The sequence below is a fragment of the Sphingomonas sp. CBMAI 2297 genome, assembly GCF_029870595.1.
Lineage (GTDB): Bacteria > Pseudomonadota > Alphaproteobacteria > Sphingomonadales > Sphingomonadaceae > Sphingomonas.
Genome location: NZ_JAPDIR010000014.1, coordinates 56352 through 114022, shown reverse-complemented (window position 1 = coordinate 114022; position 57671 = coordinate 56352). Strand labels below are relative to the sequence as shown.

Below are 57671 nucleotides of genomic sequence, written 5' to 3'. Positions count from 1 at the left end.
GCCGATATGGCCCGCATCGTCCATGATGACGGCGTCCAGCGTCACTCGTCCGTCGCGGTCGGGATAGCCGCCGAGGCCGACCGAGTGGTTCGCCGGATCCGCCTCCGGCACCCGCGCGCCGGCCTCGACCGCGTCGATCAGCGACCCGCCCGCGTTGAGACGGGCTAGCGCCGCCGCGTTCGCCGCGGCGCCGAAGTCCCAGGTGGAGACCACCGCGATCGGGTCGCTTCCGCGCACAAAGGCGGAGCTCGCGCCGGCAAAGGTCGCGGTCGTCACGCCCATGGCCAAGGCGGTACGGCGAGTCACTGCTGTCGTCATGCGCTCTCCTCGATGGCGGCGCGCAGCCGGCGGATCAGGGCTGCGCTGGTTCTGCGCCGGGGACCGGCCGAAAAGCCCATCGCCACGCTGCGTGGATCGGGGCGTCCCGGCTCGCTCGCCGAGCCGTGCACCTCGCGCACGCCGCTCACGCGCGCGATCCTTGCCACATTGTCGGGAGCGAGGCCCGAGCCGGCGATGACGGACAGCCTGCCGTGCGCCGCGTCCACCATCCTCGCAAGCGTGAGGGCACCAGCCAGCGCGGTCGCTTCCTGGCCCGAGCTGAGGATCTTGTCGAAGCCCAGCGCGCAGGCTTCCTCGACCGCGGCGATCGGATCGGGGACGAGGTCGATCGCCCGATGCAGCACCAGGGCGGCATCGCGGGCGACCATGCGAAACCGGGTGAGCGCGCGCGAATCCAGCGTGTCGTCCGGGCGCAGTGCCCCGACCACCACGCCGGCGGCCCCGAGCGCGAGCGCATGCCGGATATCCTCGGCCATCAGCGCCAGCTCGTCGGTATCATAGACGAAGTTTCCGGCGCGCGGCCGGATCATCGCATGGACCGGAATGCCCGTCGCCACGGCGCGTTCGATCAGGGCCGGGGAGGGGGTGAGGCCACCCAGCTCGAGCGCGCTGCACAGCTCGATCCGGTCGGCGCCGCCCATAGCCGCCGCGGCGATGCCCGCGGCATCGTCGACGCAGATCTCGAGCGTGACGGCCATCAGCGCTTGCCCCCGCCGCTCATCGAGAAGGGCGCGGCGCCCGGGCCCGTGCCCCATGCCTGGTTCGGCCGCGGCCCCATCTCGAAGCGCAGCGTGCCGCCGGCCATGATCTCGTCATGGCCCAGCCAGGTGCGGTTCAGGGGCCGGCCATTGAGCGTGGCGGACTGGATATAGACGTTCGCGGCGCTGTTTCCCGGAGCATCAATGGTGAACGTCCGGCCATTTTCCAGCGCCAGTTCGACATGGCGGAACAGGGGCGAGCCGATCACATATTGGTTCGCGCCCGGCGTCACCGGATAGAAGCCGAGCGCGCTGAACACATACCAGGCCGAGGTCTGGCCATTGTCCTCGTCGCCCGGATAGCCGTCGGGCGCGCTCGAATAGAGCTTGCGCATCACTTCGCGCACCCGCGCCTGCGCCTTCCAGGGCTGGCCGGCATAATTGTAGAGATAGATCATGTGCTGGATCGGCTGGTTGCCATGGGCATAATTGCCCATGTCGACGATCTGCATCTCGCGGATCTCATGGATGGTGAAGCCGTAATAGCTGTCGTCGAACTTGGGCGGGCTGTCGAACACGCTGTCCAGCTTCGCGGCAAAGGCCTGGTCGCCGCCCATCAGCGTAATCAGGCCCTGCACGTCCTGGAACACCGACCAGCTATAGTGGAGGCTGTTGCCCTCGGTGAAGGCGTCGCCCCATTTGAGCGGGTTGAAGGGAGACTGGAAGCTCCCGTCCCGGTTGCGGCCGCGCATCCAGCCGCTCTCGGCATCGAAGAGCTTGCGGTAGTTCTGCGCCCGGCTCGCGAACAGGGCGGCGTCGCGGGGCTTGCCGAGCGCCGTCGCGAGCCGCGAGATGGTGAAATCGGCATAGGCATATTCGAGCGTGCGCGCGGCATTCTCGTTGATGCCGACATCGTAGGGGACATAGCCGAGCCGGTTGTACCAGTCGACGCCTTCGCGCCCGACCGAGCTGATCGTCTTGCCTTCGCGCGACTTGGGCCGGCCCTGGTCGGTGTCGGCATTCTTGCGGATCGCTTCGTAGAGCTTGGCGATGTCGAAGCCGCGAATGCCCTTGAGATAGGCGTCGGCGATGTTCACCGCCGAGTTCGAGCCGATCATCACGTCGCGGTGGCCGGGGCTGGCCCATTCGGGCAGCCAGCCCGATTCGTCATAGGTATTGGCGAGCCCCTGCATGATCTGCCCGTCAAGCTCGCGGTGCATCAGCGCGAACAGCGGGAAGACCGCGCGGAAAGTGTCCCAGAAGCCGTTGTCGGTGAACATCGGGCCGGGATGCACCTTGCCGTCATAGGGGCTGTAGTGGATCGTCCGTCCGCCGGCATCGACTTCGTGGAACATGCGCGGGAAGAGCATGGTGCGATAGAGCGCCGAATAGAATGTGCGCTTCGCGTCGATGTCCGGGTCTTCCACCTTGTACCGGCCGAGCAGGGCGTTCCACTGGTCCCTGGCCTTGGCCTCGGTGGCTTCGAAGCTGTCCTTGCCGATCTCGCGATCGAGGTTGAGCGCGGCCTGTTCGGGGCTGACGAAAGAGGAGGCGACGCGAACATGGACCTGCTCGCCCTTGCGCGTCTTGAACCCGATGATTGCCCCGACATGCTGCCCCTCGGCCTGGGGGACGCCGGGGTTGCGCTTCCAGCCGTCTCCCCAGGTCTCGGCGACGTCGAAATCGCGATCGAACTCGGCGACGAACCAATTGTGGAAATTGCCCGGAACGCCGCCATGGTTGTTGCGCGCATAGCCGATGATCCGGCGTTCCCCGGGCAGGATCTTGACCATCGAGCCCATGTCGAACCCGTCGAGCAGGATCCAGCTCTGCTCGCTCTCGGGGAAGGTGAAGCGGAAATGCGCCGCCCGCGCCGTCGCCGTGACCTGGGCGGTCACGTCGTAATCGGCCAGATAGACGCCGTAGCGATAGGGCCGTGCCGTCTCCGCCTTGTGGGAGAACCAGGATTGGCGCTCGTCTTCCTTGAACTTGAGCGGACCGGTGAGCGCCATCAGCGAGAACGCGCCGTAATCGTTGAGCCAGGGGCTCGGCTGATGGGTCTGCTTGATGCCGCGGATCCTGTGGTCGCCGTAGCGATAGGTCCAGCCATCGCCCATCTTGTTGGTCATGGGCGTCCAGAAGTTCATGCCCCATGGCACGGCGATCGCCGGATAGGTGTTGCCATAGGATAGCTCGAAGGACGAATCGGTCCCGGTGAGCGGGTTGGCGAGATCGGCATAGTCCGGCGCCTGCTGTGCTCCGAGCGGGGCCGGAAGCAGGGCCAGGGCGAGCCCCAGCATATGTATCGCAACTCGCCCCATCCGCATCGTCTCCCTATTCCTTGTCATGGGGCCCTTGCTCACCGGCGCGGAAGCCGGGTTCGTGCCTGGGCCCAGAAGGCGGGGGTGAACATCTGGCCCGCGCCGACGATTGCCGCGTCTTCGGTATTCTCGTGGATCATGATCGGTATCGCCACCTCGTGCGCGGCGAGCCCCTGGCGCAGAGTCGGCGCGAAAAGGTCGAACGCGCCGGCGATGCGCCCGCCGAGCATGATCGTCTCCGCACCGAACCCGCGCGCCCAGGGCGCGACGATCGCGGCGAGGCTGGCGCCATATTCCGCGAAGACTCCCCGCAGGGCCTCATTCTGCCGCGCCTCGGCGGCCATTCTGGCCACGCTTTCCCAGGGCCGGCCGCTCTGCCTTGCCGCCTCGGTAAGGAGCCAGCGGGAGGAGACATAGTCATCGGCGATCCCGTGCTTGAACGGCATGTTCCACAGGCATCCGCCGGGAGGCACCGCGCCCGGCTCTTCCTCGATCACCGGGATGCCGCGATCGAGGAACGCCGCGCCGAGCCCGGTGCCGAGCGTGATCGCGAGCACCCGGGCGCTATCCCCCGTCGCGCCCATCGCCACGCAGCCGACCGCGAAGGCGGTCGCGTCGTTCAGGAAGCGGATTTCGCGCGAGGCGGGCAGGCGGCGCTGCAGCTCTTCGCGCACATTGACGCCGTAAAGGCTCTGGAACTTGCCATTGCCCTCGAAAAAGGCGGTGCCGGTGCGATAGTCGAACGGGCCCGGCATCGCGATGCCGACGCCGGTGACCTGATCGGTGTCCGGCGCGATCGTCGTGATCAGGTGCGCCCAGGCATCGAGCAGTTCGGCGCTGGCGGCGCCGCTGCGCGTCTCGCTATGCCGGTAGCTCTTGACGAGGATCCCGTGCCCCTGCCGGTTCAGCAGCGCGCCGGCGACGTGGTGACCGCCGATATCCAGCCCGACGATCATGCCATGCCTCTCCCCCTGGACCCGTTGCGCCGCGCGATGCGGTCGTTGCACGAAATGTAATCCATTACATATCGCGAGGCCAGCCTTATTTGCGGATAGGCGGTCGAAACGGCTGCGCGCGGTGCCCGGAGGGGCTTTCGGCACCATGAGCGGGTGCCGGCGCGTTCATCCGCTGCTCTCGCGCACGACCAGAGTGTGCGGAAGAATGTGCACGGCCTCGTCCCGTGCCTTGTCCTCGATCCAGTCGATCAGCAGTTCGCAGGCCTTTGCGCCCATTTCGGCGGCTGGCTGGCGGACGGTGGTGAGCGCCGGGGTGGAGTGGGCGGCGAAATCGATGTCGTCGAAGCCCGTGACCGCGATATCGGAAGGGACCGAGACGCCGAGCGCCGCGAGCGCCTGGATCGCGCCGATGGCCATTTCGTCGTTGATGCTGACGATCGCGGTGGGGCGCGGCGTCATTGCGAGAATCTCGCGCGCGGCCTCGAAGCCGGACTGCATCCTGAAGCTGCCATGGAGGACGAGCGCCGGATCGAAGGCGATGCCGGCCGCCTCAAGCGCCTGGCGATAGCCCTTGAGGCGATCGATGGCATGGGCGTTGGCCTGCGGCCCGCTGATTGCCGCGATCCGGCGATGGCCGCGCGCGATCAGGTGCGCGACGACTTCGCGCATCGCGCCGACATTGTCGATCCGCACCGACGGCGCTTCGGTCAGTTCGCAGCCACAGGCATGGACGATGGGATAGGGTGCTCGGCGGCGGCTGTCGGCCGGCGCATAATCGGGGCTGAGCTGGATCACGCCGTCCGCCAGCCGCGTCTCGACCAGCCGGGCATAATGTTCCTCGCGCTCGGCCGAATCGCGCGTGTCGCCGAGCAGCACCGAATAGCCGCGCTTCCACGCGGTCGCTTCGATGCCGGCGGTGACGTTGGCGAAGAAGGGATTGGCGATGCCCGGCACCAGCACCAGCAGGGTGAAGGACTTGTCGGTGCGCAGGTTGCGCGCGAGCATGTTAGGCCGGTAGCTTACCGCCTCGACTGCCTTGAACACTTTCGCGCGAGTCTTCTCGGTCACCTTCTCCGGCTCGCGGAGCGCCCGCGACACGGTCGCCGTCGAAAGGCCGGCGGCACGGGCTACATCAAGGATGGTGGTCATCGCCGTGTGATTGCCCTTCGCACTTCCCGCATCCATCCGCTCCCCATTGCCCGATCCCGCGCCGTTCCCGACGAAAGAGAGCGATGGCCGGCCCATTGTCAATATTGTCGGGAAGGGCTTTACAAAAAATGTAATCGATTGCAAATCCGGATTCGCGCAACGAGTCCGGGCAGATAGCAAAGGTCCGGCGGGCGCCACGCCGGCGGGCTCGTTGGAGAGGGGGCAGGATTGACCGTTATCGATGGCGCGATCGTCGCCGCCTATCTCGTCGCAACGCTCGTCATCGCGCTGGTGGTGCGCCGCCGCGCCGCGCAGAGCATCGACAGCTATTATCTCGGCAACAAGCGGATGCCCTGGTATCTGCTCTGCCTGTCCGATGCATCGGGGATGTTCGACATTTCCGGCACGATGTGGCTGACGACGCTGCTGTTCGTCTATGGCCTGAAGAGCATCTGGCTTCCCTGGCTCTGGCCGGTGTTCAATCAGGTCTTCCTGATGGCGTTCCTCGCGCTGTGGCTGCGCCGCTCGAACGTGCGTTCCGGTGCCGAATGGATCCTGCTGCGCTTCGGGGAGGGGACGGGGAGCCGGCTCTCGCATCTCTCGGTGGTGGTCTTCGCGCTGTTCTGCGTGGTCGGCTTCCTCGCCTATGCCTTTGTCGGCATCGGCAAGTTCATGGAGCTGTTCATCCCGTGGGAAACCGTGGCGCCGCTGCTCGGCGGGATGACGGTCGATCCCGCGCTGGTGCCGAACATCTATGCGGTGTTCTTCACCAGCCTGGTGACGCTCTACGTCGTGCTCGGCGGCATGCCCGGGATCGTGTGGACAGACGTGCTGCAATTCTCGATCATGACGATCGCGGCGATCTTCATTGCCGGCCTCGCCATGACGTTGGTCTCGCCGGACCAGGTGGCGGCGGCCACGCCCCAAGGGTGGATGAGCCCGTCCTTCGGCTGGTCGCTCGGCCTGGACTGGCGGGCGATCCAGCCCGAGGTCCAGTCCAAGATCGCCGCCGACGGCTATGGGCTGTTCGGCCCGTTGTTCATGATGATGCTCTTCTCGGGAATCCTGAAGAGCGCGGCCGGCCCCGCGCCGAGCTACGACATGCAGCGCATCCTGGCGACGCGCACCCCGCGCGACGCCGCGAAGCTGACCGGCTTCGTCTCCGTCGTCCTGATGCCGATCCGCTATCTGATGATCACGGGCTTCACGGTGCTGGCGCTGGTCTTCGTCGATCGGCTCGACCTCGTCTCGGGCGGGCGGATCGACTATGAGAGCATCCTCCCCGCCGCGATCCAGAGCTTCGCGCCGGCGGGGATGCGCGGCCTGATCGTCACCGGCCTGCTCGCCGCCTTCATGGCGACCTTCGCCAGCAGCCTGAACGCGGCGCCGCTCTATCTCGTGAACGATATCTACCGCCGCTACATCAATCCCGGCGCGTCGCAGCGCCGGATGATCTGGATGAGCTACGGCGTGTCGCTCACCGTCGTCCTCATCAGCATGGGGATCGGCCTGTTCGTCGCGAGCATCAACGATGCGCTGCAGTGGATCGTGTCGGGCCTGTGGGGCGGCTACACCGCGTCGAACGTGATCAAATGGTATTGGTGGCGGTTCAACGGCCATGGCTATTTCTGGGGAACGGTCGCCGGCATGGCCTGCGCGATGACCTTCCCGTTCCTGTTCGGCGCGCTCCTGCCCGATATGGGTTCCGTCCTCGCGCTCTACCTCTTCCCGCTGGTGATCCTGGTCGCCGGGACGATCGCCATAACGGTGAGCCTGATGACGCCGCCGACGGACATGGCGGTGCTCAAGACCTTCTACGACCGGGTGCGGCCCTGGGGCTTCTGGGGGCCGGTGCACCGCGCGCTCGCGCAGGACCGGCCGGGGGTGCGGCCGAACCGCAGCTTCCCGCGCGACATGTTCAACATCGCGGTCGGGACGATCGTCCAGACCAGCCTGGTGGCAGTGCCGATCTTCCTGGTGCTGAAGAATGTCCCGGGCCTGCTGGCAGCGCTGACGGTCGCCTCCGCCGGAGGGTTGACCCTGTGGCGCACCTGGTACCGTAGACTCGAGGACTGGCCGAGCGACATGGCCCGGCTGGATGCAGCGCCGGAGACCGCGCGATGATCGGGCGGAGCGGCATGCGGCTCGCCGCCGCGGCATTGTTGCTGGCCGTCGGCGCGGGCGCGCGCGAGGCTCCGGTGGCGGCGACCCCGGGCGAGGATCCAACCGCCTATGTCGATCCGCTGATCGGCACCGGCGGCAACGGCCATGTCTTCCCCGGCGCCACCGTGCCGTTCGGCATGGTCCAGCTCAGCCCGTCGAACGACCGCAATGGCTGGAATTGGACATCGGGCTATCATTATTCCGACGGGGACATCAAAGGCTTCGCGCATACGCACATCAGCGGGGCGGGCCTGTCGGCGCTCGGCGACATCCTGCTGATGCCGACGCGCTCGCCATCGACCGAGGCGGGCTCGGCCGAGCATCCCGGCTCGGGCTATCGCTCGCGCTTCTCGCATTCCCGCGAGCTGGCGCGGCCGGGCTATTACCGCGTCCATCTGGACGATCCGGACGTCGATGCCGAGCTGACCGCCGCCATGCGCGCCGGCTTCCATCGCTATACCTATCGGGGTGACGCGCCACGCTATGTGGTGATCGATCCGACGCACAGCGTCGGGGACCATGCCTATCGCACCGAGATCGAGATCGTCTCCGACCACGAGATCCGGGGCTGGAAGCGCGCGATCAGCCAGTCCTCGGGCGATCGCTCGGTCTTCTTCGTCGCGCGTTTCTCCCAGCCCTTCGCCAGCGCGCGGCTGACCGAAGACGACCGCCCGGTCGCCGGGCGCGCGCGGGCGGGGAGGGCGATCAAGGCACTGGTGCAGTTCGCGCCGGGCGGCGCGGACGGCGTCGAGGTCGCCGTGGCGCTCTCGCACACCGGCCAGGCCGGCGCGCAGGCGAATTTCGACGCCGAGGCGCGCGGACGCAGTTTCGACGCGGCGCTGGCCGACGCCACCCGGCAATGGCAGGAGCGCCTGTCGCGCATCACCATCGAGGGGGATGCGCGGCAGAAGCGGCTGTTCTACACCGCAGCCTATCATGCGGCGATCGCGCCCAACCTGATCTCGGACGTCACCGGCGCCTATTATCTCGAGGGCCGGGTCCGCCAGTCGCGCATCCCGCAATTCAGCAATTTCTCCACCTGGGACACCTATCGCGCGCTGCACCCGCTGCTGACGATCGTCGATACCAGGAAGGACGGCGAGATCGTCGCCTCGATGGTGTCGCGCCATGCCGAGCAGGGCCTGTTGCTGCCGAGCTGGGAGGCCGTCGGCCACGACAATCGCGTGATGATCGGCTACAGCATCGTCTCGCCGATCGCCGATGCGGTGCTGAAGGGCATTCCCGGAGTCGATCCCGAAGCGGCCTATGCCGCGATCCGCGCCAGCGCGTTCGACACGACCAAGCACAGCAACGTCTATGACGCGAACGGCATGGCGGGCTATCTCGCCTATGGGTTCGTGCCGGCCGACGTGGCAAGCTCGGTCTCCAAGACCACCGAGCAGAATTACGAGGACTGGGCGATCGGCCGCGTCGCGGAGAAGCTCGGCAAGCATGCGGATGCCGCGCGCTTCGCCGCCCGCGCGACCGGCTGGCGCCAGCTCCATGATCCCGCCACCGGCTATCTCCTGCCGCGGCTGGCCGATGGGAGCAGGGTGCCGGTGCCGATGGACACCTGGGACACGCTGAACCGGCACTATGTCTCGGGCAATATCTGGGCCTATTCGGCCTATACGCCGCACGACATGGTCGCCGCCATCCGGCTGCACGGCGGGCGCGCGGCCTATGCACGCTGGCTGGAAGGCATCTTCACCGATACCAGGCCGATCGGCGGCGAGCAGCATGTCGACATCTCGGGCTTTATCGGCCGCTATGCCCATGGCGACGAGCCGGGCCACCACATGGCGTGGCTGTTCAATCTCGCGGGCGCGCCGTGGCTGACCCAGCTTTATGTGAACCGCCTGATCCGGGAGATGTATGCCGACCGGCCCGACGGCCTCGTCAACAACGAGGATCTGGGCCAGATGTCGGCCTGGTACGTGCTGGCCACGCTGGGCTTCTACCCGGTGGCGCCAGGCGACCTGACCTATCAGCTCGCGGCGCCCCATCATCGCCGCGCGACCATCAAGCTGGAGAGCGGCAGGCGCTTCGTCGTCGAGGCCGACAATCTGACGCCGGAGAATATCTTCGTCCAGTCGGCGACGCTCGACGGCAGGCCCTATCCCCATAGCTATATCCGCCACGATCGGATCATGGCCGGCGGCGTGCTGCGCTTCGAGATGGGGCCGAAGCCGAACCGAACCTGGGGACGCGATCCGCGCGACACCAGCCTCGGCGCGTTCGACGACAAGGCGCCGGTGGAGGTGCCGCATCGCGCGGCCTGGGCACCGTTCGATCCCGATGCCTCGGCATATTTCGCCGGCGCGCGCACCATCGCCCTGAAGACGGCCGAGCCGGGGGCGGAAATCCGCTATACGCTTGACGGTCGCGCGCCGGATGGACGGTCGCCGCGGTACGTCCGCCCGCTTCGGATCGGCCGCGACGCGGTGCTGAAGGCGGTGACGCTGCGCCAGGGGCTGGCGGCGAGCACGGTCTTCGAGAAGCACTATGCCCGTGCCGCTACCGCCGGGCTCGGGGCCGGCTATCCGCGGATAGGGATCACCGAGCCCGACATGCCCTATGGCCGGGCCGACGGCGCGATGCTGATCGACCAGGAGCGCGGCACCCGTTTCTACGGGGACAAGAAATGGTCGGGGCGGCTGGGCGACATCACCGCGACCATCGACCTGGGCAAGTCGCGGCCGGTGCGCAGCGCGACGATCGGCTATCTCGACGATCCGATGAACGGCATCCTCGTGCCGCGCCGGATCGAGATATGGGCCGGAGACCGGGCCGGCGTGCTGGCGCTGGTGGGCAGCCGCGACATCGCCGCGCCGCGGGCGATCCGGCAGGCGGTCGATCGCTTGCGGATCCCGGTGCGCGGCAGCTTCCGCTACTATCAAGTCCGCGTGCTTTCCGCGGGCACCATGCCGCCAGGCCTCAGCCCGCCCGGGCGCAAGGCATGGCTGTTCCTCGATGAGATCCTATTGCAATGACCGGTTCTGCCGCGGCCATGGCCGCACCTGCCGCGCTGCGACGGCGCATTCCGATTGCCGAGAACTGGGTGTTTCGCCGCGCCGGCGATGCTGCGTGGATGCCGGCCAGCGTGCCCGGCTCGAACTTCACCGACCTGCTGCGCAACGGCGCGATCGACGACCCCTTCGCGCGTGACGCCGAGCTTCGGCTGCAATGGATCGAGGACGAGGACTGGGAATATAGCTGCACGTTCGACGTGTCGGACGAGGATCTGGCGGCGGACAGCGTCGCGCTGGTCTTCGAAGGGCTCGATACCTGTTGCTCGGTCGTGCTCAACGGCGTTCCGCTGCTGCGGGCCGAGAACATGTTCTGCATCCACCGGGCCGAGTGCCGGGCGCTGCTGCGTCCGGGCGGCAACGAACTGGCGATCCTGTTCAGGTCGCCGGTTGCGCTCGGCGCCGAGCGGCGCGCGCGCGAAGGCGTGCTCTACCCGGCCGAGAACGACAAGACGGCGGATCACGCCAGCGTCTATGTGCGCAAGGCGCCCTATCATTTCGGCTGGGACTGGGGCCCGAAATACGTCACCTCGGGCATCTGGCGGCCGGTCTGGCTCGACATTGTGCGTACCGCGCGCATCGCCGAGCTGCGGCACGAGATTGTCAGCCTGTCGCCGGAACGGGCCGAGCTGGCCTTCACCGTCGAGATCGAGGGGCAGGCGGGCGGCGAGGCCTGGCTGGAGCTGACCTGCGACCGGCCCGATGTGCCTCCCGTCCGGCAGCCCGTGACGCTCGCGCCGGGCCCGGGGACGCACCGGATCGCGGCAATGGTGGATGCTCCCCGCCTCTGGTGGCCCAACGGCCTGGGCGAGGCTCATCTCTACGGCTTCACCCTGCGGCTGGTCGATCGGGACGGCACGATCGATCTCACCACGCAACGGATCGGATTGCGCACCGTCGAAGTGGTCAACCAGCCCGATGCGCATGGCGAATGCTTCTATCTCAAGGTGAACGGCCGCCCGGTGTTCATGAAGGGGGCCAATTACATCCCGCAGGACAGCTTCCAGGAAGCAGTCACGCCCGAGCGCCATCGCCAGCTGTTTCGCGACACCGCGGACGCCAACATGAACATGCTCCGCGTCTGGGGCGGTGGCGTGTACGAAAGCGACCTGTTCTACGATCTCGCCGACGAGCACGGCATCCTGATCTGGCAGGATTTCATGTTCTCGTGCACGCTCTATCCCTCGGACGCGGCATTCCTCCAGCTGGTCGAGGAAGAGGCCGCGCAGGCGGTGCGCCGGCTGCGGCATCACGCCTGCCTGGCCCTGTGGTGCGGCAACAACGAGATCAGCCTGGGCGTGGCCCATTGGGAATGGCCCGAGAAATTCGGATATTCCGCCACGCAGTTCGCCGCGATGGTGGCGGGAAATGCGCGGCTGTTCGACGAACTGCTGCCCGATGTCGTCGCCCGGCTCGATCCGGGTCGCTTCTATTTCCCGTCATCGCCGATCGGGCACTGGAACGATCCGGCCGACGACATGCGCGGCGACGGCCATTATTGGGGCGTGTGGCACGGCGAGCTGCCCTTCGCGACCTATGGCGAGCGGCTGTCGCGCTTCATGAGCGAATATGGCTTCCAGTCCTATCCGCTGCTGGACTCGATCCAGCGCTTCACCGCGCCCGAGGATCGCGTGCTCGGCTCACCCGTGCTCTCGGTGCACCAGAAGCATGCGCGGGGCGATGCGATCATCGGCCGTTTCGTGCGTGAGGCTTTCGGTGAACCGGCCGGTTTTGAGCAGTTCTGCTACCTCAGCCAGGTGCTCCAGGCGGATGGACTGCGCGTCGCCTTCGAGGCGCATCGGCGCAACATGCCGATCTGCATGGGATCGCTCTACTGGCAGCTCAACGATTGCTGGCCGGCCGTCTCCTGGTCGGGGATCGACTATTACGGGCAATGGAAGGCGCTGCACTATCAGGCCGCGCGCTCGTTCGCGCCGGTCCTGGTCTGTGCCGAGGCGCATGAGGGCGGGTTCCGCATCCATGGCGTGTCCGACCGCATGGAGGATCTCGACGCCGAGCTGGTAGTCGAACTGGTCGATTTCGATGGCGTAGTGCTGTGGCGCGAGGTGCGTGCCGTCCGGATCGGCGCGAACGAGGCGCGGGCGCTGCTGCTGGTCTCCGCGGACGATTTGCCGGCACTGGATCGGGGGCGCACGCTGCTGACCTTGCGGCTGGTGCGGGAGGGCGAGACGCTGGCCGCGAACATCGTTCATCCGGAAATGCTCCACGCCGCGGCGCTGCCCGAGCCCGGGATCGAAATCGAGATACTGGGGCCCGACGCCGTGCGGATCAGCGCGCGGCGGTTCGCGCGGGCGGTCCATGTCGCGGCCGCCGTTCTCGATGCCTCGGGGGGGAGCCTGAATTTCGACGACAATTTCTTCGATCTGCTCGCCGGGGAAGCGCGAGTGGTGCGGGCCCGCGACGGCCGCTGTTTCGATCCGGCGACGCTCCGCGTGACTTCGGTCCGGGACGCGCATGCGATCGCGCCGGCCCCGGCTGCGCTCGAGGGGCCGGTCCAGCGGGCCGCCGCGGCGGAGCGCTGAGTGGCACGCGCCCGCATCCGCGCCACCTTGTGGGGAGGCACCGCATTCGCCGTCGCCCTCGCGCTTGCGTTGCCCGGATGCGCGGCGTTCGCCCGGGCGCCGCAATCCGCGGACGCGCCTCTGGCGCTCTCGCCGCCATTCGCGCTCAGCGTGGAACAGCTTTTCGCCTGGGAAGCGGCCGGTCCGCTTGCCGATGCGCGCAATGTCTCGCGCGAGCCGCTCGCCAGCCGGATGCTCGATCCCGGGCCCGGGCCCGATCCCGCTGCCAGGCTGGACCCGAGGGTCCGCGTGCTGTTCGCGCCGGACGGGATGAACAATTTCGCCAATTATCTGGCGCCGCAGCCCCGGTTCAATCTCTACACCTTCACGCACTGGGCGCAGATCGATGTGCTGTCGTGGTTCGCCGGCGCGGCGGAGCGCAATGTGATGATCCCGGCCCGGCCCTGGGTCGATACCGCGCATCGCAACGGCGTGAAGGTGATCGGCACGGCATTCTTCGCGCCGCTCGCCTGGGGCGGTTCGGCGAAGACGCTGGAGGCCTTTCTGCGCGAGGATGGCGAGGGTCGCTTCCCGGCGGCCGATCGCCTGGTCGAGATCGCGCGCCACTATGGCTTTGACGGGTGGCTGATCAATCAGGAGACGGACGTCTCGCCCGAGCTTGGCGGGCGCATGGCGCGGTTCATGGCGTATCTGACGCGGATCGCCCCCCGGGGCATGGAAATCCATTGGTACGACGCGATGCTGCCCAATGGCCGCGTCCAGTGGCAGAACGCCTATGACCCCCGTAACGCGGCGCTGCTGCAGGATGGCGCGACGCGCGTGGCGGACGCGATGTTCCTGAACTATCAATGGACGCCCGCCGGCTTGCGCGCGGGCGCGGCGCTGGCGGAGGCGAGGGGGCGTGACCGCTACGCGCTGTTCATCGGCGCCGATCTCTGGCCCGCCCGGGACAATGCGCAGCGGGCGTTCGGCAACAAGCGCTGGCTGCGCGACTTGCGCGAGCAGGGGGACGGGCCCGCGCTGGGCTCGATCGCGCTGTTCGCGCCGAACTTCAACTTCAACGCCGGCGGCGCGTTCGGCGATTTTCGCGCCGATCCGCGCGACGTGAAGCGCTTCTACGACGGCGAGGTTCGCCTGTTCGCGGGCGACGACCGCAACATGGCCACGGGCAACGCCACCGAAGCGATGCGGACCGGGGCGTGGGAAGGTCTGGCGGCGCTGGTGCCCGCCCGCTCGGTGATCGCGAAGCTGCCGTTCGAGACCAGCTTCAACACCGGGCACGGCCTGATCGATGCCCGGGATGGGCATGTCGTCGGCGGCTCGTGGCACGACATGGCGCGGCAGGACCCGCTCCCGAGCTGGCAATTCGCCCATAGCCCGGCCGCCCGGCTGGAGATCGGCTATGATTTCCGGCGCGCCTGGCAGGGCGGCAGCTCGCTGCGGGTGCTGCCCGTGGCGGCGCTGCACGCTCCGGCCGAGGTGCCGCTGTTCCTAACCGACCTGCCGATCGACGCGCGGACGGAGCTCTCGGTCACCGCGATCGTCCCGTCGCCGGGCTATGCGCTGCGCCTGACGATGGTCGATGGCAGCGAATCACTTCACCCCCTGGCCGCCACGGGCGTGTGGCGGGAACGCCGCTGGTGCCTCGGGCCATTGGCCGGGAAGGCGATACGGCGAATTTCCCTCATGATCGAGCGCGGTTATCCCAAGCCTTTGAATCTAGGGAAGATAGCCATTAAGGGCCGCTGTTCTCCGGCAGGATAGGAAACCGGTATCAATCGCTCGGCCCGGCTGCAATAAAAGCGTTTGACAAAGGAAATGTAATCGATAACTTTGTAATCGATTACATTTGGATCGTCGAACCGGAGCCCGGCGGATGCGTCAAGGGCAGGGTCAAGGCGGACGATGGAATCGGGGAGGAAATGGCGGCTAGCGGTCAACGCGCCGCCCGCTTGAAAGGGAGAGGGGCAATGGCCTTTTGTCGCACTGTCGGGAGCGCATCCAGATCGGATATGTTCCGCAAAGTCCTGCTGACCACTACCAGCCTGGCGATCACCACGATCGTGCCGCTGGGGGTTGCGCATGCGCAGGAGGCGCGGCCCGACGCGGCCGCAACCCAGGAGGAGGAAGGCGAGGCCATCCTCGTGACGGGATATCGCGCGTCGATCCAGGAAGCCCTGCGCCAGAAGCGCGACGCGAACGCGATCGTCGAAGTGATCACAGCCGAGGATATCGGCAAGTTCCCCGACAAGAACGTCGCCGACGCACTGCAGCGCGTGCCCGGCGTGGTCATCACCCGCGACGGCGGTGAAGGCAAGACGGTCAGCGTCCGCGGCCTGCAGGCCGGCCTCACCCTGACCCAGCTGAACGGCAATTATATCGCGTCCTCGGAGACCAATGACGAGGCTTCGCGCTCGTTCAACTATGTGCTCCTGCCGTCGAACATGCTGTCCAGCGCCGAGCTGTACAAGACTCCGGAGGCGCGGATCGACGAAGGGGGCATCGGCGGCACGGTGATCCTGAAGACCCGGCGGCCGCTCGATCTTCCGGCCTGGTCGGGCTTCGTGACGGCGGAGGGCACGTATTCCGATACGAGCGCGAAGGTCGACCCGCAGCTGTCGGGCATGATCTCGTGGCGCAACGAGGCCGAGACCGTCGGCCTTCTCGTCGGCACCACCTGGCAGCGGCGCACCAACCGCAGCATGGAATTCAGCACCGAGAGCTGGACCTGGTATTCCGACAACAATGCGCGAAGCGCGGTGGACGTGAACGGCAAGGCGCTCGATCCGCAGCCGTCGAAATGGTGGGGCGGGTCGGGCTTCAACGACCAGAACGGCAAGCATTACTCGGATTTCTTCCTGCCCACCTCGGTCAATTTCGCGGTGCGTGACGAGCAGCGCGAGCGACTGGGCATCCAGGCGACCGCGCAGCTGAAGCCGTTCCACAACCTCACCCTGACCGCCAATTACTTCCGCTTCGATCTGAAGGGGGATTATGCGCTCAACATGCTGAAGATCCCGGAATGGAATCTCGCCCGGGTCTCGTGGGACGGCAATTATGCGGGCGGGCGGCTGCTCAACGGGCTCACGCTCGATCCCAGCGGCACCATTGCCACCGGCGCGGAATATCGGAAGCTTGCGGGCAGGGCCTATTATTGCAACGAAACCCAGGCCGCGGCCGGCGGGAAGCCCTCGGGCGGCTGGGGTCCCGACGACTGCACGATCCCGACGCCGCAGCTCACGGGCGGCTATAGCCGCGAGAAGGCGTTGTCGCAGACGGTCGACTTCGCGGTCGACTGGGAGAATGGCCCATGGCGTGCCGCTCTGGTGGGCGGCCGGACCTGGTCCGAGGGCGGACCGTCGCTGAACTTCCGCATGTCCGCCAAGCCCCGCCGCTTCGTCAACGGCGCCTGGCAGATGGGCAACAGCCTGAGCGCCTGGAACCTGACCGGCACGCCATCGGCGACCTTCTCGCCGGATCTTCAGGACAATCTGCGGGCCGGCATTGCCGAGATCGATCTGGGATCGACCGATTCCTCCTGGAAGGAAACGTCGATCTCGCAAAACTATGTCCAGGCCGACGTTACCAGGCAGTTCGAAAGCTCGTGGCTGCAGTCGATCCAGGCCGGTGTAAAGTATCGCGACGGCAAGGTGCACCGCAACACCGGCAATACCCTGTGGTACTGCCCGGGCACGACCACGCGCTACCAGAATGGCTGCGATGCCCAGGCATCGGTGGCGCGTCCGGAATATTTCTATGCCAAGGCGCTCGGCCATATCGAGGGCGGCTTCAACGCCAATGTTTTCCCGGGGATCGATTTCCCGGCCTATCTCGCGCAGCTGAAGGCGCGGTACGGCGACGCGGTTCGCTACGAGGAACCCGATTTCATCTACAATGTCGGCGAGAAGATCCTCTCCGGCTATACGCAGCTCAACTTCAAGGCCGACCGCATCCGCGGCAATATCGGCCTGCGCGTCGCCCGGACCAAGCAGCATGCCGAGTCGACCGACGCGATCGAGCGCTTCCTCGACTATTTCGTGGATGGCCCGGGCGGCACCCCGCAGCCCTGCACGACCGAGCCGGGCTGCGAGAGCGGCTTCCTCAAGAACGAGATCAAGGAGAAGACCTTCGAGCTCAACACGCTGGACAAGACCTATACCGACTTCCTGCCCAGCCTGAACTATGCCGTCGACCTGACGGACCGGCTGGTGCTGCGCGGTGCCGTGTCCAAGGTCATCTCGCGGACCGGCTATACCGACATCGCCTTTCCGGGCGCCCTCAACTTCGTCTCGCAGGAATATAGCTCCGATCGCAGCGCGGCGGGCGGAAGCACCGATCCGGGCTGGACGGGATCGGGCAGCAACAAGGATCTGAAGCCGTTCGAGGCGTGGCAATATGACGTCGGCCTGGAATGGTATTTCCACCCCGGCTCGGTGGTGGGCGTCGGCCTCTTCCGGAAGGACGTGAAGAACTTCATCGTGCCGGTGACCCGGGACCAGCAGGTCACGATCGGCGGCAATACCGTGACGGTCCGCAACTTCTCGACCTCGGCCAATGGCCGTAACGGCGTCTCCAAGGGTATCGAGCTCTACGCCCAGCACACGCTGGACTTCGGCCTCGGTTTCCAGGCGAACTTCACCTATAACGACACCAACATGGCCGCGGTCATGCTGGACGGGAAGGAGATCGCCAGGTCGCCGCTCGTCGGCAGCGCGAAGACCCAGCTCAACGCCACGATCTTCTACGAGAGCGAGAAATTCCTGGCGCGCGCTTCGTACAACCGCCGCGGCGAGCTGGTGGGCGGCCTGCACAACGGGCTCAGCATCTACTCCGAGCCCTATCAGCAGGTCGACCTGAACGTGGCGTACAACATCACCAAGCAGCTGGTGCTGAGTGCGTCGGTGCTGAACCTGACCAAGGAGGAACAGCGCGCGCATCTGGGCAACGACACCAAGGCCCGGCTGTGGACCAACAATTATTCGGGCCGTATCGTCTATGGCGGGGTGACCTATAAGTTCTAGGTCATCCATTCCCCCTCGCACCCGGCGGGCGTGAGGGGGATTTCCGAAGGACGGGGTCATGGCCGTGCCGGCGACGGTGCCGGATGCCATCACGGCCCGATGCGGCGGCGCCGGCCTGATGGCCGGCGACCGTCGCTCGGGCAGTCCATCGGCCGATGCCGGGGAGGGGGATTTGCAGCGATGAGCACCGACAACCGCATCAGGAAACTGGTCGTCGTGGGCGGCGGCAGCGCCGGCTGGATGGCGGCGGCGGTGCTGGCCACGTATCTGGGACGCGGTACCTCCGTTCGCCTGATCGAATCGGAGGAAGTCGGCATCGTCGGGGTGGGCGAGGCCAGCGTCCCGCACATGAAGACGTTCAACACCGAGATGCTGGGCATCAAGGAAGTCGATTTCGTCGTCGAGACCCAGGCCAGTTTCAAGCTCGGCATCCAGTTCAACGACTGGGCGCGCATCGGCGACAGCTATGTCCATGGCTTTGGAAAGATCGGCCAGGGCATCGGGCCGTTGCCGTTCCACCAATTCTGGCTGAAGCAATATCTCGCCGGGCGCGCGGCGGAGATCGGTGCCTATTCGCTGCAGACGGTGGCGGCGCCGCTGAACCGGTTCATGCCAAGCCCCGCCAATGCCCCGGAGGGCTCGCCGCTGGCGGACATCGCCTATGCCTATCATTTCGACGCGAGCCTGTATGCGCGCTTCCTGCGGAACCTGTCCGAGCGCCGGGGCGTGCAGCGCACCGAGGGCAAGATCGTCGAGGTGATCCGGCGCGCAGAGGATGGCTTCGTGGAAGCGGTCGTGATGGAGAGCGGAGAGCGCATCGAGGGCGAGCTGTTCGTCGACTGCTCGGGCTTTCGCGGCCTGTTGATCGAGCAGGCGCTCGAGACCGGTTATGTGGACTGGACGCATTGGCTGCCCTGCGATCGGGCGATGGCGGTTCCATGCGAGAATGCCGGCCCGCTAACGCCCTATACGCGCGCCACCGCGCGCGGGGCCGGCTGGCAGTGGCGCATTCCGCTGCAGCATCGCTGCGGCAACGGTTATGTCTATTCCAGCCAGCACATCAGCGACGACGAGGCGGCGGCCACGCTGCTCGCGAATCTCGATGGCAAGGCGCTCGCCGATCCGCGTCCGCTGCGCTTCACCACGGGCATGCGCCGGAAGTTCTGGCACAAGAACGTCATTGCGGCCGGCCTGGCCGCCGGATTCCTGGAACCGCTGGAATCCACGAGCATCTACCTGGCCCAGTCGACCATCCAGCGCCTGATCGGCCTGTTTCCGAACCGGGATTTCGATCCGCTGCTGGCCGAGCGCTTCAACCGGGAAACCACGTTCGAATGGGAACGGGTGCGCGACTTCATCATCCTCCACTATCACGCCACCGAGCGGGACGACACGCCGTTCTGGGACCATTGCCGCACCATGTCGGTCCCGGCGCCCTTGCAGGAGACGATGGACCTGTTCCGCGGCGATGGCCGCTATTTCCGCAACGGCGAGGATTTCTTCGCGCTGCCGAGCTGGGTGCAGGTAATGCTGGGGCAGCGCATCGTGCCGCGCGGCTATCACCCGATCGTCGACGAGATGCCGGAGAACCAGCTGGCCGCGTATCTCGAGCAGACGCGCGAGGCGCTGGCGAACTGCGCCGAGGCCATGCCCTTGCATCAGGCATTCATCGACGGGCACTGCAAGGCGCCGCCGGACCGGGTTCAGGCCGGCGCAACGCCGCACATGGTCAAGGCATAGGGGAGCTTCGGTAATGGACATTACAAGGCGAGCGGTGCTCGCAGCCGGCGGCGGGATCGCGGCTTCGGCGATGCTGGGCCCGGTCGGCGCCGCGCGGGCCGCCGGGTTCGCCAGCAAGCGCCCGCCGGTTGCCGAGCGGCGGTTCGTGAACCAGGCGGTGGAGCGCGAGATCGCCCGGGTTTCCGGGATGATCGCCGATCCCGAACTCGCCTGGCTGTTCGGCAACTGCTATCCCAACACGCTCGATACGACGGTCGCGATGGGCACCGTGGAGGGCAAGCCCGACGCCTTCGTGATCACCGGCGACATCCCGTGCCTGTGGCTGCGCGATTCGGCCGCGCAGGTCCGCCCCTATCTCCATTTGGCGAAGCAGGATGCCGGGCTGCGCGAGCTGTTCCGCGGGTTGATCGGCCGCCATGCGCGGTCGGTCCTGATCGATCCCTATGCCAATGCCTTCATGCACAATCCCGACGAGAAGACGTCGCTGGTCTGGGCGAAGGAAGACGACACGGAGATGCGGCCGGGCGTCGCCGAGCGGAAATGGGAGATCGATTCGCTCTGCTATGTCGTGCGCCTCGCTTATGGCTATTGGCGCGAGACGGGGGACAAGGCTCCGTTCGATGCCGCCTGGGCCGAGAGCGCCCGGGCGATCGTGCGCACTTTCCGCGAGCAGCAGCGCAAGGACGGGCCCGGGCCCTACAAGTTCCAGCGCACCAACAAGCAGCCGAGCGAGACGCTGCAGGCCGGCCTTGGCCTGCCAACTCGCAAGGTCGGGCTGATCCATTCGGCCTTCCGTCCCTCGGACGACGCCTGCATCTTTCCGTTGTTCGTGCCCGCCAACCTGTTCGCGATGACGGCCCTGCGCGAGTTGGCGGCCGTGGCGAGCGAGGCGCGCGGCGACGCTGCATTGGCGCGGGACGCGGCGGCGCTGGCGGATGAAGTCGAGCAGGCGCTCGCCCGCTACGGGGCGATGACCCTGCCGGACGGGCGCGAGGTCTGGGCCTATGAAGTCGATGGCTATGGCAATGCGCTGTTCATGGACGATGCCAATGTGCCGTCGCTGTCGGGCCTGGCCTGGCTCGGCTGCGTGTCGGCGAACGATGCGCGCTGGCGGCGCACGCGCGATGCGGCGTGGAGCGCGGCCAATCCGTGGTTCTTCCGCGGCAAGGCCGGCGAAGGCATTGGCGGGCCGCACCAGGGCGAGGACTTCATCTGGCCGATGTCGCTGATCGTGCGGGCGCTCTCCTCCGGCGACGATGCGACCATCCTCGCATGCCTGCGCACCCTGAAGGCCACCCATGCCGGCACCGGCTTCATGCACGAGGCGTTCCACAAGGACGACGCCGCCAAGTTCACGCGTGACTGGTTTGCCTGGGCCAATGGCCTGTTCGGCGAGCTGATCCTGCATCTCGCCAGGACCCGCCCCAAGCTCCTCTCCGCACCCTTGGCCGGCTGAGCGCGCCAGGAAGGGGAGCGCGCCCGGACGAGTTGAGCCCGGGTTGGTTACGCGGCTTGTCACGCAGCCGACCCGCGCCTGTTATATTCGTTCCGCATAGCCCTGGACCCATGGGTATCGCGGGAAATGCACAGGCAGGGCCGGCAACCTGGCCTGTCTTCTACAGACTGGCCGGCACGGAATTGTGGGAGCGTTTCTCGCTCCACGGCATGAAGGCGTTGCTGACGCTCTACCTGGTCCGGGAGGTGCTGGCCGATGGCGCCGCGCTCCCCTGGGGCATGGCGGGGCTGCGCGCGATGCTCGAGGCCTTGTGGGGGCCGCTATCCCCCATCGCCTTGGGGTCCAACATCTATGGGCTCTACGCGGCGCTGACCTATTTCGTGCTGCCGCTGGGCGGTCTGGCGGGCGATCGCCTCTTCGGCCGGCGTGCGGCAGTGGTGGCCGGCGCGGTGCTCATCGCCTGTGGCCACCTCCTGTTGACCGACCCCTATCTGCTGCTGCCGGCGCTGCTGCTGCTCATCCTCGGTACCGGACTGCTCAAGGGCAATCTCGCCGCGCAGGTCGGCGAACTCTTCCCCGCGCCGGACGGCCGGCGGGACAAGGCGTTCGCGATCTATCTGGCCTTTCTCAACATCGGCGTGATGCTGGGGCCGCTGGTGTGCGGGCTGCTCGCCCAGGCGCTCGGCTGGGGCTATGCCTTCGGCGCCGCGGGCGTCGCCATGCTCGCCGGGCTCGGCCTCTATCTCACCATTCCGGCCACGCCGCGGCGCGCGCGCGCACGCCCGGCGCTGGAGGAGGACCGCGCCTATCGGCCGGTGACGGCGATCGGGGCGATCCTCGTCGTCATCCTCGCTTTCTGTGCCTATGAGCAGGTATCCAACATCTTCCTGCTATGGGTGGCGGACGCGATCCGCCCGACGATCTGGGGGCTGCCGGTGCCGCCGGCCTGGTTCGCCTCGGCGGACGGCGTCTTCACCATCCTGATGGTCATCCTGACGATGCGATGGCGATGGCTCGCATCGCTGCGGGACTGGGATCGGCTCGCCATGGGCTGCGCGGCGATCATGCTCGGCTATGGCCTGCTCGCGCTGGTGGCGGGAACGGGGCTGCGTTCGACGGCGGGGCCGCTGGCGGTGCTGCTGCTGCTCGATCTCGGCGTGGCGCTGGTCTGGCCGGCGGGGCTGGCGATCATCACCGGCGCGACGCCGCAACGGCTCGCGGGCGTGATGGTCGGCATATTCTACCTGCACGGCTTCTTCGCCAATCTGGTGGTCGGCGCGCTGGGTGCCTTGTACGAGCGGGTGCCGGTAGCGACATTCTGGTCGATCCACGCCGGCATTGCCGCGAGCGCGATGCTGGTTTCGCTGATGCTGCGGGCATTCGACGGCGAGAAGCGCATGTTTAGAATGCCTTGGCGCCTCAACACCGCGCCGTGACGGGATCGCAGCGCGCAAGGACCCCGCCCGGCAGTGCGGCGCGATAGGCAAGCCGTTCCGGGTTGGTGGCACCTTCGTACAGGTCGCTGCTGATCCATTGCGCGCCCGAGGCGATGGCGGCGTCGAGCCGCCGGCGATCGGCGGCGCGCGCTTCCTTGAGGCCCACATCCGCGCGGGTGCGGACGATAAAACCGGCGCGGACGAGTCCGTGGATACGTTCGCCCTCCGCAATCGGATCCTGGATGTTGAAAACCGCCGCCTCGTCCGCGTCCTCGGGATAGAAGCCGAACATCGCCCGGCCGCGCAGCGACGGATGACCGGCGCGATAGGCCTCTTCATGCGCCGTGCTGCCGTCGAGCACGAACAGGAAGCGGCCGGCCGCCCGCGCCAGGCTCGGCCAGCGGCGCGCGGTCGCCGCGGCGCGCAGGCTCGGCAGCGTGCGCCGCACATCGTCGGGCGTGACGAGCCGCTCGCGCCCGATCTCCGCCAGTATGTCGGCATCGAGCGCGGCCAGGTTGCCGGCATCGAAGCGCGCGCCGCCGGCGTCGCCGGTGTTGATCAGCACCATGACCGGCCCATGGCCCGGATGCCGGTCCGACCAGTGCCGCAGAGTCGCCAGGCACAGGCGGAGGGTCAGGCAATGAGTCTCGGTATCGAAGCCGGGGATGTGCAGCACCTTGGCGCCCGGCGCGGCCATGATCCGGCGGCTCTCGGCATCGGCGCCGCCATAGGGAGCGGCATAGGCGCCGCCCGCGGGATCGGGCGCGACGTCCAGCTCGAGCTGGCGCAGGCCGAGGGCCAGCTGCGCCTCGAGCGGCGGATGGCCATAAGCGAGGCCCGCCCATTCCGCCGCACCGGCGCCGGCAAGCCGGGCGCGCAGCTGCGGCGAGGGATAGGGGCGATAGCTGTTGTGCGAGCCGATGAGCTGCACCTGGTCGAGCCGCAGGTCGCCGCGCGGCGCGGAAGCCGCTCCCGTGCCGGCGACGAGCGCCAGCAAAGCCAGCGCGCGCATCATGCCGGCGCTCCCGTCATCGGTTCGCTGATGCCCGGCGCGCCGGTTTCCCAATGCCCGGCGAGCCCGTGGACGGTGCCGTCGCCCGCCTCGACGCGCACGTCATACCAACGATGCGCGGCCAGCACCGCCAGCTTCACCGTCGCTTCCTCCCCGGGAGCCAGGCGGAGCCGCCCGGCGCTCGGGGCGGCGTGGCGCGAGGCGATGCGCAGGTCCAGCGGGGTCGTATCGCGATTGGCGAGATGGACATGCGTCGCCGCGCCGACGCGCTCGGCATGGCTGGTGAAGCGCGTGCCCGTCATGATCGAGCGATGGAAACCATTGGGACCCGTCACGGTCAGCGTCCGCCGCGCGGCGATGTCGACCGGCCAGCTGTCGTCGAGCGACCGGCCGGCGCCCACGGTATAGTGGCGCGGGCCGTGATCGTCGCCGCACACCGCGCGCCGCCATGGGCTGATATTGGGTTCCAGCACTCCGAAGCGACGCTCGAGGAAACGCAGGACCGAAGTGTGATCGGCCAGCTCCGAATTCACCCAGCCGCCCCGCGTCCATGGCGAGGCGATCAGCATCGGCACGCGCGGCCCCAGGCCGACCGGCTGGCCGCGATAATCCTCGCCGTCCAGCGCGACCGTGCTCGCGCCCATGCCCGGCAGCGTGGCGGGAAGCGGCGGGCTCATATGGTCGAAAAACCCGTCATTCTCGTCATAGTTCAGGATGAAGACGGTCTTGGCCCAGACTTCGGGATTGGCGGCGAGCGCAGCGATCAGCCGGGCGCTGAGCGCCTGGCCATAGGCGGGCGGCGCATCGGGATGCTCGCACATATGGAAGGGCGCGACGATCCACGCCACTTGCGGCAGGCGGTCCGCCGCCACATCGGCGGCGAAGGCGCGCACCAGATGCTCCCCGCGCGACGTGCCGGCGTTCGCGCGCGTCGATCCCTCCGCCCAGGCGCGCGCCGCCGCATATTCGGCGGTCTCCGTCCCGATCCCGCGATAGCGGGCGAACAGCGCCAGCGGATTGTCGCCGTAATTGTCATATTCCTGATAGAGCTTCCACCGGATCCCCGCGGCCGAGAGGCGGGCGGCATAGGGCGTCCAGTCCAGCGCATGCGCCTTCGGATCGTCGCGGCCCATATCGGCGGTCTCGTTCGGATCGACGCCGTCATTGGAGACGATGAACGCGCCGTCGCGCCCGACGGTCAGGCCGCTGGTGCCGGTCCAGTGATAGAGGCGGTTGGGGCCGGTCGGCCCATGGACCGAGCAGTGATAGGCGTCCGCGATGGTGAACTGATCGGCGAGCGCATAATAATAGGGCAGGTCGGCCCGCGTCATATAGCCCATTGCGAACGGGCCCTTTTCGGGCATCCAGACGTCCCAGTCCTTCCACCGGGCGTGGCTTCCCTTCCAGCTGTGATCGAGGCTCTGCAGGCAGCCGGCGGCGGTGGCGCGGGTATCGAGATGGAAGGGGCGGACGATCGCGCCGCCGTCCTTGTCGTCCTGCCGCTGTTCCCAGACGGTCCGGCCCGAGGGCAGCATGGCCGGGCGCGGATCGGCGAAGCCGCGCACGCCCCGCAGCGTGCCGAAATAATGATCGAACGAGCGATTTTCCTGCATCAGGATCACCACATGCTCGACATCCGCGAGCGTGCCGCGCGCGCGGACGGGCATGGCGAGCGTCGCGGGCGCGGCGGCCAGGGCGCCGGCGCTGGCCACGAAGGTGCGGCGGTCGATATGAGTGCTCTTCATGACCGTCGATTGCCCGATCTTGATTACATCCTCGCGTAATCCGATCGATTGTTGACCATTTCCCGGCGGGCGCTAGCTTGCCGCCTTCGAGCGTTCGACTTCCCAACCATGGAATGATGATGAGCAAGCGTTTTCGCCGGCAGCAAAGGCTGCTGGAGCTGCTGGCGGCGGGCGATGTGTGGAGCGTCCCGGCGCTTTCCAAGGCGCTCGACGTGTCCGACGAGACGATAAGGCGGGAGATTCGCGCGCTCGAGCCCGGCGGCCAGGTGACGCGCGCGCATGGCACGGTGCGGCTGGCGCGGGTCGAGACCGAGGGATCCTTCGCCGTGCGGCTCCAGCGCAATGCCGATGCGAAGCACCGCATCGGCTGCGCCGTCGCGCCGCTCGTGGCGGATGGGCAGACGATCTACATCGATGCGAGCACGACGGGCCATTATGTCGCACAGGCACTGCGCGACCATCGCGACCTGACGGTCATCACCAATGCGGTGGGCGTGGCGACCGAGCTTGGCGGGCGCAACGGCAACCGGGTGCTGCTGGCCGGCGGCGAGATGGACTATGACTATCGCGCCTGTTTCGACCAGACGGCGACCGACTATCTGTCGCTGTTCACCCCTTCGCTCGCCATCATCTCGGTCGAGGCCGTGAACCTCGATCACGGCTTCACTTCCTATCATGCCGGGGAGGCGCGGGTCTGCCGGCTGATGGTGTCGCGGGCGCGAAGCGTGCTGATCGCGGTCGATTCCTCGAAATTCGGGCGGCACGGCACGCTCGCCGTCGCGGATTTCCGGTCGGTCGGCATCGTCGTGGCCGATTGCCCGCCGCCCGATGGCTATGACGCGGTGTTGACCCGCACGGAATGGGTGGTCGCCTGAACGGCGCGATCAGTCGGCGAGGCGGCTGCGCAATATCCGCGCGAAGCGATCGGCCGGGCAGAGGCGGGCGCACCCCGCCATCCTCAGCGAGCCGATCGACACCGCCGCGCCGCCCTGCCGCAGCACCTGGGGCGACTGGGTGCGATAGGAGAGGCGGACGAAGCGCCGGCCCGATTTCCGGTCGCGCAGCTGCTCGACCAGGATCGCGCCGCCCGGCGGCACATCGTCGGTCGCATAGCCGGGCGCCTTCAGGCTGGTCCGCAGGGCCGCCGCGAGCGCGGTGACGTTGGTGTCATGGCCCATCAGCACTTCGATGCGCGGGCCGGCCGGATCGGCGAGCGTCTCCAGCACATGCCGCCCGAGGATCGCGGCCTGGTGCGAGGCCATGTACGGCGATCGCGTGAAGACGTCGAACAGCGCGGCATGCAGCGCGCCGAGCCGGGTGAGCGCCGCGGGATCGGCACGCCCCCAGCCGGTGTCGCGTAGCGGCAGTCCCTCGACATATTGCAGCAGCAGCACCTGCGCGATGCCGGAAGTGTCGCGGATCGGCCCCTGCAATTCGATCCCCCGGCCATCGGGCGCGGGGCGGAGCTGGGCCGGCAGGTTCGGCGGGCAGCCCGTGCCGCGCGGGGCGCATCCCAATATGCGGTCGAGCAGGGCGATCGCGGCGGCGTGCCGGGTCGTGAGCGCCGCCGCTCCGCCGGTGAACCGCTCGATCGCGGCCACGGCCCGGCTCGCGTCGAAGCGGGTGGCGCCGGCGCGCAGGGGCTCGAAGATCGGATCGATCTCCCCCGCCTTCAGATGCTCCGCCGCGATTCCGCAGCCCGGGGCAATGCCGCGGCCATAGGCCTCGCCGCTGGCGATCGTCCGGTCGGAGACGTTGGTCCGGATGCGGATCGCGCCGGATGCCGCGCAATTCCGGGGCAGGACGCGCTGGGCGACGAAGCGTCGGCGATCGGCGGCGGCGACCGTCTCGAGCGCCCTTATGCCGTGCGGCGTGAGGCGGCTCTCCGCCACCGGCCAGCGCGGCCATGGCGCGGCGGTGCGGGTGCCCTCCGGCACTTCGCCGGCGAGCGGCGCGCGGATGCCATGGCGCATCACGATCACGACTCGCTCGACGGCAAGCCCCTGGGGCCGCGCGGGGGCGGAAAGGGCCGCGCCGGGCAGCAGCATGGCAGCGCCGGCGAAGAGGGCGAGCGCGGGGCGGGGCATGCGAATCATTCGCGAGCTCATGCGGCCTGCAAGGGTCAATTTGATGACATTGCGCGCGATAATCGAATGAAATCGATTTGATCTCAAAGGATATGGTCAAAAATTAATTGATACGGTCATTTTGTCATCAATGCGTCACTGGCCGCCCCTAGCGGGCCGGCGGCGGCGGGCAGGATGCCGCCGCGATCCAGTTCCTTTGGGGGTAAGCAATGATGACCATTTTCCCGGCACATCTTCGCGCGCTGCATCTTCTGTCCGGCACGGCGATGGCGCTGCTCGCCGCCGGCCCGGCCTGGGCGGCGCCGGCCGGCCCCGAGACGCTCGTTCCGGCCGACCCCGTTCCCGCGCCGGCGGCGGATCAGGATCGCGGCGGGGGCCGCGACAAGGACCGCATCGAGAAGCAGGACGATGACGACATCGTGGTGAACGGCCGCCGCCATGCCATTCAGGACACGCAGAACGAGCAGATCCGCAGCTCGTCGCTGGTTTCGATCATCTCGGGCGAGGAACTGCGCGCGCAACCGCAGCAGAATCTGGCCGATCTGCTGACGCGCATGCCCGGCATCAACGCCTCGGTGGACCAGTCGCGCAACGCGGCGGCGACCGGAGAGGCGCAGTATCTGTCGATCCGCGGGCTCGATACCGCCTACAACGCCTATATGCTCGACGGCGTGCGCCTGGCGCAGACCGACGCGCGCACCCGCGCCATCTCGATGAACCTGCTGTCGCCCTTTTCGGTCGCCGAAGTGCGGGTGAACAAGGCGCCGACCGCGAATTTCGACGGCGACGCGATCGCGGGCGTGCTCGATCTGCGCACCGCCTCGGCCTTCAACCTGCCGGCGGGCCATGTGCAGATCCGCGCGCAGGGCCAGGTCGCCGGCCGCGCCGCGGCGCGCGGGCAGAATCCCTGGGGCGGCACCGCGCAGATCGAAACGGCGCAGCGCCTCGGCAATCTCGGCATCTATGCGTCGGTCTATTACGGCCTGAAGCACACGCTGGGTGAATCGACCGCGATGCAGCACGACTGGGAGAAGTATGACAACAAGATTCCCGGGATGATCCGTGACAATCTGGACAATATCGCTCCGCGCGGCGTGCAGTGGAACGTCTTCCGCAACCGGATCGAGCGGCTGGGCGGCACGCTGAACCTCGACTGGAAGGGGGACGATCTCGACCTCTATTCCTATACCACCTATGGCCGCTACAAGCTCAAGAGCTGGATGGACCAGACCGCGCTGCGCCAGACCGATCTCGCACCCGGCCAGATCAATCCCAATCCGGGCAATTCGGGATCCTATGACGCGGCGGGCTTCCGCGCCGATTACGGGCTGACCGCCACGCATTATTTCCGCACCGAACACTCCAACCAGGAGCTGTTCTCGACCAAGCTGGGCGGCCAGTCGCGCCTCGGCGACCTCACGCTCGACTATCACGCCGCCTATTCGCGCGGCGAGCAGGACTATCCGCTGCGCATCCAGTCGGGCTTCGCCGGGAAGCCCTATATCGGCACTGCGGACAATAGCGGCCTGGCGATCACGCGGATGGTCACCAGCATCGGCGATCGCACCAGCCCGCAGGTGGTGCTGACCGACGCGGCGCGTGCGGCCTTGCTCAATCTCTCGACGCTGAAGCAATGGTATGTGACGCAGCAGTTCGAGAATACTTGGGAGCGGCGCCTGGAGGGGCAGCTCGACGCGACCTGGAAGCTGGGCGACCAGGGGCTGGAATCGATCGCCGCCGGCGCCAAGGCGGAAGGGACGAAGCGCTATGCCAACAGCCTGGGCGACGATGGCGCGCTCCAGTATTTCTTCCCGCTCGCGAACGGCAGCAACGCCCCGCGCTACAACGCGCAGGGCCCGTCGGTGGCGGATATTCCGGGCGAGATGCTGGGCGGCTTCATGCACAATTCCGCCCAGGTGCCGATCAAGCTGCTCGATACCAAATTCATCGAGGACCAGATTCGCCGCCTGTCGACGCCGAAGCTCGCGGGCCTCGACCCGGTCAAGCTGAAGCAGGACCGGCTGGACGGCAAGGAGCAGCGCATCGGCGCCTATGCCATGGCGACCTTCCGCGCGGGCGATCTGACGGTCATCCCGGGCGTGCGCTTCGAGCATAACCGCTTCGAGGGCACCTATTGGCAGAGCAACGAGAAGACGGGCAACGGCTTCGTCACCACGGCGCGCAGCTACAATCAGTGGCTGCCGAGCGTGATCGCCAGCTATCGCCCGAACGATCGCGTCGTCTATCGCGCTTCGGTCCGCCGCAGCTATTCGCGCCCGGCCTTCGACCTGCTGCTCGGGCCGACGGAGGTTTCGCTCAGCGACGACGGCACCTTGTCGGTGTTCATTCCCAATCCGAACCTGGACGCGCAGACGGCCTGGAACGTCGATGCCTCGATCGAGCTGAAGGGGGAGGGCACCGACTTCTTCTCGATCAGCCCCTATTACAAGCGCATCAACCATGTGCTGTTCTCGACGGGCACCACCAATGCGGGCGGCGATCTCAACGTCTGGGGAACCAGCAGCCCGATCAAGGTGAATGGCGTGGAGACCTCGACGCTGGATACCAGCGGGAAGGGCGACGTCTACGGCATCGAGCTGGTCGGCCGGTACAGCTTCCGCGATCTGCCGGGCTTGTTCGACGGGCTGGGCGTTGGCGGCAACATCACGCTCCAGCGCGCCCAGGCCAAGGTGTTCGTGAACGGCCAGTGGCGGGGCCAGCGCATGCCGCAGGCGCCGCGCATCATGTACAATGTCGAGCTGTTCTACAATCATGGCGGCTTCCAGGCCGCGCTCAACTATAATTATACGGGCGACAAGCTGTACGACCTGCGCTCCAGCCGGCCGGATACCTATGTCCAGCCCGTGTCGAAGATGAACCTGATGCTCGGCTATACCCTGGGAGAGCATGTCTCGATTGGTGCGTCGATCGAGAACCTGCTCAACGCCCACACCTATTGGGCGACCACCAGCCAGCGCCAGGCCTATCTCTCCAACGACCGCAAGGGCGGCTATATCGAAACCGGCCGGGTCTATTCGCTGAACCTGAGCTATAGTTTCTGAGCCTGGCGCAATGGACAGTGAGCCGCCCATGGGTGGCTCACTGTTCCGCCTCGTTTCACGGGGCGGTCAGCCGGCGGCGGCGTCAGGGTATCCCGGGAGTCGCGGCATTCGGAAACGCCGTCGCCTGCCTCTTGCGAGCGGTTTCCTTCCAGAAATTCGCTATCCTGGGCGCGTTCAGCACGATCGAGCAGGCCTCGGCCATCTCCTCGCCGGACAGGTTCACGCAGCGGGAGAAAGCCTCGGTGACGCGGCCGACGCCGGCCGGCTCGGGAACCGCGGGAGTTCCGGCCGGAAAGGCGATGTCCGGGGCGCCGGGAAAGGCCAGATAGTCGCTGGCCAGGATCGAAACCGTCGGACCGGCACAGATTCCGACCCTGGCGATCTTTCCGGCCGGGGGACTGATATCGCCATATTTTCCCGCAAGTGCTTCGATCGTCCTGCCATTGAGCGAGCAGATCCGGTCGCCGGGTTTGAGGATCGTCTGCGAGGCGGGCGAGGCCTTCATGATATGGGTTATGAGCAGCCCGTTCCCATCCGGGCGATATTGGATGCCGATTCTCGTGCGATCGGTGACTCGGGCCGTGCGGTCGGAGCCGTAGAAGGCCAGGGCACTGTTCCCTGCGTCGAGCACGAAGTTGGACCGGCGAAGCAATCCGGTTCCGACCGACGCAGAAATACCCCGTTTGGAAAGCGGTCCGCCCTCAGGGTCGATCGATGCCGTTGCCGGCCCCATCGGACGTCCTCCGATGCGCACCACGGGCAAGCTGGCCAACCCTTTGATGACCGGGCCGCCGGCACCGATGCCTCGAATGTCGCTGCGCACCGGAGCGGCGCACTCCCACAGCTTCTCCTGCTCGGGCACGAGATGAACGTCGCTGTCCGTGCCGGTGTCGAGCAATGCCTGGACCCGGATTCCGCATATCTCGGCATCGACAATGGGGAGGTGGGTTCGTGTTTCGATCGCTACCGTCACCGTGTCCGCATCCTTCGGCAGGTCGCCGCCGAGCAGGAAGCGGGCGCGACGATTCTCCCAGTCGACCTGTAGCGTGAGGCCCATGAGCATCTTGATGCCGATCGTGACGCCGACGCGCTCGTCGCGCGACAGGGGCTTGTCGGTGACCGCCACCTGCTGATTGAGGAGCGTGAGACCGCCGATCACGAGGCTGTCGGCGCGCCGGATAGCGTATTGGCTGACACCACCATATCCATTGGCTGAGATGGTCTTCCCATCCTTGGCCCCGTCGGCCAGGGACACGAGTTTGGAGGAAATCAGCGCCACATCCGACACGGTCGAGCCGGTGTCGATATCGGCATAGGTCGCCTGCCCGTTCACTGTGACCGGGAAGATGATACCGTCGGCTTCGTCGCCCGAGAGGGGAAGCCATTCCACCGCCTTGGTCGCGTTGAAGCCGAAACGTGCCTCCGGCTCTACCCGAGTTTGAGCACTGGCAACCGGGAGGGAAATGAAGAGGCAGAGATTTGCGATAACCAAGGGGAGCATGGGATTCATGGCGACCCGACCTTCTCGAAACGGTGGGCGGCGAATATGCTGCCGCCCACCTTCAGCAGCCCAAATTTCAGACGAGGCCCTCAGTCGTTGGGCGAGCCGCTGTTGCGATCATTTCTTTCGCGCTGGTCGTCGGCCTTTGCAGCCCAGTCGGTGCCGCTGTTGGTGTTACTGCTGCCGGAGCTGCCCCCGATGGTAACGGTCACGACGCCGCCGTTCGGGGGGAAGCCGCCCACCGGACCCACGCCGACCGACACGCCGCCGCCGCTCCAGACGTTGATGCCGCCGCCGCCGCCGGCATCGGAGGTCACGTCCGGGCCCGTGGGCTTCGGCATGGGGCTGCGGTCCTGCATGCGGCCACCGGCCACGAAGCCAATCTCGTCCATAGTAAGTTCGCGGAGCATAAGAATAATCCTTCTCTTACTGGTGAAATCCTGCCTTAGTTCCTGACGCATCTGGTAAAATATTTGCCTTATTCGGGATTCTCCTATGTTGGTGCCTATGATGTATGATGTGCGTAATCATCTAAATCCGCAGGCATCTATTTTAATGCATGACGCGAACGGCGTTCATGCGCGAAGAATTACTGTAATGTGCGAGAGGCGGGCCCCTGACTCGCGCTTCATTTCAGGTAGAATGCGCGAGAATCGAGATTTATGAAGTCGCATTTGCACCGAATTGACGTATTCAAACGCCATTTTTGTGGGTAAAAACTAGAAGTTGATTATCTATTTGTTTTGAATGGATAATGTGTTGCGGTGCCGGCATGAATATTCTCGAAAGACGCGGCCGGTGCGGCGTTGCACATATTCATGAGGAGCGCGCGGCCGCGTGCCTTGCAGCCCGGGCGACGGGCAGTTCGGGATGATGATACCGCCTGCTGCGTACGCCAGGGGCGAGGCACTTTGATGCGAGCCGATAATGGCCGCTTTTCATGAACTTGGCGCAATGTCCTCGATGGCGATCACATTCCCGGCCAGCGTCAGCGGCGCCCGGCGATGGGAGACCAGGATCAGGCCGGTGTTGGATCCCGCCAGCCAGGCGTCGAGCCGCGCGATAATTTCGGATTCCGTAGTGGAATCAATCCCTTCGGTAGGTTCGTCGAGCAGCAGCCAGGGCCGGCCGGCGAGCAGCGCGCGGGCGAGGGAAAGCCGCTTGCGCTCGCCGCCGGACAGGGTTCCGCCAGCCTCGCCCAGGCGCGTATTCAGGCCCTGCGGCAAACCCTGGATGCGATCCTCGAGCGCGGCGACCCGCAAGACCGCCCAGATGGCCTCCTTGTCCACGCCGGGGCGCGCCAGCCGGAGATTGTCGGCGATCGTCCCGGCGATCAGCGCCGCATCCTGGGGCGCAAGCGCGAACTGGGCGCGGAGCATCGCGTCGGAACAGGCGGCGGGAGCCTGCCCCCCGATCGCCGCATCGACCGTGCCCGCGCGCAGCCCGGCCAGCGTTTCGAGGAGCAGCGTCTTGCCCGAGCCGGAACGGCCGGTGATCGCGACCCGCGCACCCGGCGCGAGATCGAGGCTGCCCAGCCGCAGCGGCACCGCTCCGGCGGAGACGGGCGCCGCAACGGGTTCGGGCAAGGCCAGGAGCGCGTCGAGCCGGCGCAGTCCCGCGGCCACGCCGGCCCGGCGAAAGGCGGTGCGGGCAAGGCCGGCCATCGCCTCGACCGCGCCGGCCGCGGCCAGCAAGGCGAGGGCGACCCGCGGCGCGGGCGCATCGGCGAGCAGCAGCACCAATGCCACCGCCAGCGCGGCATAGCCGGCGAGCAGCGCGGCGATCACGCCCTCGCCGCGATGCAGGCGCGCCCGCGCCGCGTCGAGTGCGGCGGTGAAGCGGGACAGGTCGCCGGTCACCCGGCCGGCAAGGCCATAGGCGGCGATCTCGGCCCGGGCGGCGGCATATTCGACATAGCGGGTGCGCAGCGCCCCGAGCGCTTCGCCTGCGTCCTGCGCCGGGCCGTGGGTGAGGCGGCGCGCGGCGCGGTCGAGCAGCGGCGGCAGCGCGGCGAGGAGCAGCGCCAGCGCCAATGCCGCGGCCCAGCCCGCCAGCCCCGCGAGCAGCACTCCGGTGCCCGCCGCGACCCAGCTCGCCGGGCGCACCGGCCTGCGGACGATCAGCTCCTCCAGCGCATCGATATCGCCGATCAGCCGGGCGCTGGCATCGCCGCCGGCAAGGTCCGGGCCGGTGCGGCCGTCCTGCGCGGCGAGCCTGGCGAACAGGCAGGCGCGCAGGCTCGCCATCGCGCCCAGCGCCGCCTGGTGCGAGAACAGCCGCTCGCCATAGCGCCCGACGGTGCGCAGGATCGCGAGGCCGCGGATCGCGGCGCTGGGGATCAGATAGTTGAAGCCGAGCGCCGCCACCGGCCCCGCCGCGCCCGCCAGCGCCGCCGCGGTGAGGAACCAGCCCGAGACCGCGAGCAGCAGCACGCCCGCGAGCGCGGCGACGATCGCGGCGATGCCGGCACGGCGCAGCCGGCGCCGGCCGGCGGCATCGAGGGCGAGCGCGCTCACAGCGCCACCACCAGCCGCGCCGCGGCGGCGAGCGCGGGATCATGCGTGGCGACCAGCACCGCGCGCTCGGCCGCGACTTCGCGCAGCAGCGCGACGATGGCGGCCGCGCTTTCGGCATCGAGGTCCGCCGTGGGCTCGTCGCACAGCAGCAGCGGCCGCCGCGAGAGCAGCGCGCGGGCCAGGCCGATCCGCCGCCGCTCGCCGCCCGACAGGCCCGAGCCGCGATGATCGAGCAGCAGGCCGAGCCCGCCCCGCGCCGCGATCACGGCGTCGAGGCCGACCCGCCCCGCGACGCGCGCGATCTCGTCGGTTGTCGCATCGGGGCGGGCAAGGGCGATGTTCTCCGCCAGCGTGCCGGGAAGGAGCAGCGGCGTCTGCGCGGCCCAGGCGATGTCGGCGGGATCGAGGGCGCCGCCGCGCGCGGTGGTGACGGTGCCGCCGGCCGGCGCGACCTGGCCGGCGATGGCGGCGAGCAGGCTCGATTTGCCGCTGCCGGTGGGGCCGGTGAGCGCGACGAGATCGGCCGCGGCCAGCTCGAAGCCGACCGGGCCGATGCGCAGGCCGGGCCATGCGACCGCGAGCTCCGTGACGCGCAGCCCGTCGAAGCGCGCCGTGGCGGGCGCGGCGGGAGCCGGCGCCTCGACTTGCGCCAGCGCGGCCATCGCGGCGTCGCCGAGCTGCTTCTCGTGATAGGCGGCGGCCAGGCGCCGCATCGGCAGGTAGAATTCCGGAGCCATGGCCAGCGCGAAAAAGGCCTGGCCGAGCGAGAGCTTCTCGGGCGCCGGAAAGGGCAGGAGCCCGAGCAGCGCGAAGCCGCAATAGACCGCGACCAGCGCCACCGAGAGCGCCGCGAAGAATTCCAGCACCGCGCCCGAGAGAAAGGCGACGCGCAGCACGTCGACGGTGCGCTCCGCCACTTCGCGAGTGGCGGCGCCCACCTGGCGGGCGATGCGCTCCTCGGCGCCGAAATGGCGGATGATCGGCAGGGCGCGGATGCGATCGACGAACAGGCCGGAAAGCCCGGCGAGCGCGGCGAGCTGGCGCTCCGCGGCACGGCGCGCGGCGGTACCGGCCAGGATCATGCCGAGCGCGAACGGGACGAGCGTGCAGAGGAGGATCAGCGCCGATACCCAGCTCGCCCAGGCGACGATCGCGGCGACGAGCAGCGGCGCGGCGGCGGACGCGGCACGGGCGGGGCGAAAGCGCGCTTCATAGGCCTCGATCGTCACCATGTGATCGATCGCCAGCGCCGCGCTCTCCCCGGCGAGCAGCGGACGGGGCAGGCGGCCGGCGAGCAGGCGGGGGAAGATCCGCGCGCGCCAGCCGGCGACCACGCGCTGCGCCGCGCGGATGGCGACGGCATGGGCCAGCATCGCCGCTCCCGCGCGGACCGCGCCGCCCGCCAGGATCAGCGCCACGGCGCCCCGGGGCAGGCCGTTCCCGGCCGCCAGGCTGCCCATGGCGAGGGCGATGCCGGCCGCGAAGAGCGCCGCGCCCGGTATGTCCAGGATGGGAGCCAATCCAGATGATTGTTTCGTCAGGGCATCATGCTTTCATTGCGTCATTCCCGCCTGCGCGCGGACGGCGGGTTTGCCGGCCGAGTCGTGGCGCTGGGCCGCATCCCCGTTCAGCGCCGCGAGGCGCCGCCGGCATTCCCCCGCCGGAGAGGAGCGGTCGCATGCCGATAGGTCTTAAAGGCCGGGTCATCACATTTCGGTTCTAACGCATGTTGCGCCGGGGGCGTATTTGTCCATGATCAAAGCGCCTTCCGGTTAGGGCCCTAGTGACGAGCGGAACGCGGCCACCCGTTGGGCGCAGACTCTGGCGTGGGGGATTCCTGCGATGATCAGCATGGCAGTCGTCGAGCTATCGAGGCTCCAGTTCGCGCTGACGGCGCTCTATCACTTCCTGTTCGTGCCGCTGACGCTCGGCCTGTCCTTCATGCTGGTGATCATGGAGAGCGTGTACGTGATGACCAACCGCCCGATCTGGCGGGACGTCACGCGCTTCTGGGCCAAGCTGTTCGGCATCAACTTCGTGCTGGGCGTCGCCACCGGGCTCACCATGGAATTCCAGTTCGGGACCAACTGGTCCTATTATTCGCATTATGTGGGCGACATCTTCGGCGCCCCGCTCGCGATCGAGGGCCTGATGGCCTTCTTCCTCGAGGCGACGTTCGTCGGGCTGATGTTCTTCGGCTGGGAGCGGATGTCGAAACAGGCGCATCTGTTCACCACCTTCATGGTGGCGCTGGGATCGAACCTGTCGGCGCTGTGGATCCTGGTGGCGAACGGCTGGATGCAGCATCCGACCGGCGCGACCTTCAATCCCGAGACGATGCGGATGGAAGTGACCGACTTCGCGGCGGTGCTCTTCAACCCCGTGGCCCAGGCCAAGTTCGTCCACACGGTGAGCGCCGGCTATGTGATGGCCAGCGTGTTCGTGCTCGGCGTCTCGGCCTTCTACCTGCTCAAGGGCCGGCACCTGGAACTGGCCCGGCGCAGCTTCACCGTGGCCGCGGCGTTCGGCCTGGCCTCGTCGCTGTCGGTGGTCGTGCTGGGCGACGAGAGCGGCTATGCGCTCACCGAGAACCAGCAGATGAAGCTCGCCGCGATCGAGGGCATGTGGCACACCGAGCCCGCGCCGGCGGGGCTCGCGGTCTTCGGCATCCCGTCGAACAGCGGGCGCGAGACCCGGTATGAAGTGAAGATCCCCTATGTGCTGGGCCTGATCTCCACCCGCAGCCTGACCGGCGAGGTCAACGGCATCTTCCCGCTGGTGGAGCGCGCGCGGGGGCGGATCGTCAACGGCCTGGCCGCCTATGACGCGGTGGAGAGGCTCAAGGCGGACCGCAACGACCTGGCCGCGCGCGCGGCGTTCGAGCGGACCAAGAACGATCTCGGCCATGCGCTGCTGCTCAAGCGCTTCGTCGCGGATCCGCGCACCGCCGATGCCGCGACGATCGAGCGGGCGGCGTGGAGCACCGTGCCCAATGTGCCGGCGATCTTCTGGATGTTCCGGATCATGGCCGGGATCGGCTTCGCGATGATCGCCTTCTTCGCGATCGCCTTCTTCTATTCGACGGTGCAGCGGTTCGACGCGCGCTGGTTCCTGCGGCTGGCGCTGGTCGTGATGCCGCTGCCCTGGATCGCGGCCGAGGTGGGCTGGGCGGTGGCCGAAGTGGGGCGCCAGCCCTGGGCGGTGGAGGGCGTGCTGCCCACTTTCCTGGCGCCGTCGAGCCTGACCGTGCCCGAGCTGTGGCTGACGATCGCCGGCTTCACGCTGCTCTATGGCACGCTGGCGGTGATCGAGGTGCGGCTGATGCTCGCCGCGATCCGCAAGGGGCCGGAGCCGTATCGCCCCGCCGATGCGCCCGAGCCCGCGGGCCCCGATTTCCACGCCGTTCCGGCCGAATGAGCCGGGCCGGGGTTTTGGAGACAGACCATGTCGATCCCTCTCGATTTCGAAACGCTCCGCATCCTCTGGTGGCTGCTGCTCGGCGTGCTGCTGATCGGCTTCGCGCTGACCGACGGCTTCGACCTGGGGGCGGCCGCGATGCTGCCCTTCGTGGCCAGGACCGACGAGGAGCGGCGGATGGTGATCAACACCATCGGCGCGACCTGGGAAGGCAACCAGGTGTGGTTCATCCTGGGCGGCGGCGCGATCTTCGCCGCGTGGCCCTTCGTCTATGCCGTCAGCTTCTCGGGCTTCTATCTCGCGATGTTCCTGGTGCTGTCGGCGCTGATCCTGCGGCCGGTGGGCTTCAAATACCGTTCCAAGCATCCGGACAGGGCGTGGCGGGAGCGCTGGGACTGGGCGCTGTTCGTCGGCGGCTTCGTGCCGGCGCTGGTCTTCGGCGTCGCCGTGGGCAATGTGATGAAGGGCATTCCCTTCCGCCTAGATAGCGATCTGCGCGCCTTCTACGAAGGCTCGCTGCTCGGCCTGTTCACGCCGTTCACGCTGGTGACCGGGCTGCTCTCGGTGGCGATGCTGGTGCTGCACGGCGCGGGCTGGCTGAGCCTGAAGGCCGAGGGCGTGGTGCTGGAGCGGGCGCGGCGCTGGGGCCAGGCGGCGGCGGTGCTGGCGCTGCTGCTGTTTGCGGCGGGCGGGCTGTTCGTCGCCTGGGGCGGCCTGGGCTACCGGCTGGACGGGGCGATCGATCCCGGCGGGCCGTCGAACCCGCGCTTCTCGACGACGGTGGCGGAGGGCGGCGCCTGGCTGCGCAACTATGGCGCGCATCCCTGGATGCTGCTGGCGCCGCTGCTCGGCTTTCTGGGGCCGGTGCTGGCGCTGCTCGGCATCCGCGCGCGCCGGGACGTGCTGGTGTTCGCCGGCTCGTCGCTCGCCAATGTCGGCATCATCGCCACGGTGGGCCTGGCGATGTTCCCGTTCATCCTGCCGAGCTCGATCGACGCGCTGTCCAGCCTGACGGTGTGGAACGCTTCGTCGAGCCACGGCACCCTGTTCACCATGCTGGTGGTGACGGCGATCTTCCTGCCGATCGTCCTCGCCTATACGGCCTGGGCCTATCGCGTGATGTTCGGCCGGGTGACCGCGCGGGACGTGCGCACCAATCCCGACTTCTACTGAGGAGCGTTCGCCATGTGGTATTTCTCGTGGATCCTCGGCGTCGGGCTTGCCGTCGGCTTCGGCATCCTCAACGGGCTCTGGCACGAATTCCATTCGGAACCGCTGCCGGAAGCGGCGGCGGGGGAGGGGGAATAGGCTAGGCAAGGCTTCCATTTTCGTCATCCCCGCGAAGGCGGGGATCCAGGGCCAGGAGCAAGGACGCGAGGCTTGCCCTGCCGTCTCCGGCAATCCCAAGCGCGATTGCTTCGATTGTCCCGCGCTATCCTGGATCCCCGCCTTCGCGGGGATGACGGCTGAGAATATGATCCTCGGCTTGCGGGCCATGGCTGGCCGGTGGGGCCGGACCTGCTAGACTTGCCCCGCCGGAATCGGCCCTTGCCCGTTTCCGGCCGGCGCATCCCTATGCAGGAGACAGGACCATGGGCATTCTCAAGATCGCGGACGGCACCGAGCTCTTCTACAAGGATTGGGGCCCCAGGGACGCGCAGGTGATCTGGTTCCATCACGGCTGGCCGCTCTCGGCCGACGACTGGGACAGCCAGATGATGTTCTTCCTGCTCAAGGGCTATCGCGTGATCGCGCATGATCGCCGCGGGCATGGCCGCTCCACCCAGACCGACACGGGCAACGAGATGGATACCTATGCCGCCGACGTCGCGGCGCTGGTCGAGCATCTGGGCGTGCGCGGCGCGGTGCATGTCGGCCATTCGACCGGCGGCGGCGAAGTCGCGCATTACGTCGCGCGGGCCGCGCCGGGGCTGGTGTCCAAGGCGGTGCTGATCGGCGCGGTGCCGCCGGTGATGCTGAAGAGCGAGGCGAATCCCGGCGGCCTGCCGATGGAAGTGTTCGACAATTTCCGCCAGCAGACCGCGTTCAACCGCGCGCAATTCTTCATCGATGTGCCGGCTGGGCCCTTCTACGGCTTCAACCGGCCGGGCGCGAAGGTGGACCAGGGCGTGATCGACAATTGGTGGCGCCAGGGCATGATGGGCGGGATCAAGGCGCATTACGACTGCGTGAAGGCGTTCAGCGAGACCGATTTCACCGAGGACCTGCGCAAGATCGACGTGCCCGTGCTGGTGATGCACGGCGACGACGACCAGGTCGTGCCCTATGCGGATTCCGCGCCGCTCTCGGTGAAGCTGCTCAAGCACGGCACGCTGAAGACCTATCAGGGCTATCCGCACGGCATGGCGACCACCCATGCGGACGTGATCAACGCCGATCTGCTCGCCTTTATCGAGAGCTGACGGGGTAGTTTCGGGCGGGGAGGGGAGCGCCCGGGCTCAGGCGAGCTCGGGCATTCCCGCGAGCAGCTTGTCGAGCGTGACCGGATAGTCGCGCACGCGCATGCCGGTGGCGTTGTGGATCGCATTGGCCACCGCCGCGCCGACGCCGCAGATGCCCAGCTCGCCCACGCCCTTGGCCTTCATCGGCGAAGTGGTGGGATCGGTCTCCTCGAGGAAGATCACCTCCTGATGGGGGATGTCGGCATGGACCGGGACCTCGTATCCGGCCAGGTCGTGGTTGACGAAGAAGCCGAAGCGCTTGTCGACCGCCAGCTCCTCCATCAACGCGGCGCCGGCGCCCATGGTCATCGCGCCGATCACCTGGCTGCGCGCCGATACCGGATTGAGGATGCGCCCGGCCGCGCACACCGCGAGCATGCGGCGGATGCGGATCTCCGCCGTCGCGGCGTCGACGCCGACTTCGACGAAATGGGCGCCGAAGGTCGATTGCTGGTACTTGCCGGCAAGGCCGCCATATTCCATCGCGTCCTCGGCGACGATCTCGCCGCCCTTCGCCGCCTCGGCCAGGGGCATGCTGCGCTTGCCGCTCTTCACCTTGCCGCCGGCGAACACCGCATCCGCCGAGTTGACGCCGAGCTTGCGCGCCACGGCCTCGCGCAGCTGCACGCAGGCGGCATAGACGCCGGCCGTGGCGCTGTTCGCGCCCCATTGCCCGCCCGACCCGGCCGAGACCGGGAAGCTCGAATCGCCCAGCTTCACCACCACCTTGTCGAGCGGCACGCCCATCATCTCGGCGGCGGTCTGGGCGATGATCGTGTAGGTGCCGGTGCCGATATCGGTCATGTCGGTCTCGACCGTGACCACCCCGCGCGCATCGAGCCGCACCCGGGCGGCGGACTTCATGTTGATGTTGTTGCGGAAGGCGGCGGCGACGCCCATGCCGACCAGCCAGCGGCCGTCGCGCACGCTGCCCGGCTTCGCGCGCCGGGCCCAGCCGAACTTCTCCGCGCCGATCTGCAGGCACTGGTTGAGCTGGCGCTGGGAATAGGGCCGGCCGGGCTTTTCCGGATCGACCTGGGTATCGTTCAGCACCCGGAAGGCGACCGGATCGAGGCCGAGCTTCTCGGCCATCTCGTCGATCGCGATCTCGAGCGCCATCATGCCCGGCGCCTCGCCCGGCGCGCGCATCGCATTGCCCTCGGGCAGGTCGAGCACCGCGAGCCGCATCGCGGTCATCCGGTTGGCGCCGGCATAGAGCAGCTTGGTCTGGCCGGTCGCCGTCTCCGGGCCGCCGCCGGGAAGATCGCCCGACCAGCTCTCATGCCCGATCGCCACCAGCCTGCCGTCGCGCGTCGCGCCCAGGCGGATGCGCTGGATGGTCGCGGGCCGGTGCGGCGTGTTGTTGAACATGAGGGGGCGGGGCAGGGCGACCTTCACCGCCCGGCTCGCCGCCCGGGCGCCCAGCGCCGCCAGCACCGCGTCGGCGCGGATGAACAGCTTGCCGCCGAACCCGCCGCCGATAAAGGGCGAGCGCATCCGCACCTTCTCGCGCGGGATGCCGAGCGTCCTGGCCATGTCGCCCACCGACCAGGCGATCATCTGGTTCGCGGTCCACAGGTCGAGCCGGTCGCCGCTCCACGCCGCGATCGTCGCGTGCGGCTCCATCATCGCATGGGCATGGTCCGGCGTGGTGTAGGTCGCGTCGAGCTGCACCGGGGCGCCGGCAAAGGCACCCGCGAAATCGCCGAAGCTGCTGTCCGCCGGACCGTTGAACCCGCCCTCGGGCGGCTTGCCGGCGCCGTCCTTCGCCGCGGCGAGATCATAGCTGCCCTTGTCGCGCGCATAGTCGACGCGGATCAGCGCGGCGGCGGCGCGCGCCTGCTCGAACGTCTCGGCGACGACGATCGCCACCGCCTGGTGGTAATGCTCGATCTCCGGGCCGCCGAGCAGCTTCGCGGTGTTGAAATTGCCCTTGCCGAGCTTGCCGGCATTCTCCGCCGTGACGATGGCGAGCACGCCCGGCGCGGCCCGGGCCTCGCCCAGATCCATGCCCGTGATCCGCCCCTTCGCGATCGCCGAGCCGAGGACGAAGCCATAAGCGGGGTCGGGCGCGTCGTGATGCTCATAGGCATAGGGCGCGGAGCCCGTGGTCTTGAGCGGACCGTCGATGCGCGGCGTGGGCTTGCCGATCACCTTGAGCTGGTCGATCGGATTGGTGCCGGCGGGCGTGTCGAACTTCATGGCTCAGCCCCTCGCTTCGGCAATGGCGGCGGCGAGCGTGCGTTCGGCCAGCACCAGCTTGAACCGGTTCTGCTCGGTTGGGGTGGCGCCGGCGAAGGCGGCGGCCGTCACCGCCCTGGCGCCGCGCGGCATCTCCGCCTCCGCCGCCTCGACGCGCCAGGGCCGCGGCGCGACGCCGCCGAACGCGACTCGGCCGCTGCCGTCCTTCTGGAGGATCGCCCCCACCGAAACGAGGGCGAAGGCATAGGAGGCCCGGTCGCGGACCTTGTGATAGATGTGCGTGCCGCCGATCGGCCGGGGAAGGGTGACGGCGGTGATCAGCTCGCCCGGCGCCAGCAGGTTCTCGACGTTCGGGGTGTCGCCCGGCAGCGCGTGGAATTCGGCGACGGGGATGGCGCGCGTGGTGCCGTCGGCACGCACCGTCTCCACCACGGCGTCGAGCGCGCGCATCGCCACCGCCATGTCGCTCGGATGGGTGGCGATGCAGGCCGCGCTGGTGCCGATCACGCCAAGGCCGCGATTGACGCCGCCGATCGCCGCGCAGCCGCTGCCGGGCCGGCGCTTGTTGCACGGCTGGTTGGTGTCGTAGAAATAGGGGCAGCGGGTGCGCTGCAGCAGGTTGCCGGCGGTCGTCGCCTTGTTGCGCAGCTGGCCCGAAGCGCCCGCGACGAGCGCGCGGGAGAGCAGCGCATAGTCCTTGCGGACGCGCCGGTCGGCGGCGAGATCGGTGTTGCGGACCAGCGCGCCGATGCGCAGCCCGCCCTCGGCCGTCGCTTCGATCCCGTCGAGCCCCAGATGGTTGACGTCGACCAGATGGGCCGGCGTCTCGATCTGCAGCTTCATCAGGTCGAGCAGGTTGGTGCCGCCGGCGATGAAGCGGGCGCCCGGCGTGCGGCCGACGATCGCCGCCGCCTCGGCCGGCGAGCCGGCGCGCTGATAGCTGAACGCCTTCATGCCTTCCTCCGCGCTGCGACTTCGGCGATCGCCTCGATGATGTTGGAATAGGCGCCGCAGCGGCAGAGATTGCCGCTCATCCGCTCGCGGATCTCGTCGGCGCTCATTGCCGGCGTGCCGGTAATGTCGCCGGTCGCATGGCTGGGGATGCCCGCGCGGATCTCGTCGAGCACCGCCACCGCCGAGCAGATCTGGCCCGGCGTGCAATAGCCGCATTGATAGCCGTCATGCTTCACGAAGGCGGCCTGCATCGGATGCAGGCTGTCGGGCGTGCCCAGCCCCTCGATGGTGGTGATCGCGTCGCCTTCGTGCATCACCGCGAGGCTGAGGCAGGAATTGATCCGCCGCCCGTCGACGATCACGGTGCAGGCGCCGCACTGGCCATGGTCGCAGCCCTTCTTGGTGCCGGTCAGCCGGAGATGCTCGCGCAGCGCGTCGAGCAGGGTGGTGCGGGTGTCGAGCTCCAGGGCGTGGGGCTTGCCGTTCACCGTGAAGCCGACCTTCGCCAGCACCGGTGCCTCGGCGCTCGCCGGGGCCGCGCCCCGGGCCTCGGCGGCGGGAGGCGCGGCCCCGGCCGCCACCGATGCCGCGCCGCCGATCAAGACGCCGCGCCGCGAAAGTTCGAAATCGCCTGGTCCATGCATATCGGCCTCTGCTCCCCTTGAAGCTGGCGCGCGCCCTGAGACGGTCGGGTCATGCCCTGTTCCTGATGGTTCTAGCGCGAACAACGATCGAAACAAAATTTCGCTCATCGAGGAGGGACGGGCCCCGGCCCGGATCTGATTCGGGGCCGCTGGATTCATATTCTCCCTCGCCATCCTCGCTTCCCCCTCGTCACCCCCCGCTTCTCCCTCGTCATCCCTGCGCAGGCGGGGATGGCAAGGGGAGGAAAGAGCCCCGATGTAACAAAATTGAGAACGTTCTTGAGAACGCTCTCAATCTATGCTCTAACCATCGGATCGGAGCAAAAGACTCCGCGAACGATAGAGGGGTGTTGGAACAGGCTGCCGTGCGCGCCATGCTGCGCTGTCGGCTTGTTTCGTCGCTGAATCCGACAGCGTTGTCGGAAAAGCTCCCCCAGGTTGGATCGGATGAACTGGCGCGCCCCCGGGCGTGCGCGGCGCCGTTGCACGCGCCGAAGGGGAGAGGTGAATGCTGATCAGCCTGCGGCATGTGGCGCGCTCCATGGCGTTGCTCGCCACCACCGCGCTTGCCGGGACGATGACGGGCGCGCATGCGCAGGATCCCGTCACGCCCGCCGCACCGCCGAAGCACGAAGCCCGCCCGTCCGCGGACCCCGCGGCGCGGCCCTGGGCCGATCCCCGGCTGCCGGCGGCGGCCCGCGCGGAGACGCTGCTTTCGGCGATGACGCTCGAGGAGAAGCTGGGCCTTGTCTACACATGGTTCCCGCCGCTGGCGAAGGATCCGGCGGCGCCGGCCGACATGATTCCCTCGGCGGGCCAGCAGGCGGCGATCCCGCGCCTGGGCATCCCGGCGCTGCGCGAGACCGATGCCAGCCTCGGCGTCGCCAACCAGGTCGAGCAGCGCAAGGGGGATACCGCCACCGCGCTGCCTTCGGGCCTGGCGCTGGCCGCGAGCTTCGATCCCGAGCTCGCTTATGCAAGCGGCGCGATGATCGGCGGCGAGGCGCGCGCCAAGCGCTTCAACGTCATGCTCGCGGGCGGCATCAACCTGACGCGTGATCCCTGGGGCGGCCGCAACTTCGAATATCTGGGCGAGGACCCGCTGCTCGCCGGCGTGATCGCCGGGGAGTCGATCCGCGGCATCCAGTCGAACCACATCGTCTCGACGATCAAGCATTTCGCCCTGAACGCCCAGGAGACCGGCCGCTTCGTGATGGACGCGCGGATCGGCGAGGCGGCGCTGCGGGAAAGCGACCTGCTCGCCTTCCAGCTGGCGATCGAGCGGGGCAAGCCGGGTTCGGTGATGTGCGCCTATATGTCCGTCAATGGCGACTTCGCCTGCGAGAATGATTTCCTGCTCAACACTGTGCTCAAGCAGGACTGGGCCTATACGGGCTGGGTGATGTCCGATTGGGGTGCGGTGCATTCGACGGTGAAGGCCGCGCGCAACGGGCTGGACCAGCAATCGGGCGGCGAGCTCGACACGCATCCCTTCTTCCGCGCCGATCTGAGACAGGCAGTGGAGAGCGGCGCGCTGCCGATGGCGCGGCTGGACGACATGGCGCGCCGCATCCTGAACGGCATGTTCTCGACCGGCCTGATGGACGCGCCGGTGGTGGAGGCGCCGCAGCCGATCGACCATGCGCGCAATGCCGAAGTCGCGCAGCGCGCCGCCGAGGCGGGGATCGTGCTGCTCAAGAACGACAAGGACATCCTGCCGCTCGCCAGGACCGCCAGGCGCATCGTCCTGATCGGCGGCCATGCCGATGTCGGCGTGCTTTCGGGCGGCGGCTCGTCGCAGGTCCGCTCGGTCGGCGGCGCGCCGATCGAGATCCCCCTCAAGAACGGCCCGGCCGCGTCGTTCGTGCGCGTGACCTGGCACGCGTCCTCGCCGCTCGCGGCGATCCGTGCGCTGGCCCCCAAGGCGCGCGTCGATTTCGTCGATGGCAGCGACCCCGAAGCTGCCGCCGCGGCGGCGAGGAACGCGGACCTGGCGATCGTCTGGGCCACGCAATGGACCACCGAGGCCGAGGATCCCGAGACGATCGACCTGGCCGGCAACCAGAACGCGGTGATCGCGGCGGTCGCCGCCGCCAATCCCAGGACCGCGGTGGTGCTCAACACCGGCGGGCCGGTGCTGATGCCCTGGCTCGACAAGGTGCCGGCGGTGCTCGCCGCCTGGTATCCGGGCCAGCGCGGCGGCGAGGCGGTGGCGCGGGTGCTGTTCGGCGAGGTCAATCCCTCGGGCCGCCTGCCGATCACTTTCCCCGCGGCGATCGATCAGGCGCCCCGCGCCGCGGTGCCCGGCTTCGACCAGGTCAAGGCCTCGCCCGACCGCGGGCAGGACGCGCGCGCGATCAAGCCCTTCGCGGTCGAGTATCGCGAGGGCTCGGACGTCGGCTATCGCTGGTATGCCCGCCAGGGCCATCGCCCGGCTTTCCCCTTTGGCTATGGCCTCAGCTACACGCGCTTCGGCTATGCCAATCTGAAGGTCGAGGGCGGCGGCGCGCTCAAGGTGAGCTTCGACGTCACCAATCGCGGCAGGCGCGAGGGCGCCGACGTGCCGCAGCTCTATGTGACTCCGGCCACGGGCAGCCGCCCGCTGCGCCTGGCCGGTTTCGAGCGCGTGGTGCTCAAGCCCGGCGAGACCCGGCGGATCACCCTGGTCGCCGAGCCGCGCATCGTCGCGGACTATGACGTCGCCCAGCCCGGATGGCGGGTGGCGGCGGGAACCTATCGTGTCGCGATCGCGCGGGATGCCGGACAACCGGTGCTCACGGGCGCGGCGGATTTGCAGGAACGCCGGCTGGCGCCCTGAGACGACGGCACCGGGTGAGGCGCGCGTAGATGCGTCGGGGTGCAGAACAGAGTGGGAGGACAGAGGGAATGAAGGGACTATCCAGTTTGATGGCCGGCTTGCTGGCGTCGACCGCCCTGGTCGCGCCGGCATGGGCCCAGGACGCGGCGCCGGTGCCGCAGGACGCGGGGGGCGATCAGGGCGAAGAGATCGTCGTCACCGGCATCCGTGCCTCGCAGGCCAAGGCGATCAACATCAAGCGCAACGAGACGGCGATCGTCGACGCGATCTCCTCGGAGGATATCGGCAAGCTGCCCGACGTCACCGTGGTCGACGCGCTGCAGCGCATCTCGGGCGTGCAGATCAAGCGTGACGCCGGCGAGGGCTCGAGCGTCAACATCCGCGGCCTGCCCCAGGTGATCACGCTGCTCAACGGCGAGCAATATCTGAGCCCGGGCAATCTCGGCACCGCGCAGCCCAACCTCAACGACATTCCCGCCCAGCTGATGAACGCGGTGGTGGTCTACAAGTCGCAGGACCTGCGCAACGCGCTGTCGGGCATCTCCGGCACCGTCGACCTGCGCACCCGCCGCCCGTTCGACCTGAAGAACGGCCTGACCCTGGCCAACCAGGTCGAATATTCGCGCGGCGACTATACCAAGAAGAACGACTATCTGATCAGCGGCCTGCTGAGCTGGCGCAACGACACGATCGGCGTGATGGTCGGCGCCACGCAGAGCAAGGCGCATCTCGGCAACAATTATGCCGGCATCGGCGGCAGCCCGTTCGGCAACAACGACTGGGGCGGCACCGGCGCCAACTGGATCGCGCCGCACGGCTATGAGCTGTTCAGCCGCGAAGTCGAGCGCAACCGCTTCGGCATCAACGGCGCGGTGCAGCTGAAGTTCGCCGAGGGCTGGACGCTGACCGGCGAAGTCTTCCACACCGAGCTGGTCGAGCACAACCGCGCCGCGGGCGTGAACATCTCGAACCGCTGGAACGGCCTGACCTGGACGACGCCGACCCAGTCCACCTCGACGGGCCAGATCGGCGCGAACCAGCAGCCCTGGCTCGACGTCCAGCAATATGATCTCAACGTGTGGTGGTTCAATTCCTTCTCGGTGAACCGCACCGCGCGCGAGAAGTCGACCAACTACAACCTGCAGCTCGACTATGACACGGGCGGCCCGTTCAAGTTCACCGCGCGCGCGCTGCGCTCGGACGCGAATCTCCGCAGCATGAATGGCCAGGTGCAGGGCGATCTCAGCAACTGGCGCGCGGGCAACCGGGCGTTCACGCTGTTCCGCAACCCGAACGACCTGACCCGCGGGCCCTTCTACCCGGCGAATATCGCGGCGCTGTACCCGGCCTCGCGCTATACCAACAACGTGGTCGGCTCGAACGGCGGGCGCTATATCGATCCGAACCCGCTGGGCTATGGTCAGGATCCGCTGCTGCACCTCGACCTGCGCGGGCAGAACCCGGTGCTGAGCGGCTTCGACACGCCGATCTCGGGCGGGCTGGGCGCCGGCAAGTCGCTCAAGGACTATATGGCCAATCTCGACAGCTATGCCGTCGCGGCCTTCTCGTCCGAGGGCAATCAGGAGAACAGCTCCGATCTCGGCGTGTTCCGCGCCGACGGCAGCTACGAGTTCCAGGGCGGCGGCCTGTTCGGCGTGCTGAACCGCGTCGATGTCGGCGTGCGCCGCTCGGACCGCTCGACCCAGATCAAGAACTTCCACCTCTTCTCGAACTTCTATGGCGGCAATGGCGCCGCCACCGCGGCGGGCTGCTCGGCGCAGTGGAAGGCGATCGACGTGGTGATGGACAATCCGCAATGTTCGGCGGGCGAGTTCGTCTCCAACCCGGGCTACAACGCGGCGCTGCCGCTGGCGTCCTCGCCATCGCCCTGCGGCGCCTCGGCGGCCAACGCGCCGACCTGCTTCCAGGGCTATACCGTCAACCGGCCGACCAAGCTCAACGCCTATAACAACGTCTATTTCCAGACGAACTGGGGCGGCGTGGTCGACGGCATGCCGGGCATGTGGGTGGTCAATCCCAAGGACTTCGACGACATCAAGTCGTTCATGACGCGGGTATTCGGCGGCGCCGACGAGGTGATCGTCCCGGGCAATACCTATGACGTCGACCTGATCGAGGAGAGCGCCTACATCAACACCAACTGGAAGCGCGGCGCGTTCAAGGCCGATATCGGCGTGAAGGTCATCAAGACCAGCATCGACGTGAAGCAGAACCTGACCGGCGACACCCGGGCCTATGGCGACACCAACCTCGACGTGGGCGACAACGTGACCCGCCGCAGCTATACCGACTGGCTGCCGACGGTGACCCTGTCCTATGACGTCACCGACAATATCCGCGTGCGTGCGGCCTTCGCCAAGACGATGATCCCGCTGGACCTCGGCAATTACGGCGGCGGCCTGAAGATCAACACCGCGGATTCACCGGGCCCCAATCCGACGAACCCGACGGCGGCGCCGCTCGGCGTCCGCCAGGTGACGAGCGCGGATTCGAGCGGCAACCCGTATCTCAACCCCTGGCGCTCGAACAATTACGACATCAGCCTGGAATATTATCTGGGCCGCGCCTCGATGCTCAACATCGGCCTGTTCAAGCTCAAGATCGACAGCTTCGTGACCACTGCGACGACTCAGACCGGCCGCTATCCGGACGGCGACGGCGTGATCCGCCGCACGGTGCCGGTAACCCAGCCGGTACAAGGCAAGGGCGGCAATTTGCAGGGCATCGAAGCCGGCGCCAAGCTGGCCTTTACCGACCTGTTCCCGAACGTGCCGTTCCTGCGCAACTTCGGCATCGACGCCAACTACACCTTCTCCGACTCCTCGCAGTCGGCGCGGGGGCTCAACGGCAAGAGGCTGCCTTTCCAGGACAATTCGAAGCACCAGATCAATCTGGTCGGCTGGTACCAGGACGATATCTTCCAGGTCCGCGTCGCGTGGAACCACCGCACGCCGCGCCTTGCGAACATGGGCCTGGGCTATGACGTGGATCCCGATCCGGCGCCCGACCGGGTCGACCAGCGCAATATCCCGGTGATGCAGGACACGAGCAACTATGTGGACGTGAACGTGACCGCGAACATCAACAGCCAGTTCGCGATCTACGGCAACGTCTCGAACCTGCTGGGCGAGCGCGAGCGCTATTACTTCCAGTTCGACCAGGATTCGAAGCAGTTCCATTCGCAGAACCGCTTCGAGCCGCGTTACTCGGTGGGCGTGCGCTACCGTTTCTAAGAGCCAACCCTCCTGGGCCGGCGGTCTTCCAGGGCCGCCGGCTCATTTTTCCCAGGGAGCGGGTCGGCGCGGTTTCGCTTGCGAAGCCGTGGCCGGGACGACCAGAATGACACGATGAAACATGGGGGCACGGCCAGCGGCGCGATCGAGCGTGTCGTCATCGTCGGCGGGGGTACCGCCGGATGGATGGCGGCGGCCGCGCTAGGCGCATATCTGGCGGGGACGGGCACCCGGATCACCTTGATCGAAAGCTCCGAGATCGGGACGATCGGCGTCGGCGAGGCGACGATCCCCACCATCCGCCGTTTCTACGCGTCGCTCGGCATGACCGATGCCGAGGTAATGCGCGCCTGCGAGGCGACCGCCAAGCTCGGCATCCGCTTCGTCGACTGGACGCCGGGGACGAGCTTCGTCCATCCCTTTGGCCGCTTCGGACAGGACCTGCGCGGCATCGACTTCCACCATTATTGGCAAAGGGCGCGCAAGGCCGGTCGAGCCGCGCCGCTGGAGGAATATTCGCTCGGCGCGATGCTCGCGCGCGAAGGCCATGCCAGCGTGCCGCTGCCCAATCCGCCGAGCCAGCTCTCGGTGTTCGACTGGGCGCTGCATTTCGACGCTTCGCGCTTCGCCGCGCACATGCGCGCTTATGCCGAGCGCGCGGGGGTGGCGCGCATCGATGCGCGGATCGCCGATGTGGCGCTCCACGGCGAGACCGGCTTCATCGAAGCGGTGACGCTCGACAGCGGCGAGCGCGTCGCGGGCGATCTGTTCGTCGACTGCTCGGGCTTTCGCGGCCTGCTGATCGGCGAGGCGCTGGGCATTCCCTATCGCGACTGGTCGCACTGGCTGCTGTGCGACGGCGCCTTTGCCGTGCAGAGCGAGCGGGTGGGGGAGCCGCCCAGCTGCACCACCGTCACCGCGCGCACCGCCGGCTGGCAATGGCGCATCCCGCTGCGCAGCCGCGAAGGCAATGGCATCGTCTTTTCGAGCGATTTCCAGAGCGACGACGATGCCCGCGCCGAACTGCTCGCCAACGTCCCCGGCGCGCCGACCATGGAGCCCCGCCGCCTGCGCTTCACGCCGGGCCGGCGCGAGGCCGCCTGGGCGAGGAACTGCGTGGCGCTCGGCCTGGCCTCGGGCTTTCTCGAGCCGCTGGAATCGACCAGCATCGCGCTGATCGAGACGGGCATCGAGCGGCTGAAGCAGCTCTTCCCCGACAAGGGCTTCGATCCGGCGGTGATCGCCGAATATAACAGCCAGTCGGCCGAGGAGATGGAGCGCGTCCGCGACTTCATCCTCCTCCATTATCGCCTGAGCCCCCGCGAGGGGGCCTTCTGGCAGGCCTGCCGCGACATGACGCTCCCCGACAGCCTGGCCGCCAAGCTGGAGCTTTGGCGCGCGCGGGGCGCATTCCTGCGCTATCGCTGGGAGATGTTCTCGTCCGCATCCTGGCTGGCCATCTATGGCGGGTTCGAGCATCTGCCCGAGCGGCTCGACCCCGGCGTCGCCGCGGTCGATGCGGACGAACTCGCGCAGGGGCTCGAGCAGATGCGCGCCGCCATTGCCCGCACCGTGGCGGACACGCCCACCCATTCCGAATTTCTCGCGACGGTCGATGGTGCCGCTGCCGAGCCCATGAGGACCCCCGCATGAACAATCCGGACGCGCTCCGTAAGGTCTGCATCGTCGGCGGCGGCACCGCCGGCTGGATCGCCGCCGCGGTGATGGCGCATCACATGAAGGGCCGGCTGTTCGAGATCGAACTGGTCGAGAGCGACGATATCGGCACGATCGGAGTGGGGGAGAGCACGATCCCGCCCTTCATGGAGCTGATCGCCAAGCTCGACATCGACGAGCAGGATTTCGTCCGCCAGGTCCAGGCCAGCTTCAAACTCGGCATCGAGTTCAAGGACTGGTTCCGCAAGGGCGAGAGCTATTTCCACCCCTTTGGCGATGTCGGCCAGCGGGTGGAGCTCAGCGACTTCTACCAATGCTGGCGCAAGGCGACGCTGGCGGGGCATGATTTCCCGCTCCAGGATTTCGCGCCCGCCACGGTGATGGCGCATGCCGGCCGCTTCATGCTGCCCTTCAAGGCCCGCAGCACGCCGATCGCCGGCGCTTCCTATGCGCTGCATGTCGATGCCAAGCGCGTCGCCCGGTTCCTGCGCGGCCATGCCGAGGCGCGCGGGGTGAAGCGGACCGAGGGGATCGTCACCGATGTCGCGCTCGACGATCGCGGCTTCGTCTCCACGCTGACGCTGAAGGACGGCCGCACGATCGACGCCGATTTCTTCATCGATTGCTCGGGCTTCCGGGCGCTGCTGATCGAGAAGGCGCTGGGCAGCGGCTATACCGACTGGTCCAACTATCTGTTCTGCGACCGCGCCATCGCCGCGCAGACCGAGAATATCGGGCCGCCGCGCCCCTATACGCTGGCCGAGGCACAGGACGCCGGCTGGCGCTGGCGCATCCCGCTGCAGCACCGCACCGGCAACGGCCATGTCTATTCCTCCGAGTTCATGGACGACGAGGAAGCGACGCGCATCCTGCTCGACAAGGTGGAGGGCGAAGTGGTCGCCGGGCCGATGGTGGTGCCGTTCAGGACCGGCGTGCGCCAGCGGATCTGGCACCGGAACGTGCTGGCGATCGGCCTGTCCTCGGGCTTTATCGAGCCGCTGGAATCGACTGCGATCCACCTGATCTATCGCGGCATGGACTATTTCTTCCGCTTCCTGCCCGATCGCCACTGCGATCCGGCGCTGGCGGACGAATATAATCGCCGGATGGTGGCGGACTATACCGAGATCCGCGACTTCATCGTGCTCCATTATTGCACCACCGCGCGCGACGACACGCCCTTCTGGCGCAAGTGCCGCGACATGGAATGGCCGGACAGCCTGAAGGAGCGGGTGGAACTGTTCCGCACCAACGGCACGCTGCGCGAAGGGCTGGACGAGCTGTTCCGCTCGGTCAGCTGGTTCTCGGTGCTGGAGGGCATGGGCATCCGGCCGCGCACCTATCACCCGCTGGTCGACCGCATCGACGAGGCGATGCTCTATGCGGGACTGGAAAAGGCGCGCGAGCAGCTTGCCGGCTTCGTCCTGCAGCTGCCGAGCCAGCAGCAGTTCATCGATGCGCATTGCCGCGCCGAGAAGGTGGATCTCGGCCGTCCCGCCATGGCCGGGGCCTGATGCAGAAGAAGCGCGCGATCACGATCAAGGACGTGGCGGCGGAGGCGGGAGTCTCGCTGCAGACGGTGAGCCGCGTCATCAACAAGGGGCCCAACGTCACCGCGCCGGTGCAGGATCGCGTCCGGGCGGCGATCGACAAGCTGGGCTATGTTCCCAGCCTCGCCGCGCGCCGGCTCGGCGGCTCGCGCTCCTATCTGATCCTCGCCTTCAACGACGAGCGGCCGACGCTCGAGGGCTGGCAGTCGCGGCGCGGCAACGACTGGGTCGACCAGATGCTGTACGGCGGCATGCTCAAATGCGCCGAGCATGGCTATCGCATGCTGTTCGAGCTGGTGGATTCGCATTCGGACGCGCTGGAGGCGCAGGTCCAGGCCGCGCTTTCGGCGCTCCATCCGGACGGCGTGATCCTGACGCCGCCGCACAGCGAGGACGACCGGATCACCGATCTGCTCCACCAGGGCGGGCTGACCTTCGCGCGGCTGGGATCGCACCGCGAGGGCGAGGGCTTTGCGGTGTACATGGACGACGAAGCGGCGGCGCGCCGCGCGACCGAGCATCTGCTCGACCTTGGCCATACCCGCATCGCCTATGTCCAGGGCCATCCCGAATATGCGATGAGCCCGGATCGCCTCCGCGGCTTCACCGGCGCGATCGAGGCGCGGGGACTCAAGGTGGATCCCGCCTATCTCCAGCCGGGCGACTTCACCTACGAAGCCGGCATCGCGGCGCTCAACACGCTCGCCGGGCTCGAAACCCCGCCCAGCGCGGTGCTCGCGAGCAGCGACGAGATGGCGCTGGGCGTGCTCCATGCCGCCGGGCCGCTCGGCCTGTCGGTTCCCGGCGATCTCTCGGTGGTCAGCTTCGACGACACGCCGACGGTGCGGATGAGCGTGCCCGCGCTCACCGCGATCCGCCAGCCGATCGCGGCGATGACCGCCAAGGCCGCCGAGCTGCTGATCGAGAGCAAGACCCGTGGCGACACGCCCGGCAACGGCCGTTTCCTGCTTCCCTTCGATTTCGTCGTCCGTGCCTCGACCGCGCCGCCGCGGCGTTGACTTGCCTCTGCCCGGCGGCGATGCTCCGCCGTCCATGCGACGCTTCGTCTCGCCCGGCCGCGGTTTCATACTGCTCTATGCGCTGGCCTATGCGGGCATGTTCGTCAGCTTCATGCCGTTCGTCATGGTGCTGCTGCCGTTGAAGGCGGCGCAGGCGGGGGGCGGCCATGCGGTGCAGCTCCTCAGCGCCGGCGCGCTGGGCGGCGCGGCGGTGGCGAGCCTGGCCAACATCCTGTTCGGCGCGCTGAGCGATCGCACCCGGCGGCTGCGCGGCACCCGGCGGCCCTGGGTGACGGTGGGGCTGGGGGTGCTCAGCGCGTCCTATGGCCTGTTGCTGGTCGCGGCCGATCCGGTGAGCCTGTTGCTCGCCGTCACCTGCATCCAGATCGGGATCAACATGATGTTCGCGCCGATCGCCGCGGTGATGGCGGACGAGATACCCGATGCGCAGAAGGGCATGGTGGCCGGCCTCACCGGCGTCTCGCATCCGATCGGCGCGATGGCGGCGGTGCTGATCACGCTGCCCGGGCTGGGCGGCGACGCGATGCGCTATGCGCTGCTCTGCCTGTTGTTCGTCGCGTTGACCGCGCCGTTCCTGCTGCTCGCTCGCGAAGGCGCCGCGCTGCCGCCGCCGCCGCCCGCGCCGCAGCGCGAGCTCCGCCGCTTCGATTTCATCCTTGCCTGGGCCTCGCGCATCCTGTTCCAGGTCGCCGGCAACGGCCTGTCCACCTATGGCTTCTATTATTTCCTCTCGGTGCTGGACCGCGACGACATCAGCAGGACGAGCGTGGAGGCCAATCCGATCGTCGCGACGATGACCGGTTCCACCATCGTCGCGGTGCTGCTGACGGTGCTGGCCGGGCGCTTCTCGGACCGGATGATGCGGCGCAAGCCCTTCCTTGCCGCCGGGGCGCTGGCAATGGCGGCCGGGCTCGGCGTCATGGCGTTCGCGAGGAGCTGGGGCGTGGCGGCGGCGGGGCATGCGCTGGCGCTGTCGGGGCTCAGCGTGTTCCTGGCGATCCATTCCGCGCTCGCGATGCAGCTGCTGCCCAATCCGGGGCATCGCGGGCGCGACCTGGGCATCCTCAACCTCACCAACACCCTGCCGGCGATGGTCGCGCCGCTGCTGGCGCTGGCGCTGGCGCCGGAGAAGACCGGCTATATGCTGTGGCTGTTGATCCTCGCGCTCGGCACGCTGGCCGGCGGCGCGGTGTCGCTCTGCATCCGGACCCAGGATTAGGTCGGGACCGGGAAGAGCTTCAAATTCCTATCGTCACCCCGGCCTTGCGCCGGGGTCCAGGTGCCATCTTAAATAACTAGAAATAAACAAGAAAATTCTATATAATCGCCTACACAAAGACTGCACAGATACGGCAAATCAACAACTTACCTCGCCGATCTGCACAGAACCTGCACAGTGTGAGGCGATATGGTGGCTAGCAGCGACAAGAATGGGTTCATCACCGACAAGGAAGAGCTGAAACCGGGGCTCATCATTTTCCGTCGTGCGGATGTACAACATCGCAACTGGTACTGCCGCGTAAAGCTTCCAAAGGCGGATCGCTATAAGACTGTCTCTCTCAAAACCTCAGACGTGAATGTGGCGAGGGACAAAGCGTTCGACCACGATGCCGATGTACGCTTTCGTCTTAAACATGACGTTCCGGTATTCAATCGACCGTTTAGTCAGGTTGCCGATGAGTACATCGTCAAGCAGGGGCAGCGCGAACGCGGCGGTGAGATCACGGCGGAACGACTTCGCAAGGTAAAATCCGTCATCAACAATCACCTAAACAACTATGTCGGCACCACGCAGGTCCACCTGATCGGTCAGGACCGATGGGACGGCTACCCATCTTGGCGGCGCGCGAACTCCACCAAGAGCCTGCGGGATTTCGTTAGCGATGCCACCATCAGTTTCGAGATGGCAATTCTCGGCGGCATCATGAACTTCGCTGCCGACAAGCGCTACATCGGGGACGCGCAGCGATTTCGCAGCCGCCCCACGCTCAAGAAAATGCGGCGCGATGAGTTCACCATCGAAGAGTATCGCAAGCTCCACAGCCATGCGCGCAGCTGGATCACCAAGGCGACCAAACCGTCGATCATTTGGTCCCGAACCGTCACCTATAATTTCATTCTCATCATGTGCGGCACCGGCATGCGCCCCACCGAAGCGAAAAACCTGCGTTGGCGCGACATCAGCCAAGCGAAGGATCGCGAGGGCCGCGACATGGTCGTCCTCTTCGTGCAGGGCAAAGGCAAATCCCGTAATCTGGTCGCACCGAAAAGCGTGGGCGACTATCTGGAACGCATCCGCGAAATCTCGAAGGCCACGAAGCCGGATGATCGGGTGTTCACCACGATCACCGGTAGCCCCAACAAATCCCTTTACGATGACGCAATCAGCAAATTGCTCGAGGAAGCAGGATTGCGCATGGGCGCTTCCGGTATTCCGCGCTCAATCTACTGCTTCCGCCACACCTATGCGACGTTCCGGCTCGCCGCTGGCATCGATGTCTATTTCCTGGCCGAGCAAATGGGCACCTCCGTGCAGATGATCGAAGAGCACTATGGTCACGTAAACACCATCAAGCATGCCGACCGGGTGCTGGACGGCATGGCCGGATGGGATGCCCTGACCCTTGAAAAGACACCTGCGACCGTCAAAGCCTCCAAGGCGGCAGCCAAGCGCGATCAGGCGGCGCGGCCCGCGCCTAAGACCCGTAATCGCGCCAAGGGTCAGATCCCCAGCCTGCGCTGACCCGATCCCGCGTCCGGCTCGGGCTTCTTTGCGGGATCAAAAGCCGTTTGCTGATGCGCCGCTGGCGCTCCCCGATCAGCGAACGGCCAAGCAGGCATAGGAAACAGGCGCGCCCGGCCCGTAGCGCCCCTGTGCC

Annotated in this window: 36 protein-coding genes (1 of these 36 only partly in view); 21 read left to right on the top strand and 15 right to left on the bottom strand. The window is 67.6% G+C overall.

Annotated elements, in window-relative coordinates; all coding sequences use genetic code 11:
• From OMP43_RS17985 to OMP43_RS17965, 5 genes are all read right to left on the bottom strand, one after another.
• On the bottom strand, positions 1-318 hold the start of the coding sequence (locus tag OMP43_RS17985; RefSeq protein WP_280280912.1) for a N(4)-(beta-N-acetylglucosaminyl)-L-asparaginase. Its footprint begins 690 nt before the window's first position; 318 of the gene's 1008 nt are visible here — the first part of the coding sequence; the start codon lies at positions 316-318; the stop codon falls past the left edge of the window.
• Entirely contained in the window at positions 315-1037 is a 723-nt protein-coding gene (locus tag OMP43_RS17980) for a copper homeostasis protein CutC (protein ID WP_280280911.1), read from the bottom strand. Before OMP43_RS17980 ends, OMP43_RS17985 begins: the two co-directional genes overlap by 4 nt.
• On the bottom strand, positions 1037-3358 hold the full coding sequence (locus OMP43_RS17975; protein ID WP_280280910.1) for a GH92 family glycosyl hydrolase: 2322 nt from the start codon (positions 3356-3358) through the stop codon (positions 1037-1039). The genes OMP43_RS17980 and OMP43_RS17975 overlap by 1 nt, the downstream gene beginning before the upstream one ends.
• Before the next feature lie 38 nt (positions 3359-3396).
• Complete coding sequence (locus tag OMP43_RS17970; RefSeq protein ID WP_280280909.1) at positions 3397-4314, bottom strand: ROK family protein; 918 nt, start codon at positions 4312-4314, stop codon at positions 3397-3399.
• 165 nt (positions 4315-4479) lie between these two features.
• Entirely contained in the window at positions 4480-5463 is a 984-nt protein-coding gene (locus OMP43_RS17965) for a LacI family DNA-binding transcriptional regulator (RefSeq protein ID WP_280280908.1), read from the bottom strand.
• 228 nt (positions 5464-5691) lie between these two features.
• Here OMP43_RS17965 and OMP43_RS17960 point away from each other — a divergent pair, with 228 nt between their 5' ends.
• The 8 genes from OMP43_RS17960 (at position 5692) to OMP43_RS17925 (ending at position 22851) form a co-directional block, all read left to right on the top strand.
• Positions 5692-7587, top strand: a complete 1896-nt coding sequence (locus OMP43_RS17960; protein ID WP_280280907.1) for a Na+:solute symporter — start codon at positions 5692-5694, stop codon at positions 7585-7587.
• Positions 7584-10619 (top strand): GH92 family glycosyl hydrolase, encoded by a 3036-nt coding sequence (locus OMP43_RS17955; RefSeq protein ID WP_280280906.1) that lies wholly within the window; start codon positions 7584-7586, stop codon positions 10617-10619. The genes OMP43_RS17960 and OMP43_RS17955 overlap by 4 nt, the downstream gene beginning before the upstream one ends.
• On the top strand, positions 10616-13198 hold the full coding sequence (locus OMP43_RS17950; protein WP_280280905.1) for a glycoside hydrolase family 2 protein: 2583 nt from the start codon (positions 10616-10618) through the stop codon (positions 13196-13198). Before OMP43_RS17955 ends, OMP43_RS17950 begins: the two co-directional genes overlap by 4 nt.
• Entirely contained in the window at positions 13199-14962 is a 1764-nt protein-coding gene (locus tag OMP43_RS17945) for a hypothetical protein (RefSeq protein WP_280280904.1), read from the top strand. It begins immediately after the preceding gene.
• 248 nt (positions 14963-15210) lie between these two features.
• On the top strand, positions 15211-18219 hold the full coding sequence (locus OMP43_RS17940; protein WP_280280903.1) for a TonB-dependent receptor: 3009 nt from the start codon (positions 15211-15213) through the stop codon (positions 18217-18219).
• 180 nt (positions 18220-18399) lie between these two features.
• Positions 18400-19959, top strand: a complete 1560-nt coding sequence (locus OMP43_RS17935; RefSeq protein ID WP_280280902.1) for a tryptophan halogenase family protein — start codon at positions 18400-18402, stop codon at positions 19957-19959.
• Between the two features lie 13 nt (positions 19960-19972).
• Positions 19973-21415: a glycoside hydrolase family 125 protein gene (locus OMP43_RS17930; RefSeq protein ID WP_280280901.1), complete on the top strand. Its 1443-nt coding sequence runs from the start codon at positions 19973-19975 to the stop codon at positions 21413-21415.
• A gap of 110 nt (positions 21416-21525) precedes the next feature.
• Entirely contained in the window at positions 21526-22851 is a 1326-nt protein-coding gene (locus OMP43_RS17925) for an MFS transporter (RefSeq protein ID WP_280280900.1), read from the top strand.
• Here the strand turns inward: OMP43_RS17925 and OMP43_RS17920 are convergent.
• Positions 22835-23866, bottom strand: a complete 1032-nt coding sequence (locus tag OMP43_RS17920) for a Ca2+-dependent phosphoinositide-specific phospholipase C (protein ID WP_280280899.1) — start codon at positions 23864-23866, stop codon at positions 22835-22837. The genes OMP43_RS17925 and OMP43_RS17920 overlap by 17 nt on opposite strands.
• Positions 23863-25608, bottom strand: coding sequence for an alkaline phosphatase family protein (locus OMP43_RS17915; RefSeq protein ID WP_280280898.1), 1746 nt, complete (start codon positions 25606-25608; stop codon positions 23863-23865). Before OMP43_RS17915 ends, OMP43_RS17920 begins: the two co-directional genes overlap by 4 nt.
• A gap of 119 nt (positions 25609-25727) precedes the next feature.
• Here OMP43_RS17915 and OMP43_RS17910 point away from each other — a divergent pair, with 119 nt between their 5' ends.
• Complete coding sequence (locus tag OMP43_RS17910; RefSeq protein WP_280280897.1) at positions 25728-26483, top strand: DeoR/GlpR family DNA-binding transcription regulator; 756 nt, start codon at positions 25728-25730, stop codon at positions 26481-26483.
• Positions 26484-26492: 9 nt separating this feature from the next.
• On the opposite strand, the gene OMP43_RS17905 is transcribed toward OMP43_RS17910, so the two are convergent.
• Positions 26493-27704 carry a histidine-type phosphatase gene (locus tag OMP43_RS17905; RefSeq protein WP_280280896.1) on the bottom strand — a complete coding sequence of 404 codons (1212 nt, stop codon included), beginning with the start codon at positions 27702-27704 and terminating at the stop codon, positions 26493-26495.
• Between the two features lie 200 nt (positions 27705-27904).
• Here OMP43_RS17905 and OMP43_RS17900 point away from each other — a divergent pair, with 200 nt between their 5' ends.
• Positions 27905-30757: a TonB-dependent receptor gene (locus OMP43_RS17900; protein ID WP_280280895.1), complete on the top strand. Its 2853-nt coding sequence runs from the start codon at positions 27905-27907 to the stop codon at positions 30755-30757.
• An 82-nt stretch (positions 30758-30839) separates the two neighbouring features.
• Here OMP43_RS17900 and OMP43_RS17895 read toward each other — a convergent pair whose 3' ends face one another.
• The 4 genes from OMP43_RS17895 to OMP43_RS17880 all read right to left on the bottom strand — a co-directional run bounded on the left by OMP43_RS17895 (position 30840) and on the right by OMP43_RS17880 (position 36294).
• Positions 30840-32267, bottom strand: coding sequence for an aspartyl protease family protein (locus OMP43_RS17895; protein WP_280280894.1), 1428 nt, complete (start codon positions 32265-32267; stop codon positions 30840-30842).
• Positions 32268-32347: 80 nt separating this feature from the next.
• The gene (locus OMP43_RS17890) at positions 32348-32599 is read right to left on the bottom strand and encodes a hypothetical protein (RefSeq protein WP_280280893.1); all 252 of its coding nucleotides are present in this window, start codon (positions 32597-32599) and stop codon (positions 32348-32350) included.
• Between the two features lie 597 nt (positions 32600-33196).
• Entirely contained in the window at positions 33197-34774 is a 1578-nt protein-coding gene (locus OMP43_RS17885) for an ATP-binding cassette domain-containing protein (protein WP_280280892.1), read from the bottom strand.
• Positions 34771-36294: an ATP-binding cassette domain-containing protein gene (locus OMP43_RS17880; protein WP_280280891.1), complete on the bottom strand. Its 1524-nt coding sequence runs from the start codon at positions 36292-36294 to the stop codon at positions 34771-34773. The genes OMP43_RS17885 and OMP43_RS17880 overlap by 4 nt, the downstream gene beginning before the upstream one ends.
• A gap of 325 nt (positions 36295-36619) precedes the next feature.
• On the opposite strand from OMP43_RS17880, the gene OMP43_RS17875 reads away from it, so the two are divergent.
• From OMP43_RS17875 to OMP43_RS17860, 4 genes are all read left to right on the top strand, one after another.
• Entirely contained in the window at positions 36620-38191 is a 1572-nt protein-coding gene (locus tag OMP43_RS17875) for a cytochrome ubiquinol oxidase subunit I (RefSeq protein WP_280280919.1), read from the top strand.
• Between the two features lie 27 nt (positions 38192-38218).
• Positions 38219-39364, top strand: coding sequence for a cytochrome d ubiquinol oxidase subunit II (gene cydB, locus OMP43_RS17870; protein WP_280280890.1), 1146 nt, complete (start codon positions 38219-38221; stop codon positions 39362-39364).
• A 12-nt stretch (positions 39365-39376) separates the two neighbouring features.
• The gene (gene cydX / locus OMP43_RS17865; RefSeq protein WP_280280889.1) at positions 39377-39499 is read left to right on the top strand and encodes a cytochrome bd-I oxidase subunit CydX; all 123 of its coding nucleotides are present in this window, start codon (positions 39377-39379) and stop codon (positions 39497-39499) included.
• Positions 39500-39783: 284 nt separating this feature from the next.
• Positions 39784-40614, top strand: coding sequence for an alpha/beta hydrolase (locus tag OMP43_RS17860; protein ID WP_280280888.1), 831 nt, complete (start codon positions 39784-39786; stop codon positions 40612-40614).
• A 36-nt stretch (positions 40615-40650) separates the two neighbouring features.
• On the opposite strand, the gene paoC is transcribed toward OMP43_RS17860, so the two are convergent.
• Genes paoC through paoA form a run of 3 tightly spaced genes read right to left on the bottom strand, consistent with a single transcriptional unit; the run spans position 40651 to position 44453 of the window.
• Positions 40651-42855: an aldehyde oxidoreductase molybdenum-binding subunit PaoC gene (gene paoC, locus OMP43_RS17855; protein WP_280280887.1), complete on the bottom strand. Its 2205-nt coding sequence runs from the start codon at positions 42853-42855 to the stop codon at positions 40651-40653.
• A 3-nt stretch (positions 42856-42858) separates the two neighbouring features.
• Complete coding sequence (locus OMP43_RS17850; protein WP_280280886.1) at positions 42859-43809, bottom strand: xanthine dehydrogenase family protein subunit M; 951 nt, start codon at positions 43807-43809, stop codon at positions 42859-42861.
• A complete protein-coding gene (paoA, locus tag OMP43_RS17845) occupies positions 43806-44453 on the bottom strand; it encodes an aldehyde dehydrogenase iron-sulfur subunit PaoA (protein ID WP_280280885.1) in 648 nt (215 codons plus the stop codon). Before paoA ends, OMP43_RS17850 begins: the two co-directional genes overlap by 4 nt.
• Positions 44454-44961: 508 nt before the next feature.
• Here paoA and OMP43_RS17840 point away from each other — a divergent pair.
• The 7 genes from OMP43_RS17840 to OMP43_RS17810 all read left to right on the top strand — a co-directional run bounded on the left by OMP43_RS17840 (position 44962) and on the right by OMP43_RS17810 (position 57535).
• On the top strand, positions 44962-47271 hold the full coding sequence (locus OMP43_RS17840; protein WP_280280884.1) for a beta-glucosidase: 2310 nt from the start codon (positions 44962-44964) through the stop codon (positions 47269-47271).
• 89 nt (positions 47272-47360) lie between these two features.
• On the top strand, positions 47361-50525 hold the full coding sequence (locus OMP43_RS17835; RefSeq protein WP_280280883.1) for a TonB-dependent receptor: 3165 nt from the start codon (positions 47361-47363) through the stop codon (positions 50523-50525).
• Between the two features lie 114 nt (positions 50526-50639).
• The gene (locus OMP43_RS17830; RefSeq protein WP_280280882.1) at positions 50640-52178 is read left to right on the top strand and encodes a tryptophan 7-halogenase; all 1539 of its coding nucleotides are present in this window, start codon (positions 50640-50642) and stop codon (positions 52176-52178) included.
• Complete coding sequence (locus OMP43_RS17825) at positions 52175-53716, top strand: tryptophan 7-halogenase (protein ID WP_280280881.1); 1542 nt, start codon at positions 52175-52177, stop codon at positions 53714-53716. Before OMP43_RS17830 ends, OMP43_RS17825 begins: the two co-directional genes overlap by 4 nt.
• Positions 53716-54771, top strand: a complete 1056-nt coding sequence (locus OMP43_RS17820) for a LacI family DNA-binding transcriptional regulator (protein WP_348538611.1) — start codon at positions 53716-53718, stop codon at positions 54769-54771. The genes OMP43_RS17825 and OMP43_RS17820 overlap by 1 nt, the downstream gene beginning before the upstream one ends.
• Before the next feature lie 34 nt (positions 54772-54805).
• On the top strand, positions 54806-56011 hold the full coding sequence (locus tag OMP43_RS17815) for an MFS transporter (RefSeq protein WP_280280880.1): 1206 nt from the start codon (positions 54806-54808) through the stop codon (positions 56009-56011).
• 192 nt (positions 56012-56203) lie between these two features.
• Entirely contained in the window at positions 56204-57535 is a 1332-nt protein-coding gene (locus OMP43_RS17810; RefSeq protein WP_280280879.1) for a site-specific integrase, read from the top strand.
• The last annotated feature ends 136 nt before the right edge of the window (positions 57536-57671 follow it).

What these genes read in the sequence shown, in the direction of transcription:
- cydB (WP_280280890.1), top strand. Translation starts at nt 38,219, where the DNA reads ATGTCGATCCCTCTCGATTTCGAAACGCTCCGCATCCTCTGGTGGCTG.
- cydX (WP_280280889.1), top strand. Translation starts at nt 39,377, where the DNA reads ATGTGGTATTTCTCGTGGATCCTCGGCGTCGGGCTTGCCGTCGGCTTC.
- OMP43_RS17905 (WP_280280896.1), bottom strand. Translation starts at nt 27,704, where the DNA reads ATGATTCGCATGCCCCGCCCCGCGCTCGCCCTCTTCGCCGGCGCTGCC.
- OMP43_RS17970 (WP_280280909.1), bottom strand. Translation starts at nt 4,314, where the DNA reads ATGATCGTCGGGCTGGATATCGGCGGTCACCACGTCGCCGGCGCGCTG.
- OMP43_RS17825 (WP_280280881.1), top strand. Translation starts at nt 52,175, where the DNA reads ATGAACAATCCGGACGCGCTCCGTAAGGTCTGCATCGTCGGCGGCGGC.
- OMP43_RS17955 (WP_280280906.1), top strand. Translation starts at nt 7,584, where the DNA reads ATGATCGGGCGGAGCGGCATGCGGCTCGCCGCCGCGGCATTGTTGCTG.
- OMP43_RS17850 (WP_280280886.1), bottom strand. Translation starts at nt 43,809, where the DNA reads ATGAAGGCGTTCAGCTATCAGCGCGCCGGCTCGCCGGCCGAGGCGGCG.
- OMP43_RS17975 (WP_280280910.1), bottom strand. Translation starts at nt 3,358, where the DNA reads ATGGGGCGAGTTGCGATACATATGCTGGGGCTCGCCCTGGCCCTGCTT.
- paoA (WP_280280885.1), bottom strand. Translation starts at nt 44,453, where the DNA reads ATGCATGGACCAGGCGATTTCGAACTTTCGCGGCGCGGCGTCTTGATC.
- OMP43_RS17935 (WP_280280902.1), top strand. Translation starts at nt 18,400, where the DNA reads ATGAGCACCGACAACCGCATCAGGAAACTGGTCGTCGTGGGCGGCGGC.
- OMP43_RS17895 (WP_280280894.1), bottom strand. Translation starts at nt 32,267, where the DNA reads ATGAATCCCATGCTCCCCTTGGTTATCGCAAATCTCTGCCTCTTCATT.
- OMP43_RS17830 (WP_280280882.1), top strand. Translation starts at nt 50,640, where the DNA reads ATGAAACATGGGGGCACGGCCAGCGGCGCGATCGAGCGTGTCGTCATC.
- OMP43_RS17965 (WP_280280908.1), bottom strand. Translation starts at nt 5,463, where the DNA reads ATGACCACCATCCTTGATGTAGCCCGTGCCGCCGGCCTTTCGACGGCG.
- OMP43_RS17860 (WP_280280888.1), top strand. Translation starts at nt 39,784, where the DNA reads ATGGGCATTCTCAAGATCGCGGACGGCACCGAGCTCTTCTACAAGGAT.
- OMP43_RS17925 (WP_280280900.1), top strand. Translation starts at nt 21,526, where the DNA reads ATGGGTATCGCGGGAAATGCACAGGCAGGGCCGGCAACCTGGCCTGTC.
- OMP43_RS17820 (WP_348538611.1), top strand. Translation starts at nt 53,716, where the DNA reads ATGCAGAAGAAGCGCGCGATCACGATCAAGGACGTGGCGGCGGAGGCG.
- OMP43_RS17910 (WP_280280897.1), top strand. Translation starts at nt 25,728, where the DNA reads ATGAGCAAGCGTTTTCGCCGGCAGCAAAGGCTGCTGGAGCTGCTGGCG.
- OMP43_RS17835 (WP_280280883.1), top strand. Translation starts at nt 47,361, where the DNA reads ATGGCCGGCTTGCTGGCGTCGACCGCCCTGGTCGCGCCGGCATGGGCC.
- OMP43_RS17815 (WP_280280880.1), top strand. Translation starts at nt 54,806, where the DNA reads ATGCGACGCTTCGTCTCGCCCGGCCGCGGTTTCATACTGCTCTATGCG.
- OMP43_RS17980 (WP_280280911.1), bottom strand. Translation starts at nt 1,037, where the DNA reads ATGGCCGTCACGCTCGAGATCTGCGTCGACGATGCCGCGGGCATCGCC.
- OMP43_RS17940 (WP_280280903.1), top strand. Translation starts at nt 15,211, where the DNA reads ATGTTCCGCAAAGTCCTGCTGACCACTACCAGCCTGGCGATCACCACG.
- OMP43_RS17915 (WP_280280898.1), bottom strand. Translation starts at nt 25,608, where the DNA reads ATGAAGAGCACTCATATCGACCGCCGCACCTTCGTGGCCAGCGCCGGC.
- OMP43_RS17840 (WP_280280884.1), top strand. Translation starts at nt 44,962, where the DNA reads ATGCTGATCAGCCTGCGGCATGTGGCGCGCTCCATGGCGTTGCTCGCC.
- OMP43_RS17890 (WP_280280893.1), bottom strand. Translation starts at nt 32,599, where the DNA reads ATGCCGAAGCCCACGGGCCCGGACGTGACCTCCGATGCCGGCGGCGGC.
- OMP43_RS17920 (WP_280280899.1), bottom strand. Translation starts at nt 23,866, where the DNA reads ATGATGCGCGCGCTGGCTTTGCTGGCGCTCGTCGCCGGCACGGGAGCG.
- OMP43_RS17900 (WP_280280895.1), top strand. Translation starts at nt 27,905, where the DNA reads ATGATGACCATTTTCCCGGCACATCTTCGCGCGCTGCATCTTCTGTCC.
- OMP43_RS17950 (WP_280280905.1), top strand. Translation starts at nt 10,616, where the DNA reads ATGACCGGTTCTGCCGCGGCCATGGCCGCACCTGCCGCGCTGCGACGG.
- paoC (WP_280280887.1), bottom strand. Translation starts at nt 42,855, where the DNA reads ATGAAGTTCGACACGCCCGCCGGCACCAATCCGATCGACCAGCTCAAG.
- OMP43_RS17930 (WP_280280901.1), top strand. Translation starts at nt 19,973, where the DNA reads ATGGACATTACAAGGCGAGCGGTGCTCGCAGCCGGCGGCGGGATCGCG.